At 63.0% G+C, this 56,132-nt stretch carries 59 protein-coding genes (2 of these 59 cut by a window edge); 20 read left to right on the top strand and 39 right to left on the bottom strand.

Annotated elements, in window-relative coordinates; all coding sequences use genetic code 11:
• Positions 1-864, bottom strand: the 5' portion of a protein-coding gene (locus AC0L3S_RS04755; RefSeq protein ID WP_473278268.1) for a sensor histidine kinase. It extends 546 nt beyond the left edge of the window; the window shows 864 of its 1,410 coding nt (coding positions 1-864); it begins with the start codon at positions 862-864; its stop codon lies beyond the left edge, outside the window.
• A gap of 1 nt (position 865) precedes the next feature.
• Positions 866-1,540, bottom strand: coding sequence for a response regulator transcription factor (locus AC0L3S_RS04750; RefSeq protein ID WP_007592584.1), 675 nt, complete (start codon positions 1,538-1,540; stop codon positions 866-868).
• A 315-nt stretch (positions 1,541-1,855) separates the two neighbouring features.
• On the opposite strand from AC0L3S_RS04750, the gene AC0L3S_RS04745 reads away from it, so the two are divergent.
• Complete coding sequence (locus AC0L3S_RS04745) at positions 1,856-2,914, top strand: alpha/beta fold hydrolase (protein ID WP_473278267.1); 1,059 nt, start codon at positions 1,856-1,858, stop codon at positions 2,912-2,914.
• Positions 2,915-3,245: 331 nt separating this feature from the next.
• On the opposite strand, the gene AC0L3S_RS04740 is transcribed toward AC0L3S_RS04745, so the two are convergent.
• Entirely contained in the window at positions 3,246-3,569 is a 324-nt protein-coding gene (locus AC0L3S_RS04740; protein ID WP_473278266.1) for a hypothetical protein, read from the bottom strand.
• Positions 3,570-3,884: 315 nt separating this feature from the next.
• Between AC0L3S_RS04740 and AC0L3S_RS04735 the strand changes: the two genes are divergently transcribed.
• Positions 3,885-5,414, top strand: coding sequence for an FAD-dependent monooxygenase (locus tag AC0L3S_RS04735; protein WP_473278265.1), 1,530 nt, complete (start codon positions 3,885-3,887; stop codon positions 5,412-5,414).
• Positions 5,415-5,451: 37 nt separating this feature from the next.
• Here the strand turns inward: AC0L3S_RS04735 and AC0L3S_RS04730 are convergent, their stop codons facing one another.
• From AC0L3S_RS04730 to AC0L3S_RS04715, 4 genes are all read right to left on the bottom strand, one after another.
• Positions 5,452-5,685, bottom strand: coding sequence for a YunG family protein (locus tag AC0L3S_RS04730; protein ID WP_473278371.1), 234 nt, complete (start codon positions 5,683-5,685; stop codon positions 5,452-5,454).
• 372 nt (positions 5,686-6,057) lie between these two features.
• Complete coding sequence (locus AC0L3S_RS04725; protein ID WP_027517246.1) at positions 6,058-7,149, bottom strand: TRAP transporter substrate-binding protein; 1,092 nt, start codon at positions 7,147-7,149, stop codon at positions 6,058-6,060.
• 232 nt (positions 7,150-7,381) lie between these two features.
• Positions 7,382-8,524, bottom strand: coding sequence for an Mrp/NBP35 family ATP-binding protein (locus tag AC0L3S_RS04720; RefSeq protein ID WP_473278264.1), 1,143 nt, complete (start codon positions 8,522-8,524; stop codon positions 7,382-7,384).
• 53 nt (positions 8,525-8,577) lie between these two features.
• On the bottom strand, positions 8,578-9,015 hold the full coding sequence (locus AC0L3S_RS04715; protein WP_473257829.1) for a VOC family protein: 438 nt from the start codon (positions 9,013-9,015) through the stop codon (positions 8,578-8,580).
• A gap of 182 nt (positions 9,016-9,197) precedes the next feature.
• On the opposite strand from AC0L3S_RS04715, the gene AC0L3S_RS04710 reads away from it, so the two are divergent.
• The 5 genes from AC0L3S_RS04710 (at position 9,198) to AC0L3S_RS04690 (ending at position 13,934) form a co-directional block, all read left to right on the top strand.
• Entirely contained in the window at positions 9,198-10,070 is an 873-nt protein-coding gene (locus tag AC0L3S_RS04710; RefSeq protein ID WP_473257831.1) for an NAD(P)-dependent oxidoreductase, read from the top strand.
• 22 nt (positions 10,071-10,092) lie between these two features.
• The gene (gene nhaD / locus AC0L3S_RS04705) at positions 10,093-11,370 is read left to right on the top strand and encodes a sodium:proton antiporter NhaD (RefSeq protein WP_473278263.1); all 1,278 of its coding nucleotides are present in this window, start codon (positions 10,093-10,095) and stop codon (positions 11,368-11,370) included.
• A 137-nt stretch (positions 11,371-11,507) separates the two neighbouring features.
• Entirely contained in the window at positions 11,508-13,103 is a 1,596-nt protein-coding gene (locus AC0L3S_RS04700; RefSeq protein WP_473278262.1) for a sensor histidine kinase, read from the top strand.
• 44 nt (positions 13,104-13,147) lie between these two features.
• On the top strand, positions 13,148-13,351 hold the full coding sequence (locus AC0L3S_RS04695; protein ID WP_473257838.1) for a DUF1289 domain-containing protein: 204 nt from the start codon (positions 13,148-13,150) through the stop codon (positions 13,349-13,351).
• Between the two features lie 28 nt (positions 13,352-13,379).
• Positions 13,380-13,934 carry a TIGR02281 family clan AA aspartic protease gene (locus AC0L3S_RS04690; RefSeq protein WP_473257840.1) on the top strand — a complete coding sequence of 185 codons (555 nt, stop codon included), beginning with the start codon at positions 13,380-13,382 and terminating at the stop codon, positions 13,932-13,934.
• 33 nt (positions 13,935-13,967) lie between these two features.
• On the opposite strand, the gene dusA is transcribed toward AC0L3S_RS04690, so the two are convergent.
• Complete coding sequence (gene dusA / locus AC0L3S_RS04685) at positions 13,968-14,987, bottom strand: tRNA dihydrouridine(20/20a) synthase DusA (RefSeq protein ID WP_473278261.1); 1,020 nt, start codon at positions 14,985-14,987, stop codon at positions 13,968-13,970.
• A gap of 118 nt (positions 14,988-15,105) precedes the next feature.
• Between dusA and AC0L3S_RS04680 the strand changes: the two genes are divergently transcribed.
• The gene (locus AC0L3S_RS04680; protein WP_473278260.1) at positions 15,106-16,188 is read left to right on the top strand and encodes a site-specific integrase; all 1,083 of its coding nucleotides are present in this window, start codon (positions 15,106-15,108) and stop codon (positions 16,186-16,188) included.
• A gap of 59 nt (positions 16,189-16,247) precedes the next feature.
• Positions 16,248-16,481 (top strand): Acb2/Tad1 domain-containing protein, encoded by a 234-nt coding sequence (locus tag AC0L3S_RS04675; RefSeq protein WP_473278259.1) that lies wholly within the window; start codon positions 16,248-16,250, stop codon positions 16,479-16,481.
• 176 nt (positions 16,482-16,657) lie between these two features.
• Here AC0L3S_RS04675 and AC0L3S_RS04670 read toward each other — a convergent pair whose 3' ends face one another.
• The 7 genes from AC0L3S_RS04670 to AC0L3S_RS04640 all read right to left on the bottom strand — a co-directional run bounded on the left by AC0L3S_RS04670 (position 16,658) and on the right by AC0L3S_RS04640 (position 22,316).
• Positions 16,658-19,030, bottom strand: coding sequence for a virulence-associated E family protein (locus AC0L3S_RS04670; protein WP_473278258.1), 2,373 nt, complete (start codon positions 19,028-19,030; stop codon positions 16,658-16,660).
• Between the two features lie 73 nt (positions 19,031-19,103).
• Complete coding sequence (locus AC0L3S_RS04665; protein WP_473278257.1) at positions 19,104-19,505, bottom strand: VRR-NUC domain-containing protein; 402 nt, start codon at positions 19,503-19,505, stop codon at positions 19,104-19,106.
• Between the two features lie 122 nt (positions 19,506-19,627).
• Entirely contained in the window at positions 19,628-20,131 is a 504-nt protein-coding gene (gene ssb / locus AC0L3S_RS04660) for a single-stranded DNA-binding protein (protein ID WP_473278256.1), read from the bottom strand.
• Positions 20,132-20,135: 4 nt separating this feature from the next.
• A complete protein-coding gene (locus tag AC0L3S_RS04655) occupies positions 20,136-20,465 on the bottom strand; it encodes a hypothetical protein (RefSeq protein WP_473278255.1) in 330 nt (109 codons plus the stop codon).
• The gene (locus AC0L3S_RS04650) at positions 20,465-21,889 is read right to left on the bottom strand and encodes a DEAD/DEAH box helicase (RefSeq protein WP_473278254.1); all 1,425 of its coding nucleotides are present in this window, start codon (positions 21,887-21,889) and stop codon (positions 20,465-20,467) included. The genes AC0L3S_RS04655 and AC0L3S_RS04650 overlap by 1 nt, the downstream gene beginning before the upstream one ends.
• Positions 21,886-22,080 carry a hypothetical protein gene (locus tag AC0L3S_RS04645; protein WP_473278253.1) on the bottom strand — a complete coding sequence of 65 codons (195 nt, stop codon included), beginning with the start codon at positions 22,078-22,080 and terminating at the stop codon, positions 21,886-21,888. The genes AC0L3S_RS04650 and AC0L3S_RS04645 overlap by 4 nt, the downstream gene beginning before the upstream one ends.
• Positions 22,081-22,091: 11 nt before the next feature.
• On the bottom strand, positions 22,092-22,316 hold the full coding sequence (locus AC0L3S_RS04640; protein WP_473278252.1) for a hypothetical protein: 225 nt from the start codon (positions 22,314-22,316) through the stop codon (positions 22,092-22,094).
• A 224-nt stretch (positions 22,317-22,540) separates the two neighbouring features.
• Here AC0L3S_RS04640 and AC0L3S_RS04635 point away from each other — a divergent pair, with 224 nt between their 5' ends.
• From AC0L3S_RS04635 to AC0L3S_RS04605, 7 genes are all read left to right on the top strand, one after another.
• Positions 22,541-23,173: a helix-turn-helix domain-containing protein gene (locus tag AC0L3S_RS04635; RefSeq protein WP_473278251.1), complete on the top strand. Its 633-nt coding sequence runs from the start codon at positions 22,541-22,543 to the stop codon at positions 23,171-23,173.
• Positions 23,174-23,323: 150 nt separating this feature from the next.
• Positions 23,324-24,184 carry a PD-(D/E)XK nuclease-like domain-containing protein gene (locus AC0L3S_RS04630; protein WP_473278250.1) on the top strand — a complete coding sequence of 287 codons (861 nt, stop codon included), beginning with the start codon at positions 23,324-23,326 and terminating at the stop codon, positions 24,182-24,184.
• A gap of 162 nt (positions 24,185-24,346) precedes the next feature.
• Entirely contained in the window at positions 24,347-25,303 is a 957-nt protein-coding gene (locus AC0L3S_RS04625) for a recombinase RecT (protein WP_473278249.1), read from the top strand.
• Positions 25,303-25,509, top strand: a complete 207-nt coding sequence (locus AC0L3S_RS04620) for a hypothetical protein (RefSeq protein ID WP_473278248.1) — start codon at positions 25,303-25,305, stop codon at positions 25,507-25,509. Before AC0L3S_RS04625 ends, AC0L3S_RS04620 begins: the two co-directional genes overlap by 1 nt.
• On the top strand, positions 25,496-25,714 hold the full coding sequence (locus tag AC0L3S_RS04615; RefSeq protein WP_473278247.1) for a hypothetical protein: 219 nt from the start codon (positions 25,496-25,498) through the stop codon (positions 25,712-25,714). The genes AC0L3S_RS04620 and AC0L3S_RS04615 overlap by 14 nt, the downstream gene beginning before the upstream one ends.
• Entirely contained in the window at positions 25,711-26,046 is a 336-nt protein-coding gene (locus AC0L3S_RS04610; RefSeq protein WP_473278246.1) for a hypothetical protein, read from the top strand. Before AC0L3S_RS04615 ends, AC0L3S_RS04610 begins: the two co-directional genes overlap by 4 nt.
• A gap of 100 nt (positions 26,047-26,146) precedes the next feature.
• Positions 26,147-26,503 carry a transcriptional regulator gene (locus tag AC0L3S_RS04605; protein ID WP_473278245.1) on the top strand — a complete coding sequence of 119 codons (357 nt, stop codon included), beginning with the start codon at positions 26,147-26,149 and terminating at the stop codon, positions 26,501-26,503.
• A 192-nt stretch (positions 26,504-26,695) separates the two neighbouring features.
• Here the strand turns inward: AC0L3S_RS04605 and AC0L3S_RS04600 are convergent, their stop codons facing one another.
• The 24 genes from AC0L3S_RS04600 to AC0L3S_RS04485 form a co-directional block, all read right to left on the bottom strand.
• On the bottom strand, positions 26,696-27,136 hold the full coding sequence (locus AC0L3S_RS04600; protein ID WP_473278244.1) for a hypothetical protein: 441 nt from the start codon (positions 27,134-27,136) through the stop codon (positions 26,696-26,698).
• A gap of 3 nt (positions 27,137-27,139) precedes the next feature.
• Positions 27,140-27,643 carry a lysozyme gene (locus tag AC0L3S_RS04595; protein WP_473278243.1) on the bottom strand — a complete coding sequence of 168 codons (504 nt, stop codon included), beginning with the start codon at positions 27,641-27,643 and terminating at the stop codon, positions 27,140-27,142.
• Entirely contained in the window at positions 27,643-27,858 is a 216-nt protein-coding gene (locus AC0L3S_RS04590) for a DUF7940 domain-containing protein (protein WP_473278242.1), read from the bottom strand. The genes AC0L3S_RS04595 and AC0L3S_RS04590 overlap by 1 nt, the downstream gene beginning before the upstream one ends.
• 57 nt (positions 27,859-27,915) lie before the next feature.
• Positions 27,916-28,101 (bottom strand): hypothetical protein, encoded by a 186-nt coding sequence (locus tag AC0L3S_RS04585; protein ID WP_473278241.1) that lies wholly within the window; start codon positions 28,099-28,101, stop codon positions 27,916-27,918.
• A gap of 122 nt (positions 28,102-28,223) precedes the next feature.
• Positions 28,224-30,536 (bottom strand): hypothetical protein, encoded by a 2,313-nt coding sequence (locus AC0L3S_RS04580; protein WP_473278240.1) that lies wholly within the window; start codon positions 30,534-30,536, stop codon positions 28,224-28,226.
• A gap of 48 nt (positions 30,537-30,584) precedes the next feature.
• Entirely contained in the window at positions 30,585-38,315 is a 7,731-nt protein-coding gene (locus AC0L3S_RS04575) for a hypothetical protein (protein ID WP_473278239.1), read from the bottom strand.
• A gap of 147 nt (positions 38,316-38,462) precedes the next feature.
• Positions 38,463-41,030 carry a glycoside hydrolase family protein gene (locus AC0L3S_RS04570; protein WP_473278238.1) on the bottom strand — a complete coding sequence of 856 codons (2,568 nt, stop codon included), beginning with the start codon at positions 41,028-41,030 and terminating at the stop codon, positions 38,463-38,465.
• 9 nt (positions 41,031-41,039) lie between these two features.
• Positions 41,040-41,573 carry a virion core protein, T7 gp14 family gene (locus AC0L3S_RS04565; RefSeq protein ID WP_473278237.1) on the bottom strand — a complete coding sequence of 178 codons (534 nt, stop codon included), beginning with the start codon at positions 41,571-41,573 and terminating at the stop codon, positions 41,040-41,042.
• Complete coding sequence (locus tag AC0L3S_RS04560; RefSeq protein WP_473278236.1) at positions 41,485-42,045, bottom strand: hypothetical protein; 561 nt, start codon at positions 42,043-42,045, stop codon at positions 41,485-41,487. Before AC0L3S_RS04560 ends, AC0L3S_RS04565 begins: the two co-directional genes overlap by 89 nt.
• Positions 42,035-44,125 (bottom strand): phage tail protein, encoded by a 2,091-nt coding sequence (locus tag AC0L3S_RS04555; protein WP_473278235.1) that lies wholly within the window; start codon positions 44,123-44,125, stop codon positions 42,035-42,037. The genes AC0L3S_RS04560 and AC0L3S_RS04555 overlap by 11 nt, the downstream gene beginning before the upstream one ends.
• Positions 44,125-44,727, bottom strand: a complete 603-nt coding sequence (locus AC0L3S_RS04550) for a phage connector family protein (RefSeq protein ID WP_473278234.1) — start codon at positions 44,725-44,727, stop codon at positions 44,125-44,127. Before AC0L3S_RS04550 ends, AC0L3S_RS04555 begins: the two co-directional genes overlap by 1 nt.
• Before the next feature lie 3 nt (positions 44,728-44,730).
• Positions 44,731-45,030, bottom strand: a complete 300-nt coding sequence (locus tag AC0L3S_RS04545) for a hypothetical protein (protein WP_473278233.1) — start codon at positions 45,028-45,030, stop codon at positions 44,731-44,733.
• Positions 45,027-45,305, bottom strand: coding sequence for a hypothetical protein (locus AC0L3S_RS04540; RefSeq protein WP_473278232.1), 279 nt, complete (start codon positions 45,303-45,305; stop codon positions 45,027-45,029). The genes AC0L3S_RS04545 and AC0L3S_RS04540 overlap by 4 nt, the downstream gene beginning before the upstream one ends.
• 48 nt (positions 45,306-45,353) lie before the next feature.
• Complete coding sequence (locus AC0L3S_RS04535; protein WP_473278231.1) at positions 45,354-45,785, bottom strand: hypothetical protein; 432 nt, start codon at positions 45,783-45,785, stop codon at positions 45,354-45,356.
• Positions 45,786-45,829: 44 nt separating this feature from the next.
• Positions 45,830-46,246 (bottom strand): Bbp16 family capsid cement protein, encoded by a 417-nt coding sequence (locus tag AC0L3S_RS04530; protein ID WP_473278230.1) that lies wholly within the window; start codon positions 46,244-46,246, stop codon positions 45,830-45,832.
• Positions 46,247-46,316: 70 nt separating this feature from the next.
• Positions 46,317-47,354 carry a major capsid protein gene (locus AC0L3S_RS04525; RefSeq protein WP_473278229.1) on the bottom strand — a complete coding sequence of 346 codons (1,038 nt, stop codon included), beginning with the start codon at positions 47,352-47,354 and terminating at the stop codon, positions 46,317-46,319.
• 6 nt (positions 47,355-47,360) lie between these two features.
• Positions 47,361-48,230: a hypothetical protein gene (locus AC0L3S_RS04520; RefSeq protein ID WP_473278228.1), complete on the bottom strand. Its 870-nt coding sequence runs from the start codon at positions 48,228-48,230 to the stop codon at positions 47,361-47,363.
• Positions 48,214-48,561: a hypothetical protein gene (locus AC0L3S_RS04515; protein WP_473278227.1), complete on the bottom strand. Its 348-nt coding sequence runs from the start codon at positions 48,559-48,561 to the stop codon at positions 48,214-48,216. The genes AC0L3S_RS04520 and AC0L3S_RS04515 overlap by 17 nt, the downstream gene beginning before the upstream one ends.
• Before the next feature lie 88 nt (positions 48,562-48,649).
• Positions 48,650-48,976 (bottom strand): C40 family peptidase, encoded by a 327-nt coding sequence (locus tag AC0L3S_RS04510; RefSeq protein WP_473278226.1) that lies wholly within the window; start codon positions 48,974-48,976, stop codon positions 48,650-48,652.
• Positions 48,977-48,983: 7 nt separating this feature from the next.
• A complete protein-coding gene (locus tag AC0L3S_RS04505; RefSeq protein WP_473278225.1) occupies positions 48,984-50,684 on the bottom strand; it encodes a portal protein in 1,701 nt (566 codons plus the stop codon).
• Positions 50,681-50,854: a hypothetical protein gene (locus AC0L3S_RS04500; RefSeq protein WP_473278224.1), complete on the bottom strand. Its 174-nt coding sequence runs from the start codon at positions 50,852-50,854 to the stop codon at positions 50,681-50,683. The genes AC0L3S_RS04505 and AC0L3S_RS04500 overlap by 4 nt, the downstream gene beginning before the upstream one ends.
• A 422-nt stretch (positions 50,855-51,276) precedes the next feature.
• On the bottom strand, positions 51,277-52,521 hold the full coding sequence (locus AC0L3S_RS04495; protein ID WP_473278222.1) for a terminase: 1,245 nt from the start codon (positions 52,519-52,521) through the stop codon (positions 51,277-51,279).
• Positions 52,522-52,848: 327 nt separating this feature from the next.
• Entirely contained in the window at positions 52,849-53,043 is a 195-nt protein-coding gene (locus AC0L3S_RS04490; protein ID WP_473278221.1) for a hypothetical protein, read from the bottom strand.
• Positions 53,044-53,176: 133 nt separating this feature from the next.
• Positions 53,177-53,731, bottom strand: a complete 555-nt coding sequence (locus AC0L3S_RS04485) for a terminase small subunit (RefSeq protein WP_473278220.1) — start codon at positions 53,729-53,731, stop codon at positions 53,177-53,179.
• 455 nt (positions 53,732-54,186) lie between these two features.
• On the opposite strand from AC0L3S_RS04485, the gene AC0L3S_RS04480 reads away from it, so the two are divergent.
• The 4 genes from AC0L3S_RS04480 to AC0L3S_RS04465 all read left to right on the top strand — a co-directional run.
• On the top strand, positions 54,187-54,987 hold the full coding sequence (locus AC0L3S_RS04480; protein ID WP_473278219.1) for a hypothetical protein: 801 nt from the start codon (positions 54,187-54,189) through the stop codon (positions 54,985-54,987).
• A complete protein-coding gene (locus tag AC0L3S_RS04475; protein WP_473278218.1) occupies positions 54,987-55,112 on the top strand; it encodes a hypothetical protein in 126 nt (41 codons plus the stop codon). Before AC0L3S_RS04480 ends, AC0L3S_RS04475 begins: the two co-directional genes overlap by 1 nt.
• A 248-nt stretch (positions 55,113-55,360) precedes the next feature.
• Positions 55,361-56,059, top strand: coding sequence for an exonuclease domain-containing protein (locus AC0L3S_RS04470; RefSeq protein WP_473278217.1), 699 nt, complete (start codon positions 55,361-55,363; stop codon positions 56,057-56,059).
• Positions 56,056-56,132, top strand: partial view of a hypothetical protein gene (locus AC0L3S_RS04465; protein ID WP_473278216.1) — the 5' end (the start) only. Its footprint extends 169 nt past the window's final position; the window shows 77 of its 246 coding nt (coding positions 1-77); its start codon is at positions 56,056-56,058; its stop codon lies beyond the right edge, outside the window. The genes AC0L3S_RS04470 and AC0L3S_RS04465 overlap by 4 nt, the downstream gene beginning before the upstream one ends.

The following is a 56,132-nucleotide window of genomic DNA, read 5'->3' as shown; positions in this document are numbered from 1 at the left end:
CTCGATATCGGCATGCAGCGCCTGCTTTGCAGCGCCGTCGCCGAGCGTCTCGATCCGCGTGCGCAGGATCGCGAGCGGCGTGCGCAATTGGTGCGCGGCGTCGGCGGTGAACTGCCGCTGCACCCGAAAGCCGTCCTCGAGGCGGTCGAGCGCCTGGTTGACGGCGGTGACGAGCGGCATGATCTCGCGCGGAATCTGCTCCGTCGGCAGGCGGATGTCGGTGCGCGCCGGACCGATATTGCTCGCCTCCTCGGAGGCCTTCCACAGCGGTGCGACAGCGCGGCGAAAGATGATGATGTCGATGGCGAGCAGGACCAGCAGGATTGGAATGGTGATCCATCCGACCCGTCGGAAGAAGTTCGACACGATGTCGTCGATGATGACGTCGCGGTGCGCGAGGTCCTCCGCGACGCGAATGCGTATCAGCTTGCCGTCGATGGTGCGGGTGACGCCGGCGCCGGAAATCGTCTCGGAGAGCGGCGGCGGCGCGGCCGTGGCAGCGCCGGTCTTGCGGCGCGACGAGAACAGCAGATGTCCCTCGGCATCGCGAATATCGTATTGGTAGCGGCCATAGGCTTCCGAATAGAGGCCCCTGAGGCTGTCGGGCAGGTTGAACGTCAACAGGCCGTCGGGCTGGGCGACGATGCGCTCGGCCAACACCTCGGCCTGCGCGCGCATGGCATCGCGATGCAGCTGGTCGATCTCGGAATTGAGCAGCCAGAACAGCACCAGCGGCAGGAAGATCGCGACCACCGCGACCGCCACGATGTGCAGGAACACGATGCGCCAGATCAGCGATTTGAACGTCGGCGACCTCGCATGGATCCCGGCGCGGAATCCGGCGTGAGATCCGATCCGGGCCACGCTATTTCTCCTCGGCCATGAGATAGCCGACGCCACGGATGGTGTGGATCACGACCTTGGCGCCGTGCTCAGCGAGCTGCTTGCGCAACCGCGAGACGTAGACCTCGACCGCGTTGGAGGCGACCTCGCCGTCGAGGCCGAAGATGTGGTCCTCGACGTTCTTCTTCGGCACCACCCGTCCCTGCCGGCGCAGCAGGATCTCGAGCACCGAGGTTTCCCGCGCGGAAATGATGCGCGGCTGGTCGTCGACGAAGATCTGGCGGCTTTCGGTGTCATAGACGAGGTTGGCGAGGCGCAACGAGCGGCCGAGCAACTGGCCGGGCCGGCGCAGGATGGCCTCCAGCCGCGCCACCAGCTCCTCCATCGCGAACGGTTTTGCGAGATAGTCGTCGGCGCCGCTGCGCAGGCCGCTGACGCGGTCCTGCAAGCCGCCGCGCGCGGTCAGCACCAGCACCGGCAACGGCTCCATCTGCCGGCGCAGCTCGCGCAGCACCGAGAGGCCATCGCCGTCGGGCAATCCGAGGTCCAGGATCATCGCGGCATAGCTGACGCTGCTGACCGCCTCGCGCGCCTCGGCGGCGCTGCCGACGATGTCGCTCTCATAGCCGGCCGCCGACAGCCCGCCGGCAACGAGCCGCGACAGTTCGGCATTGTCCTCGACGATCAGGAGGCGCATCGCATTGTCCCGCGGGATGTTCCGGTGTCACCGCACGGCTCGCGCCGCATCTTCGCTGTCTTCCACCATCCGGGGCATCTCGGCCAGCGAAAAAGCATCCCCCGCGGGCGGCCGCTCCCTTCCGTCAGGTTCCTGTAAGCCAATCAGGGCACCTGCGGATGAGGTCGCGGATGGCGCGGACGTTTGCTTCCTTGGGCCCCGCCGCCGGCGCCGCATCGATCCTGCCAAGGAACGAACACCCCGGAGAACCGTTTAACTCAGCTGCAACATTTCTCATTTGATGGGGCGTCGTGCAGACCACCTAAGGTAATGCACATGGGCCTTGCACGACGAACACGTCTCAGCTCCCTTCGATCCGATTGCTTGACCGCCATCACGCGACATCCGGGCGCCGCCGCGCTTGCTGCCGCAGGTACCCTCGTTGCGGCTACCGCAATCATAAATCGGCGGCTCGCGAACAAAGCGCAACGCGATAACCCTCCGCAGGGTCGGTTCATCGACGTCGAGGGCGTTCGCCTGCACTATTTGGAACGCGGCAAGGGCAAGCCGCTGGTTTTGTTTCACGGCAATGGCAGCATGGTCCAGAATTTCGATTCGAGTGGATTGATCGATCTCGCAGCCGGGAACTACAGGGTCATCGTGTTCGATCGCCCCGGTTTTGGGCATAGCTCGCGGCCAAGACATGTCGTCTGGACCCCGGATGCTCAAGCGGACCTGTTCAAGAAGGCGCTCGATCAGTTGGGCGTCTCTCAAGCGATTGTCCTTGGCCATTCGTGGGGAGCGTCGGTTGCGGTTGCGCTGGCGAAAAGACATCCTTCGTTCGTACAGGCTCTCGTGCTGGGCTCGGGTTATTATTTCCCGACGCCCCGCTCGGACAGCGCGACGTCGGTGCTGTCCGCCCTACCAGTGGTCGGGGACCTCATCAGCTATACGATCTCGCCGCTAGTCGGTCGGATGATGTGGCCCGCGATGTTGCGCAAGCTGTTTGGCCCCCGGCCGGTCCCTAACAAGTTCACGGGCTTTCCGAAAGAAATGGCGCTCCGCCCATCACAGATGCGGGCCGCAGCGGCCGAAGCGACGATGTTGGTCCCCGCCGCATTCTCAGGCTCGAAGACTTACGGTGAACTCAAGATGCCGACGATCATTGTCGCGGGCCAGGGCGACCGTATGATCGATGTCAAGCAGTCGGCCAGGCTGCATGGCGAGATCAAGCAGAGTAAATTGCGCCGGATCGACGGAGCGGGACACATGATTCATCATTCCGCAACTGCTGAAGTCATGGCGGCCATCGACGAAGCTGCTGCCGAGGCCGTGTTGACCCATGGACGGGAAGGTCCGGGCGTACAGCAGCCCCGAGAGACTTCCGGCGCCTGAGGGCGGATTGTTGACGAGAAAGCGGCTGCACGGAATTTCCGAAGAAGAAGTCGAGAGATCCATGGGACGCGATGACCCCGCATAGCGCCATCGACCAGTGACGATGGGCCACCAGTTCGTAGATGTGCTCAACACCGAGATCACCTGACCGATCATTCGTGAAGCAATTCGTAATCGCTGACGAACAACTCCGCTTGTGGCCGTCGGCGAACCTCACGGCTCGTTTGCCGAGGATCGCCTCTGAGCCAACTCGGTCGCGGGGTACACTTCAACCTGCCCTTTCGATCGAACCGACACCTTCCGACCGGGTATGCTATCTGTCAATCACTGCCTAGGACTGCTCGTCGGGACACCATCGTGCGATCAGGAACGAGCCGCCGGCAACGGTGGCAAGCAGCAACGCCACTGCGATGATGGCTGTGGGCAGCGCGATCAAACCCCGCGCATGGGCGGTCATCGCGGCGGAACCGAAAGTGAACGAGCACCCGCTCGCGACGAGGTTCGACATGGCTTGCACGACCGCGCAGCGCGAGACCGGCTTGTAATTCAGAAACCTCCAAAGCAGCGGCGCGCCCGTGAAGGCAAGCGTCAAGGCCCAGACGAGGATCAGGAAGGGTCCGTCGAAAAGGCTAAAGAAAATGAAAGACAAGATCATCACTCTGAAGCGTCCGGCGTTTGACGTCATAGCCCGCGATCAGGTTCAAATGCGTCAGGTCTCTGCAGCTCCAAAGACAGACTGCGGCCTGTCCCGTTGACGAGCCCGCGTTCAAACAGCTAAATTGGCAATGTCGGAAAAGGCAGATTTGGTCTGGTAAGCCCAAGTCCTTTCGGTAACGAAAGCTCTGGTCTTTGGCCTCAGGCCTGAGATCCCCACGACGAACGCGATCGCTGTTCAGGCGATCACATGTTCGTCCGTGAGGTCCTCAGGTCCGGGAAACGCTCCGGTCGATCATCGACAACGGAGCATTTTATGCAGACCCCCGACACGATTTCCTATGACGTCATCATCGCAGGCGCTGGTCCCGTCGGCCTCTTTCTGGCTTGCGAGCTGCGGCTTGCCGGCTGTTCGGTGCTGGTGCTGGAGAAGGCGCAAGACCCGCACTCGCCGCTGAAGAGCCTGCCCTTCGGCTTGCGCGGCCTGTCGGTGCCGACCATCGGGAGCTTCGACCGCCGCGGCTTGCTGGAGTGCTTGAAAGCTCGCGCGACGAGCCGCGACACGCCGGCGGCTGCGCACTGGATGCAGCAGCAGCGTCGCCCCGGCGGTCATTTTGCCGGCATCCAGTTCTTCCACGACCAGATCGACGCTACGCAATGGCCATACCGCCTGCCCGGCCCGATCACCAACATGGCCGCCGACATGGCAAGCATCGAAGACGTCCTTGCGATCCGCGCCAAGGCGCTGGGCATCGAGATCCGGCGCGGCTGCGGTGTCGAGGCGTTCGTGCAGTCGATCGATGGCGTTGCCGTCGAGGTGAGCGGCGAAACCGTCCACGGCCGCTGGCTTGTCGGCTGCGACGGCGGGCGCAGCAGCGTGCGAAAAGCGGCTGGTATCGGCTTCACCGGGACCGATCCGGAGTTCACCGGCTATTCTGTTCAGGTCGAGCTGGCCGATCCAATCTTGCTCAAGCCGGGTCGCCACTACACGCCTTCGGGCATGTACACCTATGTGGCGCCGGGGACGATCGCGATGGTCGATTTCGACGGCGGCGCCGCCCACCGTAGCGAGCCGGAACGCGACCATGTCGAGGCGGTGTTGCGCAGGGTCTCGGGCATCGACGTGACGGTAACTGCGCTGCTGCTGGCCACAACCTGGACCGACCGTGCTTATCAGGCAACCGACTATCGCATGGGCCGAATATTGCTGGCGGGTGACGCCGCGCATGTCCATTCGCCGCTGGGCGGCCAGGGCCTGAACCTCGGCCTCGGCGATGCCATGAACCTCGGATGGAAGCTCGCGGCGACCATTCGTGGCGATGCGCCGTCCGGCCTGCTCGACAGCTATTCGACCGAGCGACATCCGGCAGGAGTACAAATCCTGGACTGGTCGCGCGCACAAGTCGGGCTGATGCGCCCCAGCAAGAGTTCGCGCGCGCTCGAAGCCATTGTGCGTGATCTCGTCAATACGCGCGACGGCACGACCTACTTCGCCGAGCGCGTGTGGGGCGTTTCGCTCCGTTACGATCTCGGCGGTCGGCATCCTCTGGTGGGCCGAAGCGCACCGGACTTCAAGCTCGCCGACGGGACCAGACTGAACGAGCACCTCAGAACGGGACAAGGGCTGCTGCTGGATTTTGGCGTACGGCCATCGCTTCAAGCGCTTGCGAGCCGCTGGAGCGGCCGGATCACCTATGTCGCAAACGAAGCAAAGGATCGATTGGGCTTGATCGCTTTGCTCGTGCGCCCCGACGGCGTCGTGGCCTGGGCCAGCGAACAGGCTCCTGACGAGGAGGAAACCTCGCAGGCCGCAGCGCGATGGTTCGGTGAGCCCAATGTCTGCTAGGGCCGTTTCACGTCGCCGATATCGGCCTTACCATGCGCTAGCCTGAATTCGGACGGTGCTCCTGAAAAGCGGCTCTGAGTTCGGCCAGCTCATCGCTTGTCGCTCCCAGTTCCCCATCGGTACGGCTTGCAGGTAAATCCTTGTAAGCAATCGGCTGATCGAACTGGCTCGCCGTGAAGTCATACCGCCGGCCTGTGATGCGATTGTAAAAATGGTCGCCGGCCGGCAGCGGCGTCTTCAGCAAGTCGCCGCCGAGGCGCTCATTTCGGATTTTGCGATAATGCCTTTATGCCACTGTTTTGCCCGACGAGTCAAACGATCTCGCTGAAGCACGCGCTTGGTGCGCCTCCCGCTTTCGCTCCCAAAATGCGAAGTTGCCATCGACCGCGCGATGCTCGGGCCCGCCTGCCAATAAACTCCATTGCATCAAGCTGTTGGCTCCACGCGCAACGCCTTGTCCTCTCATCCCTCGTCTACTGTGCATGGGGTTGTTTTTCAGATTTTTTGTTGGAGGCCCCGCCCGTACGCGGCGACAACGCCGCTCGGCGGCTTCCGCCTCGCCTGTTCCGATCGCGTCGTCCCAAAGAAAAAGCCCGGCCTCGCGAACGAGACCGGGCGTGTCGTCTTGCGACTTGTTCGAAGATCAGCCGCGGGTGCGCGAGCGGATCATGAAGCTGTCGTAGGTGTATTCGGCGACCTGCCACCACAGATATTCGTCGGAGCGGTAGGCCTGCATGGCATCGATCGATTTCTTGAAGTCGGGATTCTTGGCCGAGATCTCGCCCCACAATTCGTTGGTCGCCTTGAGACAGGCTTCCAGAACCTCATTGGTGAACGGGCGAAGCTGCGTTCCGCCGGCGACCAGACGCTTCAGCGCGCCGGGGTTCACCATGTCGTAGCGCGCGGCCATCCAGGTGTTGGTGTTGACGGTCGCGTTGGTGAGGATCGCCTGATAGTTCTTCGGCAGCTCGTTCCACTTGTCGATGTTGGCGAAGGCGTGAACGGTGGGACCGCCTTCCCAGAAGCCCGGGTAGTAATAGTACTTGGCGACCTTGGCGAAGCCGAGCTTCTCGTCATCGTAGGGACCGACCCATTCGGCGGCGTCGATGGTGCCCTTCTCCAGCGACGGATAGATGTCGCCGCCGGCGAGCTGCTGCGGCACCACGCCGACCTTCTGGAGCACCTGGCCGGCAATGCCGCCGATGCGCATCTTGAGGCCCGAGAGGTCGGCAACGGTCTTGATCTCCTTGCGGAACCAGCCGCCCATCTGGGTGCCGGTGTTGCCGCAGGGGAAGCCGACCACGTTCGACTTCTTGAAGAACTCGTTGGCGAGCTCGTTGCCGCCGCCCTGGTACAGCCAGGAATTCTGCTGGCGTGCGTTCAGGCCGAAAGGCACCGACGCGAAGATCGCGAAGGTCGGGTCCTTGCCGACGTAATAATACGACACCGTGTGGCACATCTCGACGGTGCCCTTCTGCGTCGCGTCCAGCGCCTGCAGGCCCGGAACGATTTCACCCGCCTGGAAGACCTGGATCTGAAACTTGTTGTCGGTCATCTCGGCGACGTATTTCGCCATCTGCTCGGCACCGCCATAGATGGTGTCGAGCGACTTCGGGAAGCTCGACGTCAGGCGCCACTTGATCTCGGGCGAGGACTGCGCGATCGCCGGCGAGGCCACCGCGGCGGTCGCCGCCGCACCGGCTGCCGACACTTTCAGGAAATCACGACGCTTCATCTTCAGTCTCTCCTTGTTGGGGCGTTTCCCCTAACTTCCTCTTTGCTGCCGCTCATTCCGGCGACGCGTTCTTGGGCCGCGTCGAACCGAAGGGGCTTGACTGCCGTGGGCCTTTAACACGGAAGCCCCGCTTTCGAAACGCGACATTGGCATGACAGGGCTCTACGAAAGTCGCATGTCCCCAGAGTATTGGTTTGAAGGGGTTGGCTTGAAGGTATTGCCTTGGATCTGCTCAGGCCGCGGCGATGACGCCCTTGAGCTGGTCCCGCACCTGCCCCGCAATGGCGCGGTAGATCGCCGCATGGGGACCGTCCGGCTCGCTGTCCACAACGGGCGTGCCGGCGTCCGAGGTGGCGCGAATCGCCATGTGCAGGGGGATCTCGCCCAGGAACGGCACCCCGAGCTTCTCGGCCTCGTGGCGCGCGCCGCCATGGCCGAAAATGTCGGATTTCGTGCCGCATTGCGGACATTGGAAATAGCTCATGTTCTCGACGATGCCGAGCACGGGCACGTTGACCTTCTTGAACATCGCAAGCCCCCGCCTTGCGTCGATCAGGGACAGGTCCTGCGGGGTCGAGACGATCACGGCGCCCTTCAAGGGGACGTTCTGCGCCAGCGTGAGCTGGGCATCGCCGGTGCCTGGCGGCATGTCGACGACGAGCACATCGAGCTGGCCCCATGCGACATCGCGCAGCATCTGCGTCACCGCCGACATCACCATCGGCCCACGCCAGATCATCGCAGTCTCTTCCTCCACCAGGAAGCCGATCGACATGATGGCCAGGCCAAAGCGCCTGAGCGGAATCATCTTGCGCTCGTCGTTCAGCTCCGGCTTCTCATGCAGGCCTGTCAGCCGCGGCACCGAGGGGCCGTAGATGTCGGCATCGAGCAGCCCGACCTCGAGGCCGAGATCGCGCAGGCCCAGCGCAAGATTGAGAGCGGTGGTGGACTTGCCGACGCCGCCCTTGCCCGAGGCGACCGCGATCACGGCCGCGACGCCCGGAATCTCGGACTGCCGCGCCATCGGCGATTGGGCGCCGCCGTGCGGCGGCGGCTTGTGGGCATGGACCGGCTGCACGCCTGGCGCACCGCGGCTGGGAGTTGGCGGCGGTGGTGGCGCCGCACCGGCCTTGCGCTCGGCGGTCAGCGCCACCATCACAGTGGTGACGCCGGGAATGGCGCGGACCGCGGCCTCGGCCTCGGCCCGGACGGATTCCCAGGCTCGCGCCTCGGCGGCATCGACATTGATCGAGAAGAACACCTTGCCGTCGGCCGCGCTGATCGCGCTCAGCACACTGGCATTGGTGAGCGCGACCCCGCGGGGCGACTTGATCCTGGCGAGGCTGTCGAGAACCTGTTGCTGCGTCACGCTCAAAGCGCATCTCCTAGAATTCAAGATGCCCCATTAGAGCGGAAACGCCCAAAAGGCTACTGCCTGCCGATATCGTCAGCCATCTCGGCGGGCGACGCCCCCTGCTCCAGGGCCGCCTCGTAGTTGAGCTCGATCATGACCCCGTTGGGGTCGTGGACGAAGATCTGCCAAAGCTCGCCGCCGGGCACCTGGCGGGAGTCGAACTTCATCCCCTTTGAGGCCAGCCGCTGCTTCATGCCGTCAAACCCGCGGCTGGCGAAGGCGACGTGGTGGACAACGCCGGAATCCGGCTTTTGTGGCTCGGCAGTCGGAGAAATATCGACGAGGTGCACCACCGGCTGACCCTCGCTGTACATCCAGGCGCCGGGGAAGGCGAAATTCGGCCGGGCGCCCTTTTCCAGGCCCAGCACGTCCTCATAGAAGCGGACGGTCTCGGCCAGATTCCGGGTCCGGATATTGAAATGATCGAGCACGCCCACGCTTACGCCGCCCATGCCTTCGCTCCCTTTTTTTGAAGTCCTTAGGTCCGCCATCCTAGCACAGGCGGGGGCCAAACGAAGCCGTTGCCCTCCGGCCTCAAGGGTTTATGGTGCGCCCGATCTGCCGCAATGGCGGAACCGGGCGCCCCCCGCCCGGCAAGAACCGTAAAACCCAAACTACGGACAAGGTACCACAGATGGCTAAAGTCGCTTTCCTCGGTCTCGGCGTGATGGGCTTCCCCATGGCCGGACACCTCGTGAAAAAAGGGGGCCATGAGGTCACCGTCTACAACCGAACCGCGGCCAAGGCGAAGGAGTGGGCGGACAAGTTCGGCGGCAAGACCGCAGCGACCCCGAAGGCTGCAGCCGAGGGCCAGGATTTCGTGATGTGCTGCGTCGGCAACGACAACGATCTGCGCGCGGTCACGATCGGTGCCGACGGCGCGTTTGCCGGCATGAAGAAGGGTGCGACCTTTGTCGACCACACCACTGCTTCCGCCGAGGTCGCGCGTGAGCTCGATGCTGCCGCGACCAAGGCCGGCTTCAAGTTCATCGACGCACCCGTGTCCGGCGGCCAGGCCGGCGCCGAGAACGGCGTGCTGACGGTGATGTGCGGCGGCACGCAGGACGCCTATTCCGGCACCGAGCCGATCATCACGGGGGCCTATGCGCGGATGTGCAAATTGCTGGGGCCGGCCGGCTCCGGCCAGCTGACCAAAATGGTCAACCAGATCTGCATCGCCGGCCTCGTCCAGGGCCTCTCCGAGGGTATTCACTTCGCCAAGAAGAGTGGCCTCGACGTCGCCGCCGTGATCGAAACCATCTCAAAGGGCGCCGCGCAGTCCTGGCAGATGGAAAACCGCTACAAGACCATGAACGAGGACAAATACGATTTCGGCTTCGCGGTCGAATGGATGCGCAAGGATCTCTCGATCGCGTTGGCGGAAGCCCGGCGCAATGGCGCCAATTTGCCGGTGACCGCGCTGGTCGACCAGTTCTACGCGGAGGTCGAGAAGATGGGTGGCAAGCGCTGGGATACGTCGAGCCTGCTCGCGCGCCTCAATCGCTGACACCTGACGAAGTGATCCTGCCTTGCTGATCGCACTCGCCGCAATCTTCGTCCTCGCCTATGCGGCGATCGCGCTCGAGCATCCCATCGGGGTGAACAAGAGCGCGTCTGCGCTACTCGGCGCAGGCGTGCTCTGGACAATCTACGCGCTCGCGACCGGCGATCATACGCTGGTCGGCCGTCAGCTTGATGAGTCCGTCGCCGCCACCGCGCAGATCGTGTTCTTCCTGGTTGGCGCGATGACGATCGTCGAAGTGATCGACGCCCATGACGGATTCGAGGTCATCACGTCCCGCATCAGCACGACCAGCCAGGTCCGTCTGATATGGCTGATCGGCTTCGTGACCTTCTTCCTCAGCGCAATCCTCGACAATCTGACCACCACCATCGTCATGGTCTCGCTGATCCAGCGGTTGATCGCCAAGCGCGACGACCGCCTGCTGTTCGCCTCCCTCATCGTCATCGCCGCGAATGCCGGTGGTGCATGGACTGTGATCGGCGACGTCACCACGACCATGCTGTGGATCGGCGGACAGATTTCGCCCCTGAAAATCATGGGCGGGGTGTTCCTGCCCTCCCTGCTCAACCTGCTGGTGCCGCTCGCATTCATCAGCTTTTCGCTCAAGGGCAAGACCATCGCAACGCCGCCGAAAGAGGACGGATTGCAGGGCGTCGATCCGTTCGAGCGGAACGTGATGTTCTATCTCGGACTCGGCGTACTGATCGCGGTACCCGCCTTCAAGACGGTCACGCACCTGCCGCCCTTCATGGGCGTCCTGCTCGGGCTTGGCCTCGTGTGGCTGGTCGGCGAGATCGTTCATCGCGACAAGGATGAGCATGTCCGCGGTCCGCTCACGCTTGCGAATGCGCTGACGCGGATCGACATGGGCTCGATCGTTTTCTTCCTCGGCATCCTGCTCGCGGTCGCCTGCCTCGAACATGCCGGCCTGCTCTCCATGCTGGCCAAATCGCTGGATACCGCGATCGGCCGACAGGACATCATCGTGATCGTGCTCGGCCTGCTCAGCGCAGTCATCGACAACGTGCCGCTGGTCGCCGCGACGATGGGAATGTACGACGTGGGGCATTATCCACCCGACAGCTTCCTCTGGGAGTTCATCGCCTATTGCGCCGGCACCGGCGGTTCGATCCTGATCATCGGCTCGGCCGCGGGCGTCGCCGCCATGGGGCTCGAGCGCATCGAGTTCCTCTGGTACGCCCGTCGCATCGCCCTCCCGGCGCTCGCCGGCTATCTGGCGGGAGCCGTGGTGTACATCGCACAGCACGCGGCGCTGCATTGAGCGGGTCACGCCGGATCCAAAATTAACGCCGGGTTAACGTAATTCTTTAGCTCCTTAAGTCACCTCTTAAGGATTTCTTGCCAGAGATAGACAATGCAGAAGGCCCGCCCCGCGCGGGCAGGAATTGTTGTTGTGCGATGAGTAAACCCGCTGAAAAGCCCGAGGTTGTGCAGCTTCCGGCCGAGCCGGTGAGCGTGCCGTCGGCGAGCCATCGCCGGGCTGCGGCACAACGGGTGCGCGAGGCGCGCGATAAGTTAACGTCGACCAGTGGAACCCGGCCGGCTTTCGACGCCGAAATGCTGCGCCATTACGCCCAGACGCGACTGTCGGCCTCCTATGTCGTGATGCTGCTTGTGGTCGCGACAGGCGTGCTGTTTGGGCTGTGGATGCAGCCGATCCCGGCCGCGGCCTGGACCGCCGGCATGCTCTGCATCCATGCCGCGATGATCCGCAGCTGCCACCGCTTCCTGGCCGAGCCCGCCTCGCCCGCGGCAACGCGCGCATGGCAGACACGCTTCGTCGTGCTCGACCTGCTCTATGGCCTTTGCTGGATGGCGATCCTGATCCATCCCGTGCTCGACATGATCACGGAATCGCTGATGATGTTCCTGATGCTGCTGGTGATCGCAGTATCGAGCATGCTGGCCGCCAATCTGCCGATCGCCGCCCTCGCCGCGACTGCACCGGTCGCCGTCGCGATGGCGCTGAGCTTCGTGATGACCGGCTCGTTGGATAATTACATCCTGGCCGCGCTCGCCGTCGCCGCCGAAGGCTATTTCGTGCTGCTGGCACATCGCCTGCACTCTTCGACCTTCGCCACGCTCGAGGCGCGCGCCGAGAAGGACGCGCTGATCGGCGAGCTCGAACAAGCCAAGGCGATCTCGGACGAAGCGCGCCACCGCGCTGAATCCGCCAATGTGGCCAAGTCGCGCTTTCTGGCGCAGATGAGCCACGAACTGCGGACGCCGCTCAATGCGATCCTCGGCTTCTCCGAGGTGATGAAGAGCGAGATTTTCGGCGCGCATGCCGTGCCGGTCTACAAGGAGTACTCGGCCGATATCCACAATTCCGGCGTCCACCTGCTCAACCTCATCAACGAGATTCTCGATCTGTCGCGGATCGAGGCCGGCCGCTACGAGCTCAATGAGGAAGCGGTCTCGCTGGTCGGCATTGTCGCCGACTGCCATCATCTGATGAAGCTGCGCGCCTCGAGCCGCGGCATCACCATCCACGAGGTGTTCGAGCACGCGATGCCGCGGCTGTGGGCCGACGAGCGCGCGATCCGCCAGGTCGTGCTCAATCTGCTCTCCAACTCGATCAAGTTCACTCCGCAGGGCGGCGAGATCTGGCTCAAGGCCGGCTGGACGGCCTCAGGCGGACAATATCTCTCGGTGAAGGATACCGGCTCCGGAATCCCCGAGGACGAGATTCCGGTCGTGCTGGCCTCGTTCGGCCAAGGCTCCAACTCGATCAAGTCGGCCGAACAGGGCGCTGGTCTCGGCCTGCCCATCGCCAAGAATCTGATCGACCTGCATGGCGGTACGTTCACGCTGAAATCGAAGCTGCGCATCGGCACCGAAGTGATCGTCACCTTCCCGCCCGAGCGCGTGATGAGCGCGCTGGCGCCGATGTCGGATGATTCTCCGCCGCTCCAGCCCGAGAGTTCCGCGGTAGCGGACGAGAAGCGCCGGCCCCGTCGCAAGCCGATCATGAGCGCAGGTACGGGCTCGTAACGAGATGCTTGCAGACATGCCCGACCATCCGCCACTATGTCCGAATGAGCAAAGAAACGCCGTGCGTGGCCGTCTGCATGATCGATCCCAAGACCAGGCTGTGCTTCGGCTGCGGACGCACATTGCCGGAGATCGCGCGCTGGCACGCCATGGAGAGCGCGGAACGGCTCGCGGTCATGGCGCTGTTGGCAGCGCGCATGAATCAGGCTGGACTTGCGCCGATCGCGGGATCGCCGGAACGGACCTGACCGGCCTGAGCGCATCGGGAGGTGCGCAATGATCCGCTTCCTGCTCGTTCTCATCATGCTCGCCTGCACGGCAGGTGCCGTCGTCGCCTATGGCGATTCCGACCAGATCGCACGCGCGAGCAGCAAGGTCTCGCATATCTTTCGCACGCAGACCGCAGCGCCCGCGCCCGCCGTGCAGATTCAGCGCGGCCAGGGCGGCGAATTCGCGCTGCGCGCGAAGATCAACGGCGTGGCCGCACCGATGGTCATCGACACCGGCGCGACCTCGGTGGTGCTGACCTGGGAAACCGCCAAAGCGATCGGGCTGCCGCTCGAGATGCTCGAATACGACGTCGATCTCGAAACCGCGGGCGGTCACACCAAGGCGGCCCGCCTCACGATCGACCGCCTCTCCGTCGGGCACCTCGTCGAAAAATCGGTGCCGGCCCTCATCGTGCAGCGCGGGCAGATGAAGACCAACCTGCTCGGCATGAGCTTCCTGGACCGCCTGGAGAGCTGGGGCGTGCGCGCCGACAAGCTGATGCTCACCGGTTATCCGGAACTCCAGACCAGTCACCGCCGCTCTCGCATCGCGGTCGACTAGACCTTTGCAATCCGCCTCGTCATGCAACTACGGCTAGGCCGCCGCCTCTGCCGGCGCGGGCGCACCGACACGCGCAATCGCATCGCGCAGCACCTCGATGCCGGCGCCCGGCTTCACCCCCTGCTCGGCAAGATGCCGGCGAAAGGCGCGCGCGCCGGGCACGGCGTGGAATGCGCCGACGAAATGCCTCGTCATGGAGTGCAGCCGCGTGCCGCGCGCGAGCTGTCGTTCGATGTAGGGCATCATCGCTTCGAGCGCATCCTGCATCGAGGCATGCGGCGCCGCCTCGCCGAAAATGTCGGTATCGACCGAGAGCAGCCGCCACGGCTCCTGATAGGCGGCCCGTCCGAGCATCGCACCGTCAACGTGATCGAGATGCGCTTTTGCCTCATGGACACCGAGGATGCCGCCGTTGATGATGACAGGCACATCGGGCATCGCGCGCTTGAGGCGATAGACGCGATCATAATCGAGCGGCGGGATGTCGCGATTCTCCTTCGGTGACAAACCGCTGAGCCAAGCTTTCCGGGCATGCACGATCAGCGCATCGCAGCCGGAGGCAACGACCGCCCGTGCAAGGTTGTCGAGCGCGACTTCCGGATCCTGGTCGTCGATCCCGATGCGGCACTTCACCGTCACGGGCACGGCAACCGCACGCTTCATCGCCTCGACGCACCTCGCCACGAGATCAGGCTCTGCCATGAGGCAAGCGCCGAAACGGCCGTCCTTCACGCGGTCGGAGGGGCAGCCGACATTGAGGTTGATCTCGTCGTAACCGAACTCCTCACCGACCCGCGCGGCCAGCGCCAGCTCGCGCGGATCCGACCCGCCGAGCTGAAGCGCGACCGGGTGCTCGACCACGTTGAACCCAAGCAGCCGCTCCCGGTCACCATGAATGATGGCGCCAGTCGTCAGCATCTCCGTATAGAGCAGCGCCCGCCGCGTCAGGTGACGGTGGAACACCCGGCAATGCCGGTCGGTCCAATCCATCATGGGGGCGGTGCAGAAGCGCCACCTCTCAGAACCCACTGACATCGTTGTTTTTTCAGCCATTAACCGTTGGGATTGTTGCGCAACGCGTTGCGTATCGTTGCGTATTTGCCTACATCGCCGGGCATTCCTCGCCTGCTAGTATCACATTGTGATCCGCGCAGGAGCCTTGTGATACCGAATGGGAACGATCGTCGAGCGCGCCCGGAAGAAGGGCGGCAAAGCCTATATGGCAAAGATCATCATCAAGCGCGAGGGCAAGGTGATCCATCGCGAGACCGAGACGTTCGATCGCCGGCCCGCCGCCGCCGCCTGGATCGCCCGCCGCGAGGACGAGCTATCGAAGCCCGGCGCGATCGAGCGCGCCAAGGCGGCGACGAACGACCCGCCGTTATCCGTGGTCATCGACCGGTACATTGACGAATCCGAGAAAGAGATCGGCCGAACCAAGGCCCAGGTGCTCCGGACGATCAAGACCTATGACATTGCCGGCAAGCGTTGTTCGCAGATCGAGAGCGACACGATCGCCGACTTTGCGAAGCAACTGGACGTCGAACCGCAGACGCGCGGGAACTACCTCTCTCACCTCGCCTCAATCTTCGCTATCGCCCGGCCCATGTGGAAATACCCGCTCGACTATGCCGCGATGAAGGACGCGCAAACCGTGCTGCGCCGCCTCGGCATTGTGTCCAAGAGCAAGGAACGCGACAGACGGCCCACGCTGGACGAGCTTAACCGCCTGATGCTTCACTTTCAGGACCGCCAGAAACGCCGCAGCAAGTCCGCGCCAATGTGCCGTTTAATCGCATTCGGGATTTTCTCGACCCGACGTCAGGAGGAGATCACCCGCCTCGCATGGGCCGACTTTGAGGATGAGCACAAGCGCGTCATGGTCCGCGACATGAAGCACCCAGGCCACAAGGAAGGCAATGACACATGGTGCGACTTGCCCGATCCGGCCGTTCGGATCATCAAGGCCATGCCCCGCGAGGGCGATCTGATATTCCCCTACTCTGCCGACGCGATTAGCGCAGCGTTCACCCGCGCCTGCCAGTTTCTAGAGATCGAGGATTTGCATTTCCACGATCTTAGGCATGAAGGCGTGTCGTGGTTGTTCGAGCAAGGGTACAACATTCCGCACGCCGCCGCAGTCTCAGGTCACCGCTCCTGGACGAGCCTCAAGCGCTACACTCAAATTCGACAGCGCGGCGACAAATACGAGGGATGGAGGTGGCTCGACGCCGTGACCGCTCCTGTTGTGTAGAGCGCAACAACCATCTGTGGCGATGATTGCCGAGATCGAAACGGCAGTAGGACATCGCCATGACCCAGCACCAAGGACTACCCGTCGAAGGCTATCAGCCGCAGAGCGACGCGAAGGTTTCCGCAGTCAACGTCAACAAGCGGCTTGAGGAAGAAGTTCTTCGCCGCATCGACGCGCTGGAGCAGACGCCCGGCATCGATCGCCGCTGGCTCGCGATCGGCAAGACCCAGCTCGAACAAGCGTTCATGGCGATCAATCGCGCCATCTTCCAGCCCGCCCGCATCAACCTTTAACGAACGCCCCTCGCGGTACTCCTTCCCGTCCGCATCCAGAAGGACGGGGAAACATAGTCCCGATCGTCCGTGAAGAACGGCGCTGGTCCGTAGAGGGGCCTCATGCAGCCCAGCGTAATCGGGGCGACCTGGATGGAGCAAAGGCCGCAAGCCCGGAATTCGCCGGGAAGCGGCCTTTACCAATTCAGGGGGGCTTGCTTTTCTGCCTCGCCCTCGCGCCGATCCGGCGCGTAGAACGTCACGCGATCCTCGTTGTTCTTCCGATCGCGACCGACAGTCCATCCCAGCTTCTTCATGATCCGGCCGACGCGGCTGGTCTGACGCCAATCGGCATCCTTCATGGGGATCCCCAGCGCCGACAGAACGTCGAGCTGCGCGATCGACGGTTGCCCCTTAATCGTGTGCGCGATCTTGTCCGTCCACACGTCAACGTCGGTTCGCTTCTCTTGCTCGAACTCGACCGCCGCCTGCTCATCCTCCTGCACCCACCAAGGCGTGTTGGCGCGGTAGAGCTCTACGGCCTCAGCCCATAGCTGATCGCGATCGAGCGCGATTGCATCGGTGTCGATGCTGCCAACAGTCAGCGGCCAGAAGCGCCGCGCGCCAGTGGGATCGCGCAGGTACGCATTGCCTTCCGGGTTGATCGTCCCGTTGAGTACAACGCGGCGCGGCGCTTCGATCACCGCCCGGCCGTAAGGCGGGCGAAAGCGATCGGTCTGTTGCGTCAGGAACTTCTTGACCTCGTTCACCTCAGCCGCAGAGAACTTGTGCATCTCCGCGACCTCAAGGCCCCACACGCCTTGCATTTCCATCTTGGCATCTTTGCCGCCGATGTCCGACAGGCCATCGGTAAAGAAGTCCTCGCCGTAGAGGAAGCGAAGCGCCGTCGATTTGCGCGCGCCCTGCGGCCCCTCCAGGATCGGCATGGTATCGACCTTGCACCCCGGCCGAAGGCCGCGCGCGACGCCCGAGACCAGCCAGCGCACCGCTACGGTGCGAGCATACGGCGTGTCCTCGACGCCCATGTAATAGGTCAACCACTTCTCGACGCGAGGCCGGCGATCCCATTTCAGGCCGTCAAGATATTCCCGCAGCCGATCGAACGCCGCGCGCTCCGCAATTGTCTGGATCACGGCGGCGATGTTCGAGGCTTTCGGCGACATCTGCCGCGCCTCCAGCCACATCACCGCTTCGCTATAGTCGCGGTCCTGGACCACGCGCGGCGTCCATGTCTGTTCACGCTCCCACGGCGGCCGACGCATCAGCATGACGCGAAGTTTAAACGCGTCCCACGCGAACACGCCCGCCGTCTCCGGATGGTTCTCAAGGAACAACGCCCAATTTTTCGTAGCGCCCGGCTTAACCTTGCCCTCCTCGTTGCAGACGAGGTTCAGCATCCAGTTGTCATCTGCCGCGACGGTGCGGCGCGTGCGCAGATCGGTGACGGTCGCCGGCTGGGGCTGCTCTTGCTGCGTCGTGCGGGCCTCGACCACGGGCTTTGCCTGGACGACGGGCGCAGGACCGGCAACGGGCGCGGGCTTCTCGACGGCCGGCCCTGGCGGTTTCGGCGGCGTCCACGGGCGGACGGTCTCGCGCATGAAGGTATCAAGCCGGGCCTTGTCCCAGCCGTCGCGGATCGCGTCAGCGCAGTCCCAGCCCTTCGACGGATCGTCGCGCATGACGTCCATCACGCGCACCGTGCAGCCGAGGCCGACCAGGATGGCCGCAATTTCGTTCGCGGTGCCGAGCCCCGGAGCGTCGGCGTCCGGCCAGATCACGACGTTGCGCCCCGCGAGCGGCGTCCAATCGGTGTGCTTCACGCCTTGCGTACCGCCCGCCCAGGACAGCACGACGCGGCCCGTCTCGCCGGCCAGCGCGTCGCGGCACTTCTCGCCCTCAACCACGATCACCTGCCGGGCCTCGCCGAGACGGTCTAGACCGTACAGCGGCCGGGGCTTTGGGAAAGGGAACCGCGACCAGCACTCACGCCCATCGGGCAGGCGTACCGCCATTACCATCGGCGTTTCTTTGCCGCCGTCGCCGAGATCGTGTCGCAGCACATAGCCGAACAGCGAGCCATCGGCGCGGCGATACGGGAACACCATCGACGGTGCGAAGCCGCCCCACTCCGTAGCATCACCCGCGCGCTTTGGATTGTAGAGCTTGACGCGCCGGCCGACCTCGATCACCGCGCCGTCAGGCGGATCGATCGGCTCAATTCCTGCGTAGATATCGCGCGCCTCGATCCGGCGCGGCGTCACGTTCGGCCCGGCCGTGCCGCCGCCGAGGATGGCAATCGCGTCGCGCAGGCCGACGCCCTTGATCTTCTGGACGAAGTCCATCACGTCGCCGTGCTCGCCGCAGCCGAAGCAATGGAACCGCTCGACCTTGTCCTTGCCGACGAAGACGGTGAACGACGGCGTGTCCTCAGCATGGAACGGGCAGCAGCCAAGCAGCTCCCGGCCGTCCTTCTCCAGCTTCACGCCAAACGACGCCGCCGTGTCTGGCAGAGAAACGTCGCGCCTAAGGCGCTCGACATCGGACGACATTGCTACCCGTGATGCTAGGTGATTTGCGTGTTGCGCTAATCACAACACTTGCAACGAAAACGTCAAGAAGAAGTTAGCGATTGCCCCGAACTATCTGCGCCAACTCGCTTTCGTTGTGCGCGATGCCGGCCCGCCCACCGGCTTTGTTGACGGCATCGATCCAGGCCGTTTGCTCTTTCGTCGGGCGCGCGCCGTCCTTGACTTCCACTTGCGTGTAGATCGCAACGGTTGCCCCGACCATATCGGCCGTCACCTGGACGGGCACCCACCCGCCCAGGTCAGACATTCCGGCAACGCCGGCATGGAACGGGCGAGCGTTGCGCAGCAGCACATCGCCAGCGCCGAGGCGGACCATGCGGCCGTCGCCGCGCTCGACCTTCCCAACCCACGCCTGCCCCACGTTCTGCCGAAACAGCCGCGCCCCGAGCTGGGACGCGAACCGTTGCAGCAGCCGCATCAGATCGGCCTCGCTCATGCCCAAAATCCATTCACACCGGCATAGAACGAGATCTGCCAGACGATCCAAACGACATAGGCGATAAGCGCCCACATCGCGACGGCCAGGATCGCGATAGCTATGTCTTTCATCACTCGACCTCAGAACGGAATATCGTCGTCGGGATGCGGCTGGCGGCCGGACGAGATCGGGTCGCGGCGCGGCGTATTCTCGCGCGGAGCCTTGCCCGTGGCCTCGCCGTAGCTATTGCCCGGCCGCTCCGCGTTGCCCTTTGTGTCGGACGCCTTCCGTGCGCCGCCATCGCCGAGCAGGATCAGGTTCGCCTTGAAGCCGGTCAGAACGACCTCAGTCGAATAGTGCTTGACGCCATCCTTTTCCCAATCGCGGGTTTGCAGCTCGCCCTGGACGAACACCTTGGAGCCCTTGCGAACGTATTGCTCGATGACGCTGCACAGGCCCTCGTTCCAGACGACAATGCGGTGCCACTCGGTGCGCTCTTTCTTCTCGCCCGTGCTCTTGTCTTTCCAGCTTTCGGACGTCGCGATCGAGAAGTTCGCGACCACGCTACCATTCTGGAGATTCTTGATTTCCGGATCAGCGCCGACATTGCCGATCAACTGCACTTGGTTAAGGTGCCCCGCCATTTCTCTATGCTCCTATGACAAGCCGGTATCCCCGGCGATAACCGACGTTCTCGATCGAGACGCCGGAGCCCTCCAGCCGCACGCGCAAGTGACAGAGCGCGACCTTAAAAGCGGCATACATGCGCGTCGGCGACGGCCCGCCATCGGGATCGTCGATGTACATCGCATCGAAAATTCGTTCCGTCTGGACAGGATGCCCCTTGCCCTTCCAGATCGCGCCGAGAATGCGCGCCTGTAACGGCGTGACCTTGTAATGGTCGATCACGATATCCAGCGACGGGACGCGAACGGACTGCTTGCAACACGGGCACGCGATCGGACTTTCCAAGCTCATCATGACATCCCCCTGCCTTGCGAGCCGGCCTTAGCCTGCCTCGCCGTCCACACATGGCCGGCCCACTTCTCCGGCGACTTGTACCCGCGAGCCATCGCGAGCTTGACCAGATCGTCAAGCGTCCCCGCGCCCGACTGTTCGCGCAGTCGCTCGCGGCGGATCGCGGCGACATCGATTTCCTCAAGCTCGCCCTCGACCTCATCGAGAACTCGTCCGAGCCCGAGGCTATCGCGTGCCTTCACGGGATAGACGAACCCGCATTCCGTGCACTTCGGCGCGGGCGCGTGTGTTGCGAAGCATTTCGGGCACGTCAGATTTTCGACCGTGCGCCCGTCCTTCTTCCGCCCCTCAAGCGACCATTCGCGATCGTCGTCGGGCAGGCCGAGGCGCGAGAGATTGCCGACGAGATCGAGCAGGATGGCCGGATCAGGTTTCTTTCGCAGACCGCGCCCGAGCTGCTGCAGATGCTTCGCGAGAGACTGCGTCGGCGAATATTGCAACACCGCCTCAATGGTCACATCGCGATCGACTTGGGCGGCGAGATCGAACCCCTCGCAGAACAACTGACAATTTACGATGACGTCAATTTGCCGGTCGGCGAAGCCAACGAACGCGGAACGCCTGTCGTGATGCGGCGTTTGACCATCCAGCGCAACGGCCATCACACCGTTCGCGCGAAACTCGGCAGCGAGCTGTTCGGCCCGAGCAACCGAAGGAGCAAATGCAATTGTCCGCTTGCCGCCAGCGAACTTGCGCCAGTGCCGAACAGCCCCAGCCAGGACGGCCTTGCCCGACATCAGGTCATCAATCTCGGACGCGACATAGTCGCCGTTGCGGGAATGAATTCCGGCGAGATCGATACCGGCAGGGGCGAACGCACGATAGCGCGACAGGTGGCCTTGCTCGATCAGCCATCGGACGGACGGCCCCATGACTATTTCGTCCCACACGTCGCCGAGCGGCTTGCCGTCTAAACGTTCCGGCGATCCCGTCAGGCCGATCGCCCGCGTCCCGGTCTCTTTGTAGTGGGCGGCAACCTTGGCCCAGCCGCTTGCCGCCGACAGGTGCGCCTCGTCAACCATGATGTAGTCGGCAGGAATTTTGCCGAGCCGATTTTTCAGCGTCGCGATCGATGCGATATAGACCCGGTGATGCGGATTATAATGGTAGCCGGCCGCGATGTAGGAAAACGGGATGCCGCAGCGCTCGAACGTCTTGGCCGTTTGCGTGATCAGATCGACGCGGTGAACGCAGAAGATCACGCGTTTCCTGGCTGCGAACAGCAGTTCGATTAGCTTCGCGGCCAAGACCGTCTTGCCGAAACCCGTGGGCGCGAACACCAGCACCGCGAGCGATTGCCGCAGCGCGACGCGCAGCTTGGCACGCACGTCCTCTTGATCGGGGCGAAGGATCAACCCGCTCACCGGCCGACCACCACTTTCCGGATTGAGTTTTCATGCGGAGCCATGCGCCGCAGCCGGGCCGCCATCGCGCGAATGCTCTCGACATCAGCCGCCGTCACGAGCATCATCGTTTCCGCGGCCGGCGCGCCCGTCCTGGTCGTGGTGCGATCCGCTATGCAGTCGAGAAAATCGGCTTGCTCGTAGAAGCTCATCGGTGCGCTCATCAGCGCACCGGCATCATGTCGCCGGCATCGATCCGGATGTTGCGGGACTTAGCCGCCGACAGGATCAATTCCTGATCGCGACCGCTGATCAGCCCCTTGGCATCACTGAGGGCGCGGCTGACTTTCGACCGATGGCGGCCAAGAGCAACAGCGAATTCAGATTGTGACATGTTGAATTTGGCATAGACCCGCTGCCAAGGCGTGACCGGATCGGCTTGCTTCACGTTAAGAGCGCCCCGTATGATGCTGATTTCGCAACATACGTTGTGATTTGCGCAACGTCAAGAGAGCATCACCGAGTTCCTAACAGGCGAGCTTGGTTCCATGCAATGCAACCTGTGGCGGTAATTGTACGGGGCGGCTAATTGACGCCTTGTTGCGAAACGTGCAACAAACGGGGGATAACAGGGAAAACAACTGTAAGTTCTGCGTAAGGAGAATTGCCAAGATGTCCCAACGAGAGATTGATGGCGCGTGGTTTACAAAGAAGCTCGAACAAAACAATAAGAGCATGCGCGGGCTGGCGAGACACTTAGAAGTTGACGTTTCAGCCGTCTCCCGGATGTTCTCTGGAAGTCGGAAGATGAAAATGAATGAAGCCAGCGCGATCGCTCATTTCCTCGGTGCTCCAGTGTCGGAAGTGCTCAGGCACGCCGGAGTAGCGGTGGACCTAGACGGACAGCCAACGCAGGTAATGCTTGCTGCGGCGATCAACGAAAAGGGCCAGCTCGAACGGCTATCAGACCCGAGCCCCCTACCCCAGGCGGTTATAGACCGCGCCCAAGCTGCCGTAACGATCAGCGATTACAACGGCAGTCGCATCCTCGCCGCCCAGGTCCGAGCGATGCAAGGCCCGTTGGCTTTCCTCGACGATGCGGTTGTCCTATTTGGGCACACCGAGGGCGTCGAGCGTGCGGCGATCGGCGTCCTCGCCATCTGCCGGTCGCAAAAAGGCGAACAGGTCATCGGTAAGATCGAGCGCGCCAGAAAGACCGGCGAGGCCCGTGTTGTTTGCGTGGACGGTAAGGCCCGCGAATTCGCGCTCGAAACCGCAACGCCTGTTATTGCGATCATTCCCTAATTTGAACCCGTTTCCTGATCCGTGAACCGCGCAGCTCCGGCCGCGCGGTTTTTTATTGCCTCCTGAAATCCTGAAATTCTGGATTGACCGTTGCGCTTTGTTGTGCCTATTGTTGTGAACTTCACAACAGCACAACAGGAGATCGCAACGATGAACGTCATGACCACCTCGCCCGGCATGAAGCCCGGTGTCTACCTCAAGCTCGACAACGAAGCCTATCACGCCGGCCCCGGCATTTCGAAGTCCGGCCTCTGGACGATCGACCAGAAGTCGCCGGCTCACTACAAATTCGGCGAGCGCAAAGAGAGCAAGGCGTTCGACTTCGGCGAGGCTACCCACCTCGCCATTCTCCAGCCGGACGACTTTGAGAAGATCGTCGTTCGCGGTCCCGAGGACCGGCGCGGCAATAAGTGGAAGGACGTCGCCGAGGTCTGCAAGGCAGACAAGAAATTGCTGCTCACGTCCGGCGACTTCGATGGCGTGCTCGCGATCCGAGATGCGGTTCATGCCGACGCTTGGATTAACAGCATCATCACCAGCGGCGACGGCGTCAACGAGGCGTCCGGCTTCTGGATCGACCCGGAGACCGGCGAGCTGTGCCGCTGCCGCCCCGATCGGTACCGCCGTGATCTTAAGCTGATCCTCGACGTCAAATCGACCGTGAGCGCCCACCCCGACGCTTTCGCCAAGAGCGTCGCCAACTACGGCTATCACGCGCAGGAGGCTTTCTACACGGACGGGTGGCAGGCGTGCGGCCAGGAAGTCGAGGCATTCGCATTCCTCGCCTGGGAAAAGACTTCCCCCTATGCGTTCGCGGTCTACGAGCTTCCGCCGTCGATCGTCGAGGAAGGCCGAGCGATCATGCGGAAGTCCCTCAACACCTACGCGGATTGCCGAAAGGCGAACCACTGGCCGGCATATGGCGATGGCGTCCAAGAGCTTTCCTTTAAGCGCTGGAACTACCGGCTGACGCAGGCCCCCGACGCGCTCGACGAACCTCTGACCGAGTGACCGACGCCGCCACAGCCCGTCAATTCTGGAGCGCGGCTTTCTTCTACCGCCGCGCTCCGGATCGGGACCGAACCACCGCAATCATGGTGCTGACAGCACTGAGCGGATCACCCCCCGGCCCTGTGCAATCCCGCGCAGCCGACATCATGAAAGAAATCGAAAATGTCTCAGACCAACACGCTGCCGGCCCAGGTTGAGCGCAAGCCGCTCACCCTCCGCGACCGGCTCGATCAGATGACGCCAGAGTTCAAGAAGGCGTTGCCCGGCCACATCACCCCCGAGCGTTTCGTTCGCACGGCGCAGACCGCTATCGCCCTCACCCGCAATATTGACAAGGTGAAGAACCCGGCTTCACTCCTCGCCGCCTGCACCAAGGCGGCAACGGACGGGCTGATCCTGGACGGCCGCGAGGCCGCCCTCGTCGTGGATTACCAAGGCGACGTGCAGTATCGCCCGATGATGCGCGGCCTGTTGAAGCTGGCCTATCAGAGCGGCCAGATTAAAAGCCTCGTTGTTGAGCCCGTCCGCGAAAAGGACAAGTTCACGCACGAGCCGACCAACGCCAAGAAGCCGATCACTCACAAGGTCGATCACAGCAAGGATCGGGGCGAAGCCTATGCGGTCTATGCCATCGCCGAGTTGATGAGCGGCGGCATTGTGCACGAGGTGATGAACGTCAACGACGTGAACGCGATCCGCGACCGATCGGACGCCTATCGCGCGTTCAAGGCCGGCAAGATCAAGTCCACCCCGTGGGCGACCGATTGGGCGGAAATGGCGCGCAAGACCGTGTTTCGCCGCATCAGCAAGTATCTGCCGAGCAGCACCGACCGGGACGCCTTCCATCAGGCGGCCGAGCGGATCGACGAGGAATACACGCTCGACGCAGCGGCCGAGCCCGGCGAGGCCCCGCCCGTAACGCAGTTCACCCAGCCGAAGAAGCGCGGCGGCGCGGCGGCGGCGCTCAAGGACGTCACGCCGGCCAAGGCGAAGCCGCAGGACGCCCAGGGCCAGCCGATCGAACATGATCAGTCGGGCGAAGTGTTCGACCAGGACGGCCCGGACGATGGCGACCCGCGTTTCGCGAGCGACGGGCCACAAGCTGGAGACGACATCTGATGCCCAAGCGCCTCGTCGCCATCATCGAACAGACGATCCGCAAGGAGGTTCCTGTTCCCGATCGCGTGCCGACCGGCCCGTTCAATGTCGATGCCATGGACATCTTGAACGCGATCAACGCGGAGAACCACAGCACGGTCATCAAGCAGCGGTTCGTTTCCGCCGAGGTGGTCGAGATCGCCGAGGGAGCGAATGTCTCAGGCTGACCCTTATGCGATCCCGGAGTTCGCGCGCGTCGAAATTCGGCTCACAGATAAGGCGGCGCTGCGGAGCGCCGCCGATCAACTCCGCTCGCTTGCTGACAATCTCGACAAGCTCGCAGGCGGAACGCTCGCCGATCCCACATCGAACTATCTGGCGTGGGGTGCCATCAAGTCCACATCGAAGAAACTGAGGAACCAAAACCAATGACCACGCCGACGATCATCCTTGCCGACGCCGAGCCTGTCATTTCCGACCCGATGTATGGGAGCCTTGCCGGCGTGCTCCAGGCCGCCCACGACCACGCCGCGCGCGGCAAGGGACACGACCGGCATGGCAGTGACGACGTGCCTTTCCTGGACCAGCCCACCATGCAGGCGACGCGCCTTGTCGGCGTCGGCTATCCCACCGGCCAGATCATCAAGAAGGCTCACGAGGCCACGCGCATGGTCGAACGCGAGCAATACGACGCGGCCGTGTTCGAGCTGTTCGGAATCATCAACTACGCCGCAGCCGCCATCCTCGCGATCCGCGAACTGTGAAGGGCGCATCTTTACTGTTGCGATAATCACAACACCGTGCAACACAAGGGGCGATCCATTTAAACGGGTCGCCCCTTTTCACATTGAGAGCGCGCCGAACATGACCAAGCTTCACAAGTGCCAGGAATGCGACAGCCCTATCAGCACCCGCCGCGCGGGGCAGGAATTCTGCAAGCCGGCCTGCCGCCAGACATTCAACAATCGCCGCATGCAGCGCGGGGCCGAACTCTATGATCTGTTCCGGGCGATGCGCCGCGAGCGGGCAGACGCCAAGGGGCTCAACCTCTGGACCGAGATGTGCCGCCTCGAATTGAAATGGCAGATGGATGACGACGCGGCGCGCCCCGGCCGCCGTTCCTACATGCCGCCGACGAAGGCGATCACGATCTTGAAGGACAAGGGATCACTGCCGCGCGGCGAGGTGCTGGTTAAGCCCGTCCGCAGCCGCGCGGCCTAACGTGCGAACTGCTCGCGCTGTTGCTTCTGGCAATCCCGCGTAGCGACGAGCCGGCCGTTCGCCTGCCCCAGCGAGGCCCGGTGACGCGCCAGCGCCACCTTGGACGACATGCCCACTTCGACAGACGGATAGGGGACCGGCTGCGCCAAATCCTCACAATCGCGCGGGATTTGGACGGCCGCCCGCGTCGGGCTATTTTGCGATCCCGCGCAGCCCATCAACGTCGCGCCGGTCGAGAGCATCACCGCAATTCGCAGGACGTTTCGCAAGTTCTTCCTCATAGTCGGAAACCTTCTTGTCGGCCTCGCCGGCCTTTGCCTCGGCATCTGCCCGGAGCTTCGCCGCCACGTCCGCCGATCGCTTTTGCGCGTCGAGTTCCAAATCCTTAAATGCTAGATCAGTCCTCGCCTGGGCGAGCGCCGCGCTTTCGTCGGCTAGGCGATGCCCGACGCAGAGCCCGATCACGAACAGCAGGAGCAGCGCGACCAAGCGGGCGAGCGGCACATAAGCGCCGATCACCGGGAAGCGATCGAGCAGCGGCGCGAAGCCGACAACCAGCGCCGCGACCAAAACGATACCGAGCACCATCAGCGCGAGATCGGACGTCGCGACCGCCCACAACAGCCACGTCATGGATCAATCCTCCCGGAGGCACCACGGCCGTTCGCCCCACATGGCATCCGTGCGGCGGTTGTAGAGGCCCTGAAGAAATTTGCCGTTCGCGTTGACGTACTTCACCATCGCGTCACAGGCTTGCCGCACACGGCCAGCGTTGAGATCGCGCGCTATCGAGGTGCCGCACACTTTCTCCGGGCCGAGGTTCACGGCGAACGAGGCGATCGACGCCTGCCGGTGCGGAGGCATCGTCGGCAGCGACGGGACGCACACAACGACCTTGTCGGCGTATCGCTCCGCGACGTGCGAAAGCGCCTCTTGGCACTGCTCTTTCGTGTACTTGTCGCCTACCTTGAGCCACGGCCAATCGTAATTGGTGATCCCGCCGCATACGGTGACGACGCCGGGCGGGTCGAAAGAGAGGTGAACCGCCGTCAGGTTCATGCCTTCCCAATGCGAAACGAGCACGCCGGCCAGGACCGCGCCCGCCGCCGACAAACCTACGTGCCTTTTGGTGATAGCCATTATTCAGCCCCCGGCTGCTTGAGCACGCGCGCGAGACCGAACGCCGCAGACAAGACGACGCCCCCGAGCACGTAAAATGTGGTTGGAAGTTTTTCCGCGAGCGCAGGCCAAACCATGATGGCCCCGCCGACCGCGCTCCAGAATAGTCCGCTGCCGATCGCAACGCGCACCGACCAGAGGCGGTGCCAAGCATCATCGATCAATCGGAGTTTCATGGGTGCGGCCTCGTCTGAGGGCCGCACCATGCCCCGGCAAAAGTTGCCGGCTAAAACCTACGGGATGTGGTTGAGCCCACCCGCCAGGATGAACTTTGCGGCGGCAGCGACGAACAGCGCGACGGCGAGCCAGATCAGTTTGGAGAGGTGTCCGTTCAAGCGGTCAACGCTGCTCTCGATCCGGATCAAGGCTGCCGAGATATGAGGCTGCTGCGCTTCGAGGGTGACGACGCGCTCTTTCATGTCGTTCAGTCTCCCGTGCAGCTTTTCGATTTCCGCTCGCGTGACTTCATCCATGGTAACGTGCCCAGCCTCGATTTAGTTTCCTGGATCGCTTTTATGGCCGGATGGTTGGCTTTGCGTCATCACGCCATTTCATAGACGATGGTCCCAGACACCTTCCGCCCGGCTGCGATGAACGATCCACCGGATGCGGCCCGGATGTAGACGTTCGTTGCGTCGTTCACAGTCGGATTGATAGCCGCCGTCCCGGCAGCGGCAGCGGTGTCGTACTCGTAGCAGGCCCCGACGAAGTTCTTACCCGCCTTTGCAGGGAATGGCAGACCCAACTTGATCGCCTGCGCCGCGCTTCCCACGGTCGTGATCTGGATATCAAACGTCAACGTCACCGTTTTACCCGTCCGCAGATAGCTCGCCGTGCACGGGCCAAGCGAGCCGAAGGCCCCAGCCTGCGCGGCAACGGCCGGAGCAGCGATCGCGGTCCATGCCGCCGTGTCACCGTCAACAACAACCTGTGACGCGCCACCGTTAAGACCCTGATAGCCCTGCAAGCAGTTGATGCCCCACGACTGAAGGTCGGTCGTGAATTGCGCCAAAGTGTTGGCGACGGCGTTGATGTTCCATTGCGTGCGCACGACAGTCGGCGAGAAGAACGAATTGCCGAGCACGATCACGCGACCGGGGAAAGTGCTTTCGCACTGGATCGCACCGCCAATAACATCAGTCATGATCGGGCCACGGCAACCCGTGAACATGATGCAGCCACGGGCCGGAGATGCCGCGCCAGCAGCGGAAGTTGCCGCGAGAAGATTGGCGCACTCGATAATCGCGTCGTGGACACAGAGAACGCCGTACTGTGGGCCGGGCGTGAGCGCGCTGTTGCACCCGCTGACGCGCGTGAGCGTGCCCGTTGCGACCTCAGTGTTCAACAGCTCGCCGGCGGTGATGTTCACAGTAGCGCCGATGGCCTCAACACCGGTATTGCTAAGAGCATTCCATGCACCGCTGCCGCCCGTGCCGTACGATGACAGAAGGGTCGAGCCGATGAAGTTGATGACCGTCTGAGTGCCGATCGCGCGGACGATGCCAGGGCAGGAGTAGGTATGGCCGCCGAAGATGTTGATTTCTGAAACCGTGGCATCGGGAAACGCAAGGCTGCCCCAACCCCACGCGATGGGGGCATTGTGTACCCTCACGTTCTTTAGATCGAAGAACGAACAGGTCTTTCCAATCGCGTTGGTGTAGCCGTGCAGAGCGTAAGTGTAATTGGTGTTCTTCTGCACATCGATGATGAGATAGTCAAAAACAGAAATGTCTTGGCAGTTCACAAATTCAAGCACGGCGTCCGTAGCTGACGACGCTATGCCGCGAATGATACCACGGCCGAAGCGAAGCCCGTTGATATCGGTCAGCAAAATGCGCGAGGCCGCAAATGCTGCACCGTCGAGGTCAACCGGAACGTTGTTCGCGTTGCCCCAAGTGAGAGCGGCCAAGATCGCTGCGCTCGCGTCGCTACCGTCGTCCTTGGCTCCAAAGACTTTCGCAGAGACCGGGCCGATCAGCTTCCAGCGCCCGCCGTCAGCAGCAACGATGATGGTGCCGCCGTTGTCCGCCGACGCGGTATCAGCCGGGTCGTAGTAATATTGCCGCGTACGGCAATCACCAATCGCATAGTAGCCGTGGACAAGCGCGCGCTGGCTCACGACCTTGCTAACAGCCCTGAGCGCGGCGATCGTGTTGCAATTCGTCAGCGTCGTGGCTGCTGCGGCCGTGGCTGACGTGGCGGCGTTGGACGCCGATGTCGCGGCGGCCGTGGCGCTATTGCCCGCGTTCGTGGCCGAAGTCGCAGCGGCGCTAGCCGATGCAGCCGCAGCGGTGGCATTATCGGCAGCGTGAACGATCGCGTTGAGGTTGGTCGTGATCGTATCAGCGACGCCCGCAACCTCCTGGACCTGACTGCCGATCCCGGCGACAACATCAATGTTGTCGATATGGTTCAAGAGCGTTTGGACATCGCCGATCAGGACTTCCAGGGCTTCCGCATCTGACGACACTGGCAGCACAAGGGCACGATCGAGCCGTTCGCTTAACTGCTGATCCCGCATGGCGGCGAGATCAAACCCGGCCTCAATCGTTTCGGCGAAGTAAGGCCCCTGATTTTCCAGGTCGGTTTCCTGCGTAAACGGAACGTTCCTCAGAATGGAAATCGTCTGCGCTGCCGTTGGGGCAACGGTCGTCGTGATCGAGCCGCCGCCAGCATCTCCAACGCCGGACACCGAATAGTCCGCGCCGAGTGTCAGAACTGTTTCGATGCCGGCCTGCGCCCTGATGACTGAGACGTGGGCCTGATCCAGAATGCGGAATTCATAGTCAAAAACAGTGGTAACGCCGTTCCCGGTATAGGGGCCGGATCGGTTCACTTCGCTCGCAACAGTCATGTCATCCCGCCGATTTCTGAGATCGGCGGGACGATGCGAGGGGAACGGTTACTTCTTAAACTTGCCGAATACGTACTCCAGCGGCGACACCTGCTCGCCTTCCGATTGACGCCACCCGGCATCAACGACGCGGTTGGCAAAGACCGATGGGAACCCAGTAGCCGTACCGGCAGCGTTGACGATCGACTTGACGAGAGCCTTATCGACCTCACCCTTGGCCGCCTCTTTGGCGGGCTTCGCAAGGTCCTCGACGATCGAGCCATAGGCCCCGCCGCCGCTGTGGCCTTGGAGCGCCGACACGCCGTCGCGGATGAACGGCAGAGTGCCGAGCACCGAAAACGCGGTGTTCTTCGCGAGCCATGCCAGCCAGCTTTCATCATCGCCGCCGTCGCCTTGGCTTGGCAACTGCCCCTTGACCGCCGCACCGACAAGCGCCTCAAGGACGAACAGCAACGTCATGTCGAGTGTCCAGCTCGCCGCCTCCTGGGCCGACTTCGCGGACACACCCTCGTCCCGGATGGTGCGCGAGGCCGTTGCCGTTCGCTCATAGGCCACGTTGAACTTGGCAAACATGTAGCTGCCGAGCGTCGTGAACAACTTCACGATTTCGCTTTGCCTATGCGTCGATGACAGCGAACCGCGCTCGACGCCTGACCGATCGATGAACAGGCCCGACGCCTGTGCGCGCTTCACCAGGCCGTCCGCGTGCGCAACCGCCTGAGCCTCATCGTTACCGAACTTCCGCAAGCCCTGCTCATAGCCGGCGATCCACGTCGGAACGTCCGCGAAGTGCCATTGCACCTTCTGCATCAGCCAGAACGACAGCGGCCCCCAGATGTTGCGCTTAAACTCCTGGAGCTTTGAAGCCGTCATTCCGTTGCGCGGATCGCTGTAGAAGTCCATCACGTCTTTGTTGAACGTGGTCTGGCGGGCCGCCATGAACGGCGACTTGGCCGCGACCGCCGCCGCTGCTGCGGCCGGGTTGCGCGCCGCCTTCATGATGCCGATCGCCATATCCTTCTTGCCGACGACGACGAAGGACTGCGCCACGCCCGTCACCTGGAGCAGCGCGTTCGAGATATTGAACGCCAGCTTGGCCGCTGTGAAGTTGGACTTGAGCCCGCGCAGCACCGAGCCGACCGGGCTGGTTGCGCCAAGCTCGCCCTCAGCCGCGTCCTTGAGCCACGCTTGCAGCGCGTCGAAGTCGGCCGAGCGGCCGGCGTCATCGAGCGCGCCACGAACCCGGCCGTCCTGGATCAGCCGCCACGCGTTGGCGACGGGCTCGCTCATCTCCAGGTCATAGATCACCTGATTGACGTGACGATGCATCACCGCCATGTCGAGATCAATCGAGCCGTCGCCGGCCGCTGCGCGTTCTTTCAAATGCCCGTTCCGCGTCTGAGCCTTACCGAACCGGCCGGCCTGGAGCGACTGCGCAATATCGACCGTCTCGCGATCCGCCGCCGTAGAGCTCAACCGGGTATCGTACTTGATCGGGTAATAGCCGCCGCTCAACTGCTTGCCACCGATCGAGACCGGCGACGCCTCGACCCAGGCCGGTTCAACGCCCGTCGCGCGCCGCTCGCGGGCGGCGATATCGCCCTTGAACGTGCCAATGTAGTCCCACACGGATTGAATGAAATCCGCATCGCGCGCGTCCAACGTGCCGAGGATCGCGTTCACCTGATCCGCCGTAAACGGCCGGCGCTGGCGCGGATCGGTCAAGCGGGTCAAGTTCCCATCATTGCCGGTGTTGAGCGCGACCGCGATCCGTTCCCATTTCGACAGCGCAAAGCCGAGTTCAGGCATGTGCTCGCGGACTGCCATCGCCCGCCGCTCCTCCTTGGAATAGACCGAATAGAGCCCTTCCAGCGCCTTCGCTGCATCCTGCTTGCGAACGATCAGGCGGTTTTGCGCCTCGTCGATCGGGGCCTTGATCGCCTGATAGGCCGCGCCCTGGTCGGTGAACCCATCGATCGACCGGAGTAACGTCGTCGCGTTCAGGACGCTATCGAGATACGCGCGCGCGAGGTTGCGCGCCTGCTCGCCCTTGGTCCTCACCGCGCCGGGCGGACGCTTCGGCAGGTTCTTGTCGATCGCCGCCGCAATGCTTTCGGCCGCCGCCGAGAACTCGCGCTCGTGCTGCGCATCGATCAGCTTGTCCCAGCGCAACGCGATGTGCTCCAGGTTCTTCAAGCTATCGACCACGCCGCGCAGCTCCTCGACCGGCAGGGTCTTGTAGGGCTTCCGGACTGCATCGGCGAGCACGCTTTCCGGGATTGCCAGTTCGTTTTCGCGGCCGGCCGCGATCATCGTGGCGACGAACGCATTGAGCGATCCGCGCCGCTGTTCGGCCGCGCCGCTCATCTGGCGGAAATCGTAGCGGTCAAGCAGCTCATCGATCGCGCCGAGGTAATCGACCTGTGCGTTATCGCGCCGGCCAGCGCCCGCGATCCGCTCGCGGTGCGACTTCTTGCCGAGCTTGTCAACGAACCGTTCCGCCTTCTCGACCTCGTCGGCGACCTTGCGGGCCTCCGAATAGAACGCGTGGTTGAGCAATTGCCGCCGCTTGGCATCGATCAGCTTGGCGACCATCTCGTTATAGCCGAGGCTGGTAGCCGTCCGCGCACCACCCTTGACCGTCTTGGCCTGCCCGTCCTTCCCGACAACCTCGCGATCCGGGACCGTGTAGGACGCAATCGAGGTCTCAAACTTGGCGTTGTTGGCATCGATCGCCTCGTTGACCGCATCGACCGAGCCATCCCCCCGGAGCGCGGCGCGCGCCGCCGTGCCAATCTTGCGCCGGGCATTGTCCAGCCAGATTTTTTCTCGAGCCAGGGTCGCACCGAGCCGGGCCGCCTCATCGGCCGCGTTGCGTTCGGCGGCGAGGAAGCGGTTGGCATTCATCGCGTCGCGCACGCGCATACGGCCGATCGTCGCGCGCGCTGTGGCGCGGGCCTCCTTCATGGTCATCGCCTTGCCCGTGCCGGCGACATCGACCACGGCTTTCAGCTCTGCGGCTATCCACATGCCGCGCTTGTCGGGACCATGGATCGCGTCCAGCGCGTGGGCCTCGACCTCGCCGTCATTGAGCGCATCGCCGTGCCGGTCGCGCATCACGCGGTCGGTTTCGGCGTCGATCGCCTCCTTGCGGCCAAGCGTCTGTTCGAGCGCCTTGACCATTTCGTCGCCAGAGCGGAAGCCGAACCAGCCGGCCGCCTCATCCGGGTCTAGACCGCCTTCCACGGTGTAGACCGTCTGTTTCCCGCGCGGCAGGGTCTTGAGCACGCCGTCGCCGTAGCGCTCGACCAGGGCGTCCTTTGACAGCCGGATATCGGGCATCGCCTCCGGCTGGCCTTCCCCGAGCCAGCGACGATTGCCCATCCACTCCAGCGCGCGGAACACGGGATAGGAATTCACGTCGCGCTCGACCTCAGCGCGGACGGCTTTGCGCTCCTCTTTGAACCATTTTTCCTGTTGCCGTTTAATCGGGGCCATTGTCTCGCGCAGGAGCCGGGCCTTGGCGTCCTCTTGCGCCTGATCCCTCAGCTTGAGGAAAGCCGCATACTGATCGTCCGTGAGACCCATCTGTTCGGCCGTCGCGAACACCGGGCCGGCGTCGCCGGTTTCTGCCGTCGCCTTGGCAATCTCATCGTCCGACGCAATCATGCGATCGAACACGCCACGGATATCGTCCGACACCGTGACGTTGAGATTGGTCAACCGCCGATAGACCGAGATCAGCCATGCGCGGAACTTCTCGAACGCCGAGCGCAGATCGGCGGACGGGGCTTTGCCGTCCATCAGGTAGCCCTCGAACGCGCGCGCCCACTGCTCTTGCATGCCGACATCAATCGCGGCGTCCTTCATGACGTCGCCCGTGGTGCCGTTGGCGAGCGCGGCCTTGACGTCATCGGCCGTCACCGCCACGTCAGGCATCACCCGCGCGGCATCCTTGGCGACGTCGGCGGCGTTCGCGCCCCACCATTCCTTGACCGTGGCAAAGTCCGCCGACGCCCCGTCCTCGCCGCGCGCGGCCATGTCCTGGATCACCGTCAGGAAGTAGTGACCGCTTTCGTGCAGCATGGTCGAAAGGTCCGCCGTCTGGAAAAGACGAATGACCGTGTCGCCATTGCCGACACCGGCAGCGGGGAACTGGATCACGCCGCGCGGGCCAGGGCCGCCGGACTGTTCGTATGACGTGACCGCAACGCGGCTATCGTCATAGATCACATAGTTATAGGAGCCGCGATTTTTCTCCTCCATGAAGGCGCGGGCTTCCGCCTCAGTCTCGAACGTGCGCGCATTCGCGCCGCCGAACTGCTTGACGCGCCATTTCCCGGTAGTGTTTTCGTCCGGCGTCTGCATGGTCCATTGCTGGGCATTGCGCGAACCGCCATCAAGGAAGCGATGGCCGGGGATGCCGGCAGCGGCTAGGAACGCAGACGCTTGGCGATCCCCACCCAATTCGGCAGACTTGCGCTGATAAAACTGTTCGCCGGTTTCGGATGTGAAGGAACGAGCGGCGTCCATCGCACGTTCTAGATCGCCATATCCAGGCATCTCGTTGAGAGGCACACCCCGCCGTTCAGCCTCGCGAGCCAAGGCCGCCTCTGCATCCAAGTCGCGAACGACCACGCCCAACTTTTCGCGGACGCCTTTCGGCTGCTCACTCAGCGGCGCATCCCACGCCATCAACTCGCTATCGTCTGGAACCTCGACCTGGAACAGCCGGCCGTTATCGATGCGCATCCCGGCCTCGACCAGCTTGTCAAGCATCTCGACCGCTTGCCCGTAGGCTTTCCCCACCTCGTTCGCTTCCGATCGCGGAACGTGCGTCGCGATCAATTCATCCGGCCGGTTCTCCTGCTGCTCGACCAAATACCGCCGCGCGGCGTCGATCACAGTTTCGCCGGGCCGCGTCTCATCGTTGTTGTTGAAGGCGTCAAGGACTAGCTCGCTGATCAGTTTCGATTGGGTTAGCCGGTTCACGGCTGGCGACGTTTCGACGTCGATCCCAAGCCGATCGACCTCAGCGCCGAGAACGTCGATCAAGTTTTCCATGTCGCCGATCGTGATAATCGGCTGGCGCGTTCCATCAGGGAACACCAAGGCATTGCCGGCGAGCTTGTTGCGATACCATTCAGCTACCGACTTCTTGCCGGCGAAGTAGAGGCCCCATCCGAACGCCTGCGCACCTTCGCCGCTCCCAATGTGGCCGGTGCTGAATTTATCGAACAGGTGCGGCGTGCCGTGATAGGCCGATTGCGCATACTGCCGCGCGCCATCGATCGCCTGCCGGATCGTCGCGTCATCGTCCTGGAGCGTGACGCCGAGGCCGGAAAGATACTGCTCGATTTCGTCGAGCTGGGCATTGCGCGCGACGGCCGGGTCCGCTTCTTCCGTCGCCGAATACTGCGCTTCACCGCGCAGCTCGCGGTCGATCGCCTCGAACAGCGGCCGGATGATATCCGGCACCTCGCGGCCTTCCGCGATGGCCGTCCGGTATTCGTTGGCAACCGGATCGTCCGCCAGGAAGCCCGCATCGATCGCCGCGCGCGCGACCTCGTCGGGGCTGTGCTTCTTGCCGCCGTCGCCGCCGAGCATGTCGCGCGCGCCCGCGACAAAGCCCTTGCGCGCCAGCTTGAGCGACTTCTTGCCCTTGCCGCGCGAGACCGTTTCCGCGTTGCGAGCCTTCAACTCGCCGCCGACGTCGTTGATCCCGCCGTGCTTGTCGATGAACTCCAGGAGCGTTTGCCGATTGTCCTTCACGGTCTTTCGGGAGCGCGCTTCCGCAAGCGTCCGGTTCAGATCGTCGGCCGTCTTGTACTGGATGCCTTCCGGGATATCGCCCGCGACCTGGGGCAGCGGATAGCGCTGCATGAACTCCTCGGTCGTGAGCCCCGAGCGTTCCGCCATCACCCGATAGAACGCCGGGTAAAGCATCGCTTCCGTGGTCGCGACGTCGGTCGATCGACCGGCAGAGCGCAGGCGGGACACCATCGTGTCATAGATTTCCTGCTCGAACGAACGCAGTTGCTCGCCCTCGACGCGGACGCGCTCCGCGACCTCGTGGGCCTCTTGCATCGCCTCTTGCGCGCGTTCGTTGAATTGCTGCGCCTCGACCGCCGTAAACTGATCGGGGTCGAACCGCATGTTGTCCATCAGGAACGCGTCATGCTCCGAGCCGGCAATCCTCGCCGCATAGGTCGCGGTCGGGATTTGAAGATCCCCGCCGCCCGCAAGCGCCGCGTCGAGATCGTCACGCGAGACGCCTTCCAGCTCATCGACCAGGGCGTGAGGATCGACGCCGATCCCCTGGAAATACTGCACAAACTGATCAGCCGGGACATAGACGTTTTCGACCGGCCCGTTCGCGGTCGCGGCCTCGACGAACTGGCGGAATTTGTCCGGCATCCGGTTGCGCAGAACCGAGGACTGCGCTTGGCCGGACAGCGCCTCGAACATCGCGCGCCGATCGCCGGCCTCTTTCGCCTTGCGCGCCATCTCCATGACGCGCCCGCCGCCCATGCCCGCGACCTCGACCGGTGCGCCGGCAAACTCGGCAAATCCCTCCATCAGGATATCGCCCAGGCTGATCGGCTGGCCGGCCGCAATCTGGCCGCCCGCCTCGCCGGCCGCGCCCATGGCGGCTTGCGTGATCGATTGCAAGATCATGTTGCCGACGTGCGACTGCACGAGGGCCTTGCCGGCGACGCCGCCCGAAAGTCCATCCATCAGACCGACGACGAGCCCGCGCGCGTCACCGCGCTTGATCGCCTCGCGCATCAGCGCAGGATCGCCGACAGCCTTTGCCGCGCCTTCCGGCGTCGCGATGTCGATGCCCTTCTCGCGGAAGAAGTCGGCCGGCGCGCTGCCCTTTTCGGTTAAGGCCGAGTTAACGCCCATGAACGTCGCACCGGCCGCAGGGCTCCGCGTCACGACGCCGACGCCGATCGCCGCCGCCATCGACGGGAGGCTTTCGGCCGCCGTCTCGCCGACGAACGCCATGAAAGGGCCGGGATGCTCCGCAATCACGCGCATGAACGAGCCGAAGTCGTTGGACTTGGCCGCCTCGTTCCAATAGTCGCGGCCTTCCGAGCCGGCCGGCGACAGCGGGATTTCGCCGATCCGCTTGTTGATCAAGCCGACTTGCTGCTGATAGTAGGCCGCCGCCTGCTTCTCATCGGTCCCGGTCAACGTGGCGAGCCGCGACGTCAGGAACCGCGTTCCCGCCGACAATAGATCGACCGGGTTGGCAATAGGCTTGTTGGCAATGACAGAGCCGTCCGCGCCACGGATCGCCGTCTGATCCGCCAGGATGTCCGAGAACCCGCGCAATTGGTCCTGCGAACGCTCTGCCGCCGAGTTGGCGAGGAACTGATTGTAGGACTGCGGAACGCGCTGCACGCCCCGGCTAAAGGCGTTCTCGCCCGCGCCGATCGCGGTTTCCCACCAGGACAGCCCATGCAGGTCATCGCGCGCGACGGCGGCGTTCTCCGGATTGCGGAGCCATTCCGTCAGGCGCGGCGCGCTCGACAGGATCGTCCGGTTCTTCTCGCGCTCGATCGCCTGCTGAAACACCGGCCGATATTCCGACACCATCGGCACGGGCGGGATCGGGTTGCCCGTGACCTTGCCGAACTCGCTCGCAAGGTTCAGATCGCCGGCAACCTCATCGGGGGAACTTTCGACGCTCGACAGGACGGTGCTCGCCGCCTCGATCCCGTTCTGTTGCTGCTTGGCCTTCCACGCCGTATAGTCCGCGATCGTATCCATGCAAGGGGCTTCCTGTGAACTCTAATCCGATCAGCCGGGCGCAAATCGCCAGCTGCTTCATCCTCAATATGATCGTCGCGCCCGCCCTCCTCATCACCGCGTTCGTCGCTGTGATTTGGCTCTTGGGCGCGGTCGGGATCATCAACGTCAACGGTTGAGGATGAAATCCTGGTAGCGCTTCGTCACCTCGACCTGACTTGGCTTCCGGCCTAGTTCGCGCTCTAGGTCCGTCGAGATGCCGCGCCGCAGATCAATCGGGATGTCCGAATATTGAACCTGCCCCTCGACCGTCGAATTATCCGGCCGGTTGGCCGCATCGAACGCGAACGTCTTGGGCGAGCCGAACAACCCGCCGCCCGCACCCGGAGGCGTCCAGGTGTTCGAGCCCCACAGCGTGCCCGGCGTCTTGATTACCACCGGCAACAGGAGCCGGTTGATCATCGACTGAATATCGGCTTGCGTCGGCGGCTTGTTCGAGTTGTTGCGTTTAAACTCGTCCATCTGAGCGGACAGCGCGTTGTTGAATTGCGCGATCCGCTTGTTAGCCTCGTCGAGCTGCGAACCCTTCTTCCCGGTTGTCGAGATGCCCACGGCCGCGAGCTGCTGTTCCGCCTGCGAAAATGCCGACGTCAGGCTCAAACCTTCTTCGCGGGCTTTGCGCTGATCGGCCAACGCGGTGGTCTGGAGACCTGACAGTTCCTTGATGTCCGCGCGAGACAGCTTGTCCCGGTAATCGTTGAGATCGACCTTGGAGAAAAACTCCGGGTCCATCGCTGCCGATCGGCGCATGCCATACAGCATTTCCGGATCACTCTCGATGTCGCGGCCCTTGCGCACCGTGTCCATGTAGGACCATGCCGACGACACGGCCGCCATGCCCGCCGCCTGCCGAACCTCCATCGGGATTTGATCCGGCGTCTTGCCCTGGTCGATGTACTGCCAGAGCTGCGCCTTGGCCTGTTGCTCGCTCGCCTGCTGCGCCTTGTGCTGGGTTTCGAGCATGGCGTTGATCCGCTTCCGCGTCAGGTCTTGCACCTGCGGGTCCTTGATCGTCGCGAGATAGCTTTCCATGTCAGTGTAGAACGATTGGACGTCGCGCCCGGCCGCCGTCATGTTGATGCCAAGGACCGCATCGGCCTCCTGGTTTCGGCGCTTCTTGTTGACGCCATCGTTGTCGCTCTGGAGCAAACGGATCGATGCTGCGATCTCGCCCGGCCCGCCCGTGCGGATCGCGTCAGTGACCGACTGCGGCAACGTGCCGTAGTTATACCCGACCGACGTCACGGCGGCCTTAGCCGGCGCGGACATCGCGTCCCACTTGTCTTGCCCGACCGCCGAAATGATCTTGCCCTGCTGCCCCACGATCCGCCGTTGCAGATCGCGCTCTGCATCGACCTGCGTCACGGTCATGCCCGGCTTGACCTCGACCACGCTGCCGTCCTCGCGCGTGATCGTGTCCGAGCCGTAACCGACGCGGAAATGATTGACGTCCCAATAGGGCGCGGTCTTGAACCCCTCGAACCGCCTGATCATGTCGCCAGAGGATGCAACCGGCCGCCCCGGCGAAGCCGCTGGAGCCTTGCCGGCGTACATCTGCTCTTGCTGTTCGTGCAGCGTCTTGGCGTAAGCGCTGGCCTGATCCGGCGTCTCGAACTTGCCGAGGTGCTTTCCCGTTTTCTTGAACTGCGCAACAGCCTCGTCATTCGACAACAACTTGCCGTCATCGCTCACGGTCGGGATCAGAGTTTCTTTCCCGTCGCCGAAGTCGAACGACGCCGACCGGACGGTGCTGATGTCCTTCCCGTTCTGCACGCGCGGACGCTTCGTCAAGTCGATGTTGCCGCGATCCATCAAGCCTGCCGGCGACGGATCGGCCATGAACGCGTCGGTCGGCGCGGCAGTGGTTCGACCAGCAATGAAGTCGGACGCCGCCCGCTGGGACTGTGACTCCTTCAACGGCACCTTGAGCGCGTGATCGAGCGCGTAGCGATCCGCTCCGCTGATGAAATCCGACTTGTCCGCCATGTATTTTTCGGCGGCGATCGGGTCGGTTTGCGCCATCTGGAGCGTGATATTCTTGTGAACGCCCGAGACGAATTCCTTTTCCTTCTGGCCGAGCGTGTCCGCGTCCCAGCCGTGCAGCGCGCCGTTCTGGCGCAGCTCCGCGATACCGGCCGCGAGGTTCTTCGTCACTGCCTGCGGATTTTGAAAGTTCACCAGGGCGTCATCGCCGAACGACTGCAAGCGAGCGGCCGACGCATCGCCCACCCACTGCTTGCGCGCCTGCGCGGTGTGAACGATCGACTGCTGCAAGGTCGATTGCAGCCGCGCTGTTGACGCCGTGTCATAGGCCCGAGCCGCCCCCGGCGTGAGGCCCTGCCCCATCTCCTTGCGCTTCTCGGCCGCTTCCTTCTCGAAATCCGCGCGGCCGTCCACGGCGGCCCGGCCTTCCAGCGTCATGAACCCGCCTTCGCCGAACTGGCGATTGCGCACCCATTCCGCATACTTGTTGTCCGCGTCCTTCGCGCGCGTCACGTCCTCAAGGTGCTGCACCTTGAACAGAGCATCGCTAGCGGTGTCCGCGCCCTTGCCGAGAGCTTCAATCCCGCGCCCGATGTCCGCGCCGAAGCTTTCCGGCGTCGCGCGCACGTCCACGTCCTGCCGAAACTCAGGCCGCAGATCGACGGACGGTTGATATTCAGGAACCTTAACCATGCTTCAACCTCAGTAGTACGAGCCGATTTTCGTCGGATCGCTGGAGCCCGTGTAGGACAGGCCCTTGTAACGGCCATAAGCCTGACTGCCGCCACCCAGGATCGTCGCCCCCGCTTTCAGATACCCGCCCGTTTCGGCGTTGTCCGCCTGCGCCCGCTGCAAGCTCGCGTTCGCTCGCCCGTTTACAGCCTGGACCTTGTAGTCATATGCCTCGCGGTTCGCATTGGTACGGATCGTCAGCGCGTCAATCTCGCCCAACGTGGCGGTATCGACGAGCGTATCCAGCGGCGAGCCAAACGACAGATCAACGCCATTCGCAGCCATGGCGGCCGTCTGCTTGCCGACGATGCCAGAGACCTCTTGCCGCTTTCGCTGTTCGGCGACCGCGCCGCGATCGAGCGCGTCCTTTGCCCGGCGATCCGCGAGAGTCGCGTTCATGTCTTGGATTTGCGCGTTATACCGCCCGGCCGACGCCGCCGCCTGCCCCGACTGCACCGCCCCGGCCGCGCCCAGGATCGTCGAGCCGATCGCTAGGGCCGTCATGATTTCGCACATCGCTTGACCTCAATTCGAATGCCCGGAACGAATGGCCGCGAAACATGACAGGTTCGGAGAACTTGAAGCCAAGCCACCGCAGCCAGCGGATCGAGACAACGTTCCGGTCATCAACGAAATTCCTCAGGACCGCATACCGCCCTAACAGTTGATCGCGCCAACTCACCGAGCGGCGCAGGAACTGGCGGAAATTCATATCAACCGCGTCGGTCCCGAGCAGCCAGGGCGCACCCACTCCGGCAAGTATGTTGAGATCAGCCACGCCGAACATCACCTCTGGCCGGCCGTCAATGATCGCCGTCCATGCCTGCGCAGACTTGCGCAGCGAGTACGCCAAGGCCCAGGCGGGCGACTTGCCGGACCCGGCCGCGACCTCATCGCGATCGGCCTGCCGCATCCGCCGAGCGATCGAGCGGATGTGCGCGGCGCGCGCCGGGACAATCTGGATATCAGCGCCCAACGGTCACGTCCGGCATAATCGCAAGGATGGTCATCGGCAGCGGATCGAACTGCTTCACCCACATGCTGCCCGTGGTGTTCCAGTCCCATGGCGGCGTGATTGTGATGTCGCCGGTATACATCGCGATAGCCTCGTTCCACGCCTCCGTTGATCGCTGGCGATACTCGACCAGATGCTCGCTATCGCGATCACCGTCGTACGGTCCGAGGAAAATTCCGCGCGTGTCCTGAACGCGCAGCGTCACTTCGCTCACGGACTTGTTCCTACCCTGAACCGTGCCCAACCCTTGAACCATGCCTAGGTCGAGGTTCAGGGTTTGCAACGAGGCTTCCATAGGCAGGCCAATATGAGCCTTGGATGCGGCGTTCGGGAGGACGATACCGATCCCCCCTGTCACCGCGCCCACCGTCATATTCCGCACCACGTTGCCGTCAGCGAGCGCAACGACCTGCTGCCCGTTCAAATGATCGAGGCCCGTGAAAATGGTCTTGGGCGCGCCGACGTAGGACAGGCCGCTATCAACAAAGAACGCGTCAGCAATCGTCTCGAACGCACGCGTGTGCAGCCGCTCGATGTAGCGTTTTGAGACGCCGCCGATGGTGCGCTTTACAAGGAAATAGGGAACGTCCTCGTTGCCTTCTCCGATAACAACGACGTCCTCGAACGCCGCATCGTTGCCCGGCCCGCTCTCGTGCCGCGTCCAAGCCCAAACCTCGTGCTCGCGAAGGTAGGTCAGCGACACCAACGAACCATCGTCGAGGATAACCCAGGCGATCGAGTATGGAGCCTGCGCATAGGCCCACGCCTTGATGCTCTTATTCTCGAACAAGTGCCGAGCAAGGATCGTCAAGTCTTTGCCAACAAAGCTGTCCTGAGCAAATTCATAGGAGAAATCGCGCACGACGCCGCCGCTCCGCTGCGCAAACAGTACGGTGTTGCCGACGACGATCGGCTGCACGCGCGCGCAACCGCGATAGCCCTGGTTGTCGATCTTGATCGCGGAAGGCGTGATCGCGTCGGACTGTGATCCGCCCGTGACGATCCACTCCGCGCCGGAGGTGAGAACCATCAAGCCTTTGAGCGCCAACATCGAGCGAACTTCGTTCACCTGCCTCGACTTGATCCGGAACGTCACCGCGTCGCTTGCCTTCGACGGCTGGGAGAAACCGAAATTCTCATAGTTGCCGGACTGAGACATCCAGATTGCTTGCGGGTCATTCAGCGTTGACGCGAGCGCAAGACGCTGCTCAACGAACGTCCCGCATCGCGGATAGTTGCCGAACCCGGCGAACGGATTGCGAGCCTTCTGGGGCGTGTCGGAGGTGTCGGCGACTAGGTTTTCATCGGCAAACGTCGCGCTGTCCGTCCCGCCAATATAGCCGTAGATGCCGTTATCGTACTTGTAGACGATGTACCTGTCCGCTCCCGCAACTGGCGGCCACGAGAGCACGTTATGCCGTCCCGCAAGCGACAGATCGTTGACAGCCGAACCAACCAGCGACGGGAGACTTTCCTCGCCAGTTTCTGCCGAGACCGCCGATATCACGTAAAAATATGTTGATGGTCCGGTGCCGTTGGGGACCACAGTAGGGGCAGAAGGGGCCGCCATGGACGGCACAAACGTCACGGCCGTGATCGTCCAGTTATCATCCGCCAATCGAGCGATCTTGCGGACGGGATAGAGCGGGTGAAAGAGATACATCACATCCGCCTCCTGGATGACAACTAGGTCATCAAGGACGTCATTCGCATACGGCGTTGCGACCTCGTAGGGCACGCCGCCAGAGAGAATAATTCCACCGTTGCGGTAGACGCGGAAGTAAAAGTTACCGAACTCCAAGATGTATGATTGGTCGGTGTTGAACTGGAAGCCGATGACCCGCGCTTCGTCGGCGCTTGTCTTGACCTCGTTGATGAACTGAGTTCCTGCCCTATTTGACGCGCCCCCGTGCGGATGGATGAACAGGTTGATCGCGGTCCTCAGACCGCTTGCATACTTCGCCAGATCGACGCGCGCGCCGAGCGCAGGCGATAGCTCCCCGGCAGTGAAGGACGGTTGATACGTGCGAAGCTCAGCCATCAGCCGCGCCCCGTGACGAACTCAGTGGTGCTGTCGGAAGTCTCGCGGACCTCGTTTGCATCCGCCATTTCGGCCGCGCCTTGCGTCCGCATGGCAAGCTGGAACGCGTCCGCGCGCACCTTTGGATCGCGCGTCAGCGGCATGGCGAGCTTGACCGCGAGATGCCAGGACATCGCCTCGACGAACAAGGGCGGGAACTTCGTGGGATCGACGAGGCGGCAGGTGTAGCGCAAGAATGCCGGCGACAGGTTGCAATAGATCGTTTCGCCCTCCAGCTCGTAAGGGTTCGCGATTTCCTCTTGCAACGTCTGCGGGCACGGATCGACCGTCGAATATTCCCGCCTCAGCCAGCGCACCTGGAGACAGTCGTTCGGTCGCTTGTACGCATAGCACCATGCGCCGAGCTTGTCGTCCGTCAACGCTGCCAGCGATTGCGTCTTGCCTGCGAAGCGCCACGGATAGCCTTGCAGCAGCACATCGCGCGTATGCTCATAGAACTGGTTGCAGGCGCGCGCCTCTGCGGTCGGCTCCGACAGCGCACTGATGCTAGCTTTTCCGAGGTTGGACAGAGCGAGGTTGCAGATCGAGACAATCGAGGCCATTGATCACCCGTTCGGGAACAGGACCGACGCGGCGTCCGGCTCTTTCTTCTTCGGCTCAAGACCGGCTTCGACAATCTCGAACGAGATCGAGCGCCCGCCGCCCTTGCTATCGCTCACGCTCGAAACACGCACGGTCGCCACCATCGACATTTCCGTGCCGACGCGCGGCGCGGCGTCGATGCCGAGCGCTTCCATCTGCTTTTCGTCGAGGTAGAGGCAGGGGTAATATTCGTCGCCGTCGGCATCATCCGGCCTCGGCTTCATGTCGCTATATTTCTGCTTGAGGCTTGCCATCTTGGTCATGCGAGGACCCCCGAAACCGCGTGCACAGGCACGACGAGCATGTTGTTGTAGAGCTTGCGGCCGTCGCCGATCAGAACAGCGCCGAGCATCGGCTGCTCATTGTGGACCGCCTCATCAGCGGCGAGGACATCGACGCCGACCGTACGGATGTTGTTGACGAGCATCAGGCCGCCGCTATCGACGACGCCCATCACTTGCTGGTTGTTGTAGATGGCCGTCCCATCGGGCACGAGACGAATGCCGAGGATGCGCTGATCGTTGTAGATGGCCGCCACAGTCACCCCCGCATAAAGAAGGAAGGGGCGGCGAACCGCCCCATCCGTTTAGTCGGCAACCGGCTTGGGCTCGCCAGGGGCTTCCCAATCGGGCTGCATGCCACCGTTGGCTTTCTGAGCCTGGGCCACCGTCTGAGGTGCTGGGGCGTCATCGAACGGAGCGGGCTTGTTCGCCTCAACGTAAGCGTCGATGATCTTGTCCGCGTCCGGCGCGCGCTTCACTTCCGCGCCGCTGATCTGCGACGCAAGAGCCTTGCGTTCGGCCGCCGAGAGTTCTTCCCAATCGGCGGGAACAACAATCACCGCCTTGACGGGTTCGGCCTCGGCGGCCGCAGATGCCGCAGCCGCGCCAGCCAGGATCACCCAGGACGGGCGGCGCTTGACGTCATCCCAAACGTCGTCCGGGATCGCGAACGCCTCGCCCATCTCGCGAATGGTGTGGGCGAAGTAGCCTTTGGTGGTCGCAATGACCTTCACCATGATTTCAGTCCCTCTACAGTGAGAACGTCAGAGCAACGCGCCGGTTAAGCCGGCGCGCTCTGATTGCCCATGGTGACGCCCGCGGTGATCTTGCCGGTGGTCGGCGCAGTGCCGGTCACGGTGTAGTTCACTCGCATGAAACGCCGGTTGGTGCGCCGAGTGACGTATTCGGGCACGAACACATAACCGGCCTTGAGGTTTGCGAGGACTTCGGTGGTGGTCCACACGGTGGTGACGTTCTGAGTGAACGCGGCGTCATCCGCCACCTGAATAGCGACGGCGAGCGACGTCAGGTTGTTGAAGTCCTCGACCACCTGGATCAGCAGAGGCGTGTTCTTGCCCTTGCCGATGTCGCGGACGACACCGTTGGAGATCGGGCCGAGATCGATGACATTGGTGGACGCAGCAGTGGCGGTGATCGCCTGCGCGTTCGAAAGCAAGTTCTGGAGATCGAAGATCATGAAAGCGTCTTTCGGTTCGGCCTTCCGGCCATCTACGGGAGGAACGGCCCGCCGAAGCGGGCCGGGCCGGTTAGATCGCGACGGAGCCGACGAGCGCTTCCGTGTTGAGGATCGCGTCCGTCTCGCGGATCGGAATGCCGCGATAGGTCTTGACTTCCTTGCCCTCGACAACCGCCTGCGACAGCCCGGTATAGTTCGGGTTGGCCGCGAGCAGCGAACGATCGCTCGACTGCGCGTCGAGGATTTCGAGCACGTCGCGGTTCATGTAAATCGCGATGCGGCTCGACATCCCGTCACGGCGGCGGCTCTGGAGGCGGTAATAAGCCTTGCGCATCAGCGCCCACAGATCGACGGTGCCGGCGATCATATCGGAAACGTCGATGTTCGCGATCCGGGCGTTGTAGCGGAAGTCCTTCACGAACGCGCCGATATGCCAGCGGAACATGGTTTCCTTGGCATAGTACGGGTTGCCGTTCGCATCGAGAACGCGCTGCTCGCCCTTGTCCTCGATCGACACGCCGGCCTTGGTGCCCTTGGGATACAGCAACGAGGTCGCGTGATCACCCCAGGTCACGAACCAGATCGACGTATTGTCCGAACCTACGCCGCCACCGGGGATGACGTGGTTGGCAATGTTCGGCTTGGCCGGGTCGGGCCGGTTCGTGTTGTAGAGCGAATAGCGTGCCGAAAGGCCCTTGAACTTCTCGGGCGTGGTCGCGGTGTCGTGGTAGAAAATGCCGGTCGCCATTTCCTGGTTCATCGCTTCCAGGTAGGGCGAGCTGTCAACCAAGCGCTGCTTGGCCGGATCGGGCGCGAGCGCGAGCAGCCGGCTATCGACGAGCGAGGCGGCTTCCAGGAAGCCGGTCGTGTCGTCAACCTGCTGCATGGTCGCCTTGGACTGCGGCACGCCCTGATAGAGACGGCCCCAGGCGACGGACGGCAGGCCGGTGCGGATCATGTGCCGGTGCACGGCGTCCATGTTGCACTGAGTTGCAATCGCGTCGTCCAAGATCGGGTTTTGCCGATTGAGGATTTCGATAACCGTACCCTCGGCCGATCCCTTATGGGCGTCGATCAGGGTGGGATAGGAGTTGCCGATAGTCGCCATAGTTCATCAACCTTTCGGTGCGTCGTTCGGAAAGAGCATGTGCGCAGCATCGACCGGCTTGCCCGATCCACCTGCACCGCCATCGGCCGGATTGTCCTCTTTGATCATGGCACCGACCTTCGCCATGAAGCGGATAACCTCGGGATGGTTGCCGGCACCACTCGCCTCGAAATATTCTTTGAGACCGGGCGAGCCGAGCGTGTTGACGGCGCGCACGGCGGTGCTCACGGTGCCGTCCCACTTCGTGCCGCCAATGTCCTTGTCGGCCTTCGCGTTGTCGGCCCATTTGTCGGGCGTGCCGTTCTTCTGGAAATACGCATAGGACGCCATCGACCATTGGCCTTCCGGCTTGTTCGCGTATTCCGTTGCGCGCTTCGTCTGCACCTCGGTGAACCGATCAGCGAGCTTCTGCGCCTGCTTGCCGGTCAGGCCCAATTCCTTGAAGTCGGGCGCGAGCGCATCGACCATTTCTTGATCGACCTGGACGCCTTCCGGCGCGGTGATCGTGTACTTGCCATCGGCCGGCACAACATCGCCAGCGTCAGGCGCGGCCGGCTTGGTCTTGTCGTGCTCCGCTTTCGCGGCGGCGTTGTCGGCGTCCGACTTCTTCGGATCGGCGACGTACTCTTTCCAGTCCTCAGCCTTCGGCTTGTCGCCTTCCTTCGGCGGATCACCGGCAGCGGGCTTGGGCTCGCCCTCATTCGGGAACAGCACGCTCGCGGCGGGATCGGCCGCAGGCTTCGCGGGATCGACCTTCGGCGGATCGCCAGCGGGCGGCGTCACAACACCACCACCACCGCCGCCGCCCGAACCGCCCTCGCCCTCGAACGTTGCGACAGAACGCAGATAGCGCGTCAGATTACCCCTCAAGATCATCGTCGTTCTCCATGTGGTCGGCCGGCGCTTTCGCCGCCGCTCTGTCAATTTCCCTGATCGCGGCCATGTCCGTCAGCAGTGACGGGTACAGACGCGGATCGACGTCATCGAGCTTCGCGATGATCTTTCGCCCGGCCGATTGCTGACCGAGCGTGTAGTTCGTCGCGTTGTTCTCGCCGCAATAGGCGTCGCGGTAGATCGCGCATTCCTCCAAAATCCAGTAGAGGACGCGCTTGCCCGCGACCGTTGCCAGCGTGTCGCGGAATGCTTTCGCCAGTTCCGAGCGAGCGGCTTCTTGCTCTGGCGAGAGTTGTTCGTTCAAATCGCTCATTCCTCGCGCGCCTCCGGCTCACGCGCGCACCACAAGCCGAGCAGGCCGAAGCCGATCGAATAGGCGTAGAGCGGGCACCACATCAGCATTACGGCACCCTCAACGCGATCACGCGGGAGAGCGAGCGCGGACGTTCACGTACGCGATGGCCGTCGTTGCCGCTCTTGACGATCCATTCGCCATTGGCGGCGCGGCCGGTGATGATCCCGACGTGATGCCGCCAGACGACAATCACGCCCGCGCCTGGACCGCTAGCGGGCGATCCGACGCGCGCCCAATTTCGCGCGAGCCACAGCGATCGATCGAGCTTGCCGAGCTGCTGCCCCATCCACCAACCGCACCATGCGCGCGGCCGTGCGTCGGCCGTGCCCAGCGACGCGAGGAGAACCGCAGCCGCGAATATCGTTCGCCACATCACAACCTCACCCGATCCCGATTTGCTGGAGGAGCGCCTGCCCGCTTGGGTTCTGCCCCGCGCTCGCGAGCACACTCGCCGCGTCCGCGCCCTGCTTCATGGCCGGCGCAACGGTCGCCATCATCTCGGCGCGCTTCGCCTGCTGCTGCTCTTGAGCGCGCGCGGCCCGCGTTTCCTTGACCTTGTCGTCAGGGACCACGATCGAGGGCGGCGCGCCGATCATGTCGGCGTACTGATCGACCGCCTCGTCAGCGTCGAACTTGTCGAGGACTTCGGGCTTCACAGCCGCGAGCTGGCCGACGAAACCGGACAGCCGCTCGACCGCGCCGGTCGCGACCGCCTTCTGAGCCTGCGCCAGGATCGAGATGTACTCGACCTTGAGGTCCTGATTTTGCAATTCGCGCGGCGGCGGCGGCAGCTCGCGACGGCGATTGAGGATGTTGAACGTCCGATCAATCACCGGCTCAAGCTGGCCGTTGTAGATGTTTTCGAGCACCGGCCCGAGCGCGAGGAGCTTTTCTTCCTTGCGCTCTGCAATCTCCGCGACGTTGCGCGGCTGGATGCCTTCCATGTTCGAGATCATCAGGAACAGATCGGCATAGAAATACTGCCGCAAGCGCTCCTGGACGTCGCGGATGTCCTCGCGCAGTTCAGACAAGCTGATGTTCGTTTCCATCGCCGGCCGATAGCCCTTGCCGGTCGGATCATCGACATACGTCACCGATCCAGGCAGCAAGGATGCCGGGTTGTTGCGCATGGACGTCGGCCCGGTCATCGGCGGCCGGACCTTCTTGTCGATGCCTTCCAGCTTCCGGCCTTGCTCTTTCTGGAGCATCTTCGTATCGCCGAGCGCGTCATGGCCCGGAGCGGTCGAATAGTGATCATCGCCGGCCAACTCCCACGGCGGACAGACGATCGGGTTGTCATCGAACCCGCTTTCCTCCAACAGGCCCGTGTTGTCCGTCATCGCGTCGAGCCAGTAGTTCGACAGGAACGGCTTGTTCTTCTTGTCGATCAGGCCCGGCTCGCGGTTCATGCGCGGTTCGACCGCATGCCACACGTCATAGATCGCGTCATAGCGGCCGTTGTCGTATGCCGTCTTGATCGAGTTGCTGACGCGCGAAACGGCCGCATATCCGAACCGCGCGACGATGCGCGCGACCGACCAACGGAACGTCCGGTAAAGTGTGGTCGCGCGTCCCTTCTCATCGCGCGCGATCCAGAACCGCCCGTTGAGCAACTGCTGCATGCGGATGAAACTGTCATCGTCTTCGGCCAGGAGGCCGCACGGCTGGCCGAACAGCGCGAGATCGCCATAGCCGGTATGGAACGCGTTGTAGATGTTCGAGCCCGAGAACACCTCGCGCATGCGCTGCTCAACGGCGGCGAGATATTCTTTCACCGGGCCGAAGTCTTTCAGATCGGGATCATAGGTCGTCAGCCGGAACCACGGCCGCGCGGGCGACGTGAGGCCGGAATGCATCCCGGACTTGAGCGTGCGATATGCGAACGTGCCGCTGCTATCGAGGATAGCCTTGCGGCTGACCGAGCCCTCATTGCTCGTCGTCAACCGCAGCCGCGTCGGGTCGATAAACTGCGCCACTCCCGACCACTCGCTTTCCCACGGCTGGCGAATTGGCTTCAATTCGGTCGCGCGTCGGCGGTGATATTGGAGTTGCGTTTCCTGATGCGGCGCGTTGACGGTCATTTACCGATCCTGAAATTCTCGACTTCGCGATATGTCGCGCCGTCGTCGTCGTTCGCGCTTCGCACGAACACTCGACTGCCCCACGAGACGGATTGCGACGGCTGCAATCGAGCCATCACGCCCGAATGCACCTCGTCTTTTCCGGCCTTATCGAGCAGGCGGAATTTCATCACTGGCCCAGGAGGGTCTTTGCCTGCGTCGGCGCGGCGGTGGTCACGCCCGAACCGGACGTGAGGACGGTGTTGGCCCCCGCTCGAACGCGGTCGCTCGTGCGACGGCTCACTGAGGACCGAACGGCGTTACCGTCCGGCTGCTTCATCGCCTGAGTTTCAGGCGGGAGCTGCGGGTCGGGCATGTCGGGGGGATTGACGAGGCACATGAAGGATCACCATTCGCGGGGCGCTGGGTTATCCCGACGCTTAACCGCGAATAGTTGCCGCCACGAACTGCTTGGGGTATGAGACCGGTGCGCCCGCTTCGGCGTTGAAAAATTGAGCGCGTGTAGGTCCGAGCGCAGGCAGCACACAATTTGAGCGAAAGCGGCGACGTGCGCACGGTAGCCGCGATTAGTGGACGAGCCTTCGGACCAGGATCATTCGAGAGTGTTGTAATCGACGGCAGCCGTGCCGCTGCCGGCCGCGCCCTGCCCGGCTACTGTGCCGGCCGCGCTGTTGCGGTCCTTCTTTGCAACAGGCTCAGAGAACGTCAGCATGAGGGCGTCGCCTTTGTTGGGGCTTGGTAGCCCGCGATCCTTCATGTCCTCTTTGCTCTCAAGCTGTATCTTGCCGTCTAAACGCGGCACAGTCTCAGGCCCGATCAAGTCCTGATACAAATCCTCGTCCTTCGGGTCGATCGCGCCGCCCGCCTTGATCCACTTCTTGCCCGTGCCCCAAATCTCGGCGCGCTTGTTGAGATAGCCCGGATCAATCGGCTTGCCGCTGAACCAGATCAGCCGCCACGATCGGCCCATGACGCTGCCGGCCGACACGATGCCAGTGCCATAGCCCGCGTCCACGAACACCGCGTCAGCCTGATACTCATCCTCCAGGCGCGCGATCAGGTTGGCAACCTCGACGTCATTGTCATTGCGCGCGAGGCTCGCGAGGCTCTTGGAGTACAGTCCTTGCCGCAGCATGATTTCGAGCTTGTCGTCTCCCGTCCACGCGGGATCGACGCCCAGGATCACGGGCGCGAACGCGTAGCTCCCCTTGCGCAGATGCACCGCGCGGGCCTTGTCAACGTCATCGGCTGATATGAACTGCATGGCGCTTTGGGCAGGGAATTGCCCCCTCACACGGTATTTGACCACGTCACTGTCCTCGCCGTGATCGTCTACGAGTTTCTGCAAATACTTCTTGTTCGTGCCCTCGACCGTGCGGCTGTCAATCTGGCGGTTGACCCAGCGATGCCGGAAGCGTCGGAAGCACTCGCGAAAGCGCCCGCTGTTGCGCGTCGGGTTGCCGAACACCACCCAAATGATCACGGTGTTCTCGTCGGTCATCGCGCCCTCGGCGACTTCCCACACCTTGTCATGAATTTTCGACGCCTCATCGAACAGGAGCAGAATGATCTTGCCCTTGTTGTGCAGGCCGGCGAACGCCTCGGTGTTGTGCTCCGACCACGTCAGGAAATCCATGCGCCAGCTATCGCCGTGCTGCGGATCGCGCGACTTGATGCTCATCGCCTGGACGTCGAACCACGAGCCCGTCAGCGACATCTTGAACCACTTACCGACCTCCGGCGCGGTCTTGGTGCGCAACTGCGGCTCAGTGTTCGCCGTCATCAGGACTTTCGCGTCGTCCCAACACGACATGGCCCAATTCGAGAGCATGCCCATTTCGGCGGACTTGCCGATGCCGTGGCCGGACGCGACGCTGATTTGCAGCGGCTCGAACCGCGTTGCGGGATCGGCGAGGTGATCGCGGATCACGCGGTTGATATCCTGCTGCCACGCGCGCGGCCCGCTGTATTCGGTAAGCTGGCCGTGGCCCCAATCCCAGGCGACTTGCGACCATGCGTCAGGATCGTACTGGCACGCTGCGGCCAGCTCGATTATGTCGTCATTGGGATCGCGTTTAGTCGCCGAGCTAGCCATCGGTCAGGATCACGATAACGAGCGTCGCCGCAAATGCCGCTAGGCCGATCGCCCCGCCGAACAGGACGGTCATTTGCCGGCCTCGTCGGGCGCGACCGTCACCATGACGTCATACCGCACGCCGTCGATTTCAAATCGCCACTTCGCAGCGGTGCGAGGGACGAACTGATGCATCGCAAGCACGCGGTCGCACATCTCCACGATCTTGAGCCCGAGCGCGCTTGCGTCGCCGAGATCAGTCAAGCCGTCGCCGTTCGCGGTCATTGACACTGCTCCGGCTCTTTGGGCGTGGGCCAACAATACGGCATGTCGCCATCGCCCCACGGTCGCTGCTTGAAATATTCCCGACCGACCATGACGGCCGTCAGCAACGCAACGATCGCAATTGCGTATCTCATCACTTGCCCCCCTGCTTCGCCTTCGCGCGGGCGATGCGATCGGCCAGCGCCTCGACGCCCGCGACCTCGACCTTTTCCAAAAATGCTTGGACGCCGACGTGCTTGCCGATCAGCTCCAGGCGGCGCACGCGATCCGAAACCTTGATCTTGACCACGACGTCACCCGTGGCGTTGCCCTCAGCGTCTTTCACCTCGACGTGCTCGACACCGGCAACGAGGCCCTGACGCCAAATTTTCGGCCACTCGTGAACGGGCTTGATCGCGCCGTTCTCGAAATAGATATCGGCCATGTCGGCCTCAGCCTCGATCGCCAGACGCTTGAGCACCCAGGCCGCATCGATCTTGGTTTCCTCCGATCGCTCAGCCATTGCCGCGCCGATCGCCGCCTTGACCAGCGGGCGCGCCATGATCTCGACCGCATGTGCATTGGCAGATTTCGCGCTGTAGCCGGCGCGGATCACGGCCTTGGTTGCGTTGAGGTCGATCAGGTATTCGCGGACGAACGCGGCTTCCCTAGCCGTCAGATCGCGCGGTTGTTTCGGTTCCTTTGCCACGGCTTTCAACTCAGCTTTGCTTAGGCCGGGTTTTATAAGCGCGGACAGTTGTTGCTCAGATCACAACGCGCTGTTGCTGATGGAGCGTGGCGCGGGTTCCGAGTGGCAAAGGGGTTTCTAAGAGCGCGCAAACTTTTTTGAAATGGTCGGGATTGGCGGTTGTATACCCGGCTATAAGTTTAAACCGGGCTATACCTACCCTAATTAAAAACTTTATACCTCGCTTATAAAAGTCTTTGTCACAGGTATATTGTTGATTGTGTTGTATAATTGGAGCGGAGAGGTTGATAGCGAACAGATTTAGAGGCCGGAACAGTGGTTAACGTGGTATATACATTTGTACCGTTTCGGCCTTAATATTCGGATTATCGGAAACTAAATTTGTTCGTTATAAACCTCCTTGACGCTGATCCTGTTGTGTGTTCTGTTGTGGAAATCGCAACAAGGAACGCAACATGAGCGCGCAGTTGTTCACCCGCCAGGGCGAGGCCCACACCGGCCCGTTCCATACCGATAGCAAGGGCGCGGCCTCATTCGATCGCGCCCGCATGTGCAGCCGTTGCGGCGGCGCTGGCCGTTCCGACAAGTGGGCTCACACCGGCTACACCTGCTTTGATTGCGGCGGCGATGGCCGGCGCGGCGTCGAGACCGTTAAGCTCTACACTGCCGAGAAGCTGGCGAAGCTCAACGCGACCAAGGCCAAGGCCGACGCCAAGCGCGCCGCAAAGGCCGCCGAGATCGCCGCCGCCCGAGCTGCCGAGGCCGCCGCGAAGGCCGAGGGCTTCCGGGCAGAGCACGCCGCTTTGTTGGCTCGCGCCGAAGCCCACATGGACAACGAATTTATCGCCGACGTCATCACCCGCGCGATCGAGCGCAGCGAGATATCGAACACCCAAGCCGCCGCCGTCCTGGTGGCAATCGTGCGGATCGAGACCCGCCGCGCGCTGGCTCGCGCTTCCCGGCATGTTGGCCGGGTTGGCGAACGGCTGGAAACCACCGTCACCGTCGAGCGCGTGTCAGCGTTCGCACGCCCGGCTTTCAACGCCCCGTGGATCACCGAGACGGTGCACGTCATCACCATGCGCGACGTCGAGGGCAATTGCATCGTCAGCATGTCCCCGCGCTTCTGCCCCGAACAGGGCTCGCGCTTCACCCTCCGCGCCACCGTCAAGGACCATTCCAACTATCAGGGCCAACAGCAGACGAAGGTCACGCGCGCCAAGGCCATCACCATCAAGCAGAAGGAAGCCGCCTAATGCGCCCCCACCCCATCGCCGCCGCCGCCATCGCCGCGCTCGAGGAAATCGGCGCGCTCGCCGCCCTACTCTCGTTCATCGCCGCCGCCCTGGTTTGGGCCGGCGTCATCGGGGGATCGCTGTGAAACTGCCAAGCGCCAATGACGGCCCGGACGTGCGCCGAAAGGGCATCGGCAAGATAATCGCGCAGATCAAAGCCCAGCATCCAAATTGGACGGACGACCGCGTTGCCGTCGCGGCAAAGACCGAGTGGCACCGCCGCCATCGACCGAACAGGGACGAGCAATGACCGCTCAAACCCTGATCGCGCTTGGCTGCGGCGTTCTCGCCCTCGCCCTTGCGTGGCGCTGGCAGCAAGAGGACGACGCCAGCCATGGCTAACATCGCCCGCGTCATCGACTACGAGACCACGGGCACGCCCGAGGACGCCGCCGCCGAGATCATCGAGTTCGGCCGCATGGACGTGCACCTTGCCTCGCGCACGATCGGCAACCCCTGGACGTCGCTTGCGCGTCCGCGCGGGCCGATCCCGGCAGTGACGAAGGCCGTTCACCACATCACCGAGGCCGACGTTGCGGAAGCGCCCGAGGCCCGCGAGTTGTGGGAGGAGTTCTTCGACGGCTGTTCGCCGGCTGACATCCTGGTCGCGCACAATGCGAAGTTCGAGCAGCATTTCCACACGGGCGATGGTCGCGCCTGGATCGACACGTACAAGGTCGCGCGCGTGGTGTGGCCGGACGCGCCGACGCACTCGAACCAAGGCCTGCGCTATTGGTTAGAGCTCACGCTTGACGCCGAGCAGGCTTTCCCGCCGCATCGCGCGTTGCCCGACGCCTATGTGACGGCTCACATCCTGGTCCGGCTTCTCAGCCTCAAGACGATCGACGAGATGGTCCACATCTCAAAATATCCCGCGCTCCTCAAGGTTATGAACTTCGGCAAGCACAAGGGCACGACGTTCGAGGCCGCGCCGCTCGATTACCTGGAATGGATCAGGGACAAGAGCGACATGGACGAGGACACCAAATTCACCGCCCGCTATTGGGTCGCGAAGCGCACGAGGGCTGCATGACCCGCCGCATCCCAGGACAAACCGCGTTCGCCTTCCGGCGCTACATCGTTCGATGCAATGGCATGGGTGAATG

Source organism: Bradyrhizobium sp. Ken01 (assembly GCF_055807355.1).
The sequence above is the reverse complement of the archived record's forward strand: the minus strand, read 5'-3'. Positions and strand labels throughout refer to the sequence as shown.

Excerpts from the sequence above, each read along its gene's own strand:
- AC0L3S_RS04630 (WP_473278250.1), top strand. The coding sequence starts at position 23,324 with ATGAACGTCATGACCACCTCGCCCGGCATGAAGCCCGGTGTCTACCTC.
- AC0L3S_RS04570 (WP_473278238.1), bottom strand. The coding sequence starts at position 41,030 with ATGGTTAAGGTTCCTGAATATCAACCGTCCGTCGATCTGCGGCCTGAG.
- AC0L3S_RS04595 (WP_473278243.1), bottom strand. The coding sequence starts at position 27,643 with ATGGCTATCACCAAAAGGCACGTAGGTTTGTCGGCGGCGGGCGCGGTC.
- AC0L3S_RS04625 (WP_473278249.1), top strand. The coding sequence starts at position 24,347 with ATGTCTCAGACCAACACGCTGCCGGCCCAGGTTGAGCGCAAGCCGCTC.
- AC0L3S_RS04520 (WP_473278228.1), bottom strand. The coding sequence starts at position 48,230 with ATGATCTTGAGGGGTAATCTGACGCGCTATCTGCGTTCTGTCGCAACG.
- AC0L3S_RS04575 (WP_473278239.1), bottom strand. The coding sequence starts at position 38,315 with ATGGATACGATCGCGGACTATACGGCGTGGAAGGCCAAGCAGCAACAG.
- AC0L3S_RS04710 (WP_473257831.1), top strand. The coding sequence starts at position 9,198 with ATGGCTAAAGTCGCTTTCCTCGGTCTCGGCGTGATGGGCTTCCCCATG.
- AC0L3S_RS04565 (WP_473278237.1), bottom strand. The coding sequence starts at position 41,573 with ATGACGGCCCTAGCGATCGGCTCGACGATCCTGGGCGCGGCCGGGGCG.
- AC0L3S_RS04635 (WP_473278251.1), top strand. The coding sequence starts at position 22,541 with ATGTCCCAACGAGAGATTGATGGCGCGTGGTTTACAAAGAAGCTCGAA.
- AC0L3S_RS04580 (WP_473278240.1), bottom strand. The coding sequence starts at position 30,536 with ATGACTGTTGCGAGCGAAGTGAACCGATCCGGCCCCTATACCGGGAAC.
- AC0L3S_RS04490 (WP_473278221.1), bottom strand. The coding sequence starts at position 53,043 with ATGACCGCGAACGGCGACGGCTTGACTGATCTCGGCGACGCAAGCGCG.
- AC0L3S_RS04655 (WP_473278255.1), bottom strand. The coding sequence starts at position 20,465 with ATGAGCTTGGAAAGTCCGATCGCGTGCCCGTGTTGCAAGCAGTCCGTT.
- AC0L3S_RS04610 (WP_473278246.1), top strand. The coding sequence starts at position 25,711 with ATGACCACGCCGACGATCATCCTTGCCGACGCCGAGCCTGTCATTTCC.
- AC0L3S_RS04510 (WP_473278226.1), bottom strand. The coding sequence starts at position 48,976 with ATGTGGCGAACGATATTCGCGGCTGCGGTTCTCCTCGCGTCGCTGGGC.
- AC0L3S_RS04605 (WP_473278245.1), top strand. The coding sequence starts at position 26,147 with ATGACCAAGCTTCACAAGTGCCAGGAATGCGACAGCCCTATCAGCACC.
- AC0L3S_RS04530 (WP_473278230.1), bottom strand. The coding sequence starts at position 46,246 with ATGATCTTCGATCTCCAGAACTTGCTTTCGAACGCGCAGGCGATCACC.
- AC0L3S_RS04515 (WP_473278227.1), bottom strand. The coding sequence starts at position 48,561 with ATGAGCGATTTGAACGAACAACTCTCGCCAGAGCAAGAAGCCGCTCGC.
- AC0L3S_RS04715 (WP_473257829.1), bottom strand. The coding sequence starts at position 9,015 with ATGGGCGGCGTAAGCGTGGGCGTGCTCGATCATTTCAATATCCGGACC.
- AC0L3S_RS04725 (WP_027517246.1), bottom strand. The coding sequence starts at position 7,149 with ATGAAGCGTCGTGATTTCCTGAAAGTGTCGGCAGCCGGTGCGGCGGCG.
- AC0L3S_RS04545 (WP_473278233.1), bottom strand. The coding sequence starts at position 45,030 with ATGACCAAGATGGCAAGCCTCAAGCAGAAATATAGCGACATGAAGCCG.
- AC0L3S_RS04740 (WP_473278266.1), bottom strand. The coding sequence starts at position 3,569 with ATGATCTTGTCTTTCATTTTCTTTAGCCTTTTCGACGGACCCTTCCTG.
- AC0L3S_RS04555 (WP_473278235.1), bottom strand. The coding sequence starts at position 44,125 with ATGGCTGAGCTTCGCACGTATCAACCGTCCTTCACTGCCGGGGAGCTA.
- AC0L3S_RS04665 (WP_473278257.1), bottom strand. The coding sequence starts at position 19,505 with ATGAGCGAGGCCGATCTGATGCGGCTGCTGCAACGGTTCGCGTCCCAG.
- AC0L3S_RS04675 (WP_473278259.1), top strand. The coding sequence starts at position 16,248 with ATGACCCAGCACCAAGGACTACCCGTCGAAGGCTATCAGCCGCAGAGC.
- AC0L3S_RS04550 (WP_473278234.1), bottom strand. The coding sequence starts at position 44,727 with ATGGCCTCGATTGTCTCGATCTGCAACCTCGCTCTGTCCAACCTCGGA.
- AC0L3S_RS04745 (WP_473278267.1), top strand. The coding sequence starts at position 1,856 with ATGGGCCTTGCACGACGAACACGTCTCAGCTCCCTTCGATCCGATTGC.
- AC0L3S_RS04480 (WP_473278219.1), top strand. The coding sequence starts at position 54,187 with ATGAGCGCGCAGTTGTTCACCCGCCAGGGCGAGGCCCACACCGGCCCG.
- AC0L3S_RS04500 (WP_473278224.1), bottom strand. The coding sequence starts at position 50,854 with ATGAAATTCCGCCTGCTCGATAAGGCCGGAAAAGACGAGGTGCATTCG.
- AC0L3S_RS04495 (WP_473278222.1), bottom strand. The coding sequence starts at position 52,521 with ATGGGCATGCTCTCGAATTGGGCCATGTCGTGTTGGGACGACGCGAAA.
- AC0L3S_RS04670 (WP_473278258.1), bottom strand. The coding sequence starts at position 19,030 with ATGTCGTCCGATGTCGAGCGCCTTAGGCGCGACGTTTCTCTGCCAGAC.
- AC0L3S_RS04590 (WP_473278242.1), bottom strand. The coding sequence starts at position 27,858 with ATGAAACTCCGATTGATCGATGATGCTTGGCACCGCCTCTGGTCGGTG.
- AC0L3S_RS04525 (WP_473278229.1), bottom strand. The coding sequence starts at position 47,354 with ATGGCGACTATCGGCAACTCCTATCCCACCCTGATCGACGCCCATAAG.
- AC0L3S_RS04585 (WP_473278241.1), bottom strand. The coding sequence starts at position 28,101 with ATGAAAGAGCGCGTCGTCACCCTCGAAGCGCAGCAGCCTCATATCTCG.
- AC0L3S_RS04600 (WP_473278244.1), bottom strand. The coding sequence starts at position 27,136 with ATGACGTGGCTGTTGTGGGCGGTCGCGACGTCCGATCTCGCGCTGATG.
- AC0L3S_RS04700 (WP_473278262.1), top strand. The coding sequence starts at position 11,508 with ATGAGTAAACCCGCTGAAAAGCCCGAGGTTGTGCAGCTTCCGGCCGAG.
- AC0L3S_RS04475 (WP_473278218.1), top strand. The coding sequence starts at position 54,987 with ATGCGCCCCCACCCCATCGCCGCCGCCGCCATCGCCGCGCTCGAGGAA.
- AC0L3S_RS04620 (WP_473278248.1), top strand. The coding sequence starts at position 25,303 with ATGCCCAAGCGCCTCGTCGCCATCATCGAACAGACGATCCGCAAGGAG.
- AC0L3S_RS04470 (WP_473278217.1), top strand. The coding sequence starts at position 55,361 with ATGGCTAACATCGCCCGCGTCATCGACTACGAGACCACGGGCACGCCC.
- AC0L3S_RS04735 (WP_473278265.1), top strand. The coding sequence starts at position 3,885 with ATGCAGACCCCCGACACGATTTCCTATGACGTCATCATCGCAGGCGCT.
- ssb (WP_473278256.1), bottom strand. The coding sequence starts at position 20,131 with ATGGCGGGGCACCTTAACCAAGTGCAGTTGATCGGCAATGTCGGCGCT.
- AC0L3S_RS04615 (WP_473278247.1), top strand. The coding sequence starts at position 25,496 with ATGTCTCAGGCTGACCCTTATGCGATCCCGGAGTTCGCGCGCGTCGAA.
- AC0L3S_RS04535 (WP_473278231.1), bottom strand. The coding sequence starts at position 45,785 with ATGGTGAAGGTCATTGCGACCACCAAAGGCTACTTCGCCCACACCATT.
- AC0L3S_RS04750 (WP_007592584.1), bottom strand. The coding sequence starts at position 1,540 with ATGCGCCTCCTGATCGTCGAGGACAATGCCGAACTGTCGCGGCTCGTT.
- dusA (WP_473278261.1), bottom strand. The coding sequence starts at position 14,987 with ATGGCTGAAAAAACAACGATGTCAGTGGGTTCTGAGAGGTGGCGCTTC.
- AC0L3S_RS04645 (WP_473278253.1), bottom strand. The coding sequence starts at position 22,080 with ATGAGCTTCTACGAGCAAGCCGATTTTCTCGACTGCATAGCGGATCGC.
- AC0L3S_RS04680 (WP_473278260.1), top strand. The coding sequence starts at position 15,106 with ATGGGAACGATCGTCGAGCGCGCCCGGAAGAAGGGCGGCAAAGCCTAT.
- AC0L3S_RS04695 (WP_473257838.1), top strand. The coding sequence starts at position 13,148 with ATGAGCAAAGAAACGCCGTGCGTGGCCGTCTGCATGATCGATCCCAAG.
- AC0L3S_RS04505 (WP_473278225.1), bottom strand. The coding sequence starts at position 50,684 with ATGACCGTCAACGCGCCGCATCAGGAAACGCAACTCCAATATCACCGC.
- AC0L3S_RS04690 (WP_473257840.1), top strand. The coding sequence starts at position 13,380 with ATGATCCGCTTCCTGCTCGTTCTCATCATGCTCGCCTGCACGGCAGGT.